Source organism: Nostoc sp., from assembly GCF_036917575.1.
Classification (GTDB): domain Bacteria; phylum Cyanobacteriota; class Cyanobacteriia; order Cyanobacteriales; family Nostocaceae; genus Nostoc.
The window spans coordinates 115,343-173,013 of sequence record NZ_JBALDC010000072.1; the positions used below are offsets into that span (position 1 = coordinate 115,343).

Sequence of the window (57,671 nt, forward strand, 5' to 3'; positions counted from 1 at the left end):
AGTAATCAAACTGCATCGGACTGCGATCGGCCCAATTAAATTACAAACTCTAAAAGAACCTTTTTTGTCAGAGGGTAAATATCGTTCCCTTAAAGATCGTGAGATTCGCTTTTTGCAAGATCAGATAACGCGACCTATTAAAGATTCAGTGGAATTAAGGAGTGTCAGTAGGCATGAAATGGCTAAGAAAAAAGAATAATCACCAGCCATCACTTTCATTAGAGGAACAACGAGCCGAAAAGTTGGCAGAATTAGGCGCTCAACTTTGGGCATTGCGTCAAGAACAGGGTTTATCTCTAGAGCAAGTGGTTGCATTGACCAGGATTCCCAAACGATTATTGCAGGCGATCGAAGAAGGTAATTTAAACGAACTACCAGAACCGATATATATTCAGGGTTTGATCAGGCAATTTGCCGATGCACTAGGTTTGAATGGAGTAGAATTTTCTGGCACTTTTCCAATCAGTTCTGCACAAGTTAGCCCTTTAAGTAGAGAGAATACTTCACCCCTGGCTCAACTACGTCCGATTCATCTCTACTTTCTTTACATATTACTAATAGTATGCTCTGTAAATGGCTTATCTCAGCTATTAAATAACGCCTTACTACAAGCAAGTAATAGTCCAAACCAGCCATATCCAAAACAAAAGTCCGTTGCTAAACCAGAAATAGCTCAACTAAAAGAGTCAACGCAGGTACAACCTGTCAGCGATACCGTCGGCGGTGTCCAAAAGGGACAGGTTGTTCAGGTTGGTGTGACTTTGAAAGCGTCATCTTGGATTCGTGTAGTAGCCGATGGCAAAACCGAGTTTGAGGGTATTCTGCCAGAGGGAACTCACCGAATTTGGAAAGCCCAAGAGCAACTAACAGTGAAAACTGATAATGCTGGCGGTGTGTTGGTGAGCGTCAATCAAGAGAAAGCTAAGAAAATGGGAGAGCCAGGGAAAGAGGAAGAAGTTAGGATTGCTGCCAAGCCTAAATTTTGAAATATGGGGGATTGGGGATTGGGGATTGGGGATTGGGGATTGGGGATTGGGGATTGGGGATTGGGGATTGGGGATTGATTATTTTCCCCTGCTCCCCCTGCTTCCCTGCTCCCCTGCTCACTGAACTTGATCTTCCGGGGCGCGTCCATTGAGTTTGGTCAGAACTTTCAAGCGATCGCGCAATTCGTCTGTTATCGCTCCTGGTTGATAGCGCCACTCCCAGTTCCCCTCAGCAATACTGGGAAAATTCATCCGCGCTTCGTTTCCTAATCCCAAAATATCTTGCAAGGGAATAATCGCTTGGTTGGCTACAGAATTCAAAGCTAGGCGAATCAAATCCCAGTGAATGCCATCAGGGCTGATAGAACCTAAATAAAGCAACAAGTTTTGCTTTTCCCCATCCTCAGCTGTATTGAACCAGCCTATAGTTGTATCATTATCGTGAGTCCCGGTATAAACTACAGCATTGTGCCGATAATTGAATGGTAAAAATGGATTAGCGGAATCAGCACTAAAGGCAAATTGCAAAATTTTCATCCCCGGAAATTCATACTTGTCTCGCAGCGCTTCTACCCCCGGTGTAATTACTCCCAAATCTTCTGCTAAGACGGGTAGCTTGCCCAACTTTTGCCTAATCACTTCAAAAAAAGCATCTCCAGGCGCTTCCACCCATTTACCATTCATGGCAGTTTGTTCACCTTGCGGCACAGACCAATAAGCCTCGAAGCCCCGGAAATGGTCAATGCGAATTATATCTACATAATCCAGCATTGCCTCAAAGCGCTGTACCCACCACTTAAAGTCTTGTTTTTGCAATTCCTCCCAGTTGTAAACCGGGTTGCCCCACAATTGACCGGTGGCGCTAAAGTAATCTGGTGGAACTCCTGCCATTTGAGCAGCAGCTCCTGTCTGTTCGTCTAAGCAAAATATTTCGGGATGCGCCCACACATCAGCGCTATCGTGAGCTACATAGATGGGGATATCGCCAATAATGTCAATACCGCGCATATTAGCGTAGCTTTTAAGCTCAGACCACTGGCGGAAAAACTCAAATTGGACAAATTTATAATAAAAAATCTCTTCATTGAGCCGCTCCCGTACTTGCTCCATTGCTTGTGGATCACGCTTGACAAGTTCTGACGGCCATGTGTGCCAGTTTGCATTCTCGTTGGCATCTTTCAACGCCATAAATAAGGCGTAATTATCTAGCCAATAGGCTTTGCTGTCGCAAAAACCTTCAAACTCTTTTTGTTTGATGGGTGTGGCGTTGGCTCTAAAATGTTCATAGGCTTTTTTGAGTAGCCCAATTTTAACCGCCACAACCTTCTCGAAATCTACTTTTTCTTCTGGAAAACCTGGTAAATTAGCAAAGTCTTCTTCTGTTAGCAAACCCTCATCTTGCAGTTTTTCTGGGCTAATCAGCAGGGGACTTCCCGCCATTGCCGAGTAGCACATATACGGAGAATTACCGTATCCAGTGGGGCCCAAAGGTAAAACTTGCCAATATTGTTGATGGCTTTCTTTGAGAAAATCGATGAAGCGATAAGCTTCTAAGCCTAAATCCCCAATGCCAAATCGACTGGGAAAGGAGGTAGGATGCAGTAAAATACCACTTGATCTAGGAAAAGGCATAAGTAATCTAAATTATAGAAGGGAGCAATTGTCTGATGGAGACGCTAGGCGATCGCATCGAATCTATCACAGAACAGTATTCGATTATCAATTATCAGTTGTCACAGAGCTAACAAATACAGTTAACTATTAACTGTTCACTGTTAACAGATTATGACTTACCGAAATCCTACACCGACAGTTGATATCATTATTGAACTCGTAGATCGACCTCATCGGCCAATAGTGTTAATTGAAAGACATAATCTACCCTTAGGTTGGGCTATTCCTGGTGGTTTTGTGGATTATGGAGAAGCGGTAGAAGTGGCGGCGCAGCGGGAAGCTCAGGAAGAAACGGGTTTACAGGTGGAGTTGGTTGAACAATTACTGGTGTATTCTGACCCCAATCGTGATCCCCGTCAGCATACGATTAGTATTGTGTTTTTGGCGACAGCTACGGGGGAACCTCTGGCTGGAGATGATGCTAAGGGTGTAGGCATTTTTGAGTCTTGGTGTGTGCCTGGTAATTTATGTTTTGACCACGATCGCATTTTGCGGGATTATTGGCGATATCGGCATTATGGGATACGTCCGAGGTTGGGGTAAGAGGGACGAACCGCAAAGGACGCAGAGGACACAAAGGAAGAGGTGAGAGGAAATATCTATGACACAAAGTTTTTGTGATTATACTGTGTCAGTGGTATTTAAAGGTGAATTATGGATGCTGAGACACTGTTGGAGAAATACGCCGAAGGACACAGGCAATTTCACAACGAGAATCTTAGAGGAGTAGACCTCAAATATGCAAATCTAAGTGGAATAGACCTAACAGGTGCAGATTTGACGGGTGTAGATTTAAATGATGCGAACCTGAGTAAAGCATTACTTCAAAATGCAAACTTCACTAGAGCTTCTCTAACAGGTGCAAATTTAAGTGAGTTGAACGAAAGTTCTAGTTTAAATTTGAGCTGGGCAGACCTAAGTAGTGCTGACTTAAGTGGAGCAAAACTAAGTAGCGCTAACTTTAGTAACGCCAATTTGGATAATGCCAACTTGAGTAAAGCTAACTTGAATAGCGCTAACTTCAGTAATGCCAATCTAGATAACGCCAACTTGAGTGATGCAACACTCAATTATGCAAACTTAACCGACGCATCTTTAAATGAAGCAAAAGTCGTTAGAGCTAGCCTTACTAGTGCTGATTTAAGTAGAGCTAACTTGTTTGCATCTGATTTGAGTCAAGCAAACTTAGCTCAAGTGATACTCAAAGGTGCTAATTTGCAGGGAGCCAAAGTTCGGGGTGTTAATTTATCTCAAAAGGATTTGTCAGGTATGAATCTGACTCAGGCTGATCTAGGTGCAGCAAATCTCATAGGTGTAAATTTCAGAAAAGCCTGCCTTGAGGGGACAAATTTAGAGAAAGCAGAACTACAAAAAGTAGATTTGATCAACGCGAATCTGAAAGATGCAAAGCTGAAGAAGGTAGATTTAACTGGAGCAAATATCTATGGAGCAACCTTTAAAGATGCTGACCTGACTGGTGCGATAATGCCTGATGGAGAAGTCTACAAACCGATCGCAGCTGAAGCAGAAATCGGTAAACAGGAAACATCGTTAGAGAAAGTAATATCTATGACTCGTAAAGTAATTAATACTGATAACGCACCCGCACCAGTGGGCCCTTATAATCAAGCGATCGCAGCTTCAGGTCAATTTGTATTTATCGCTGGACAAATTGCTATCGATCCCCGCCTTGGTGATGTCGTCTACACTGATGATGTCAAAAAGCAAACCGAGCAAGTATTAGCTAATCTTGAAGCCATCCTCACAGCAGCTGGAGCGACTTTTCAGGATGTGGTAAAGACCACTGTATTTTTAGCTGATATGAATGATTTCGCGGCGGTGAATGCCGTTTATGCGAAATATTTCCCAGAAGATACAGCTCCAGCGCGGGCTTGTGTCCAAGTATCACGCTTACCTAAAGATGTATTAGTGGAGATTGATGCGATCGCTGTAATTAGTGGTTAGGAGAAATAAAATCATTGCTAAAGCCGATTTTAGAGAAATAAATCATGAACATTGAACTCAAACCTGAACATGAGCAATTTATCCAAGCCCAAATTGCTAGTACAACATGGCGTAAATAAGCATACCATTCAAAATGACGCAAGAGCTTGGAATACAATACTTTTGACTTTTGCGCAGCAGTACTAGCCCCAGCAGATAAGGAAGTGGTCATGCAAGCGATCGCTATAATTAGAGAAAAGTTAAGTAGGGCTTGCTGAAAAACAAAGAAAAGATGATAATCTCTAATTGCTTCTTTAATATTTTTGGTATTCCGCAACGATTCAACAAATCCAAAAACAGCAATACTTTGTTTACTACGTTGGTTATGACTCATCTGATGACGAGTGGGTTGATAGCGATGAGATTTCCTAACTGTGGAATTAGCACGGGCTTGACGAGAATTGCAACCCGCATATTCCCGACTTTCAAATAAGTCGGGGTTATTATTTTTCACGAATGGATTCAGGATTGCTGTAGTACTTTTAAAAATTCATATACGAATTACGAATTACGAATTACGAATTATCTTGACACTTGCGCTACGATATCCCCTATTGTTTTCTTGCAATGTGCGTGAGGAGTAGTACAGGTAAAACAGATGATAAAAGAATTCAATACACATGATACCCGAAATCTAGTGGCGATCGCCAATCAATTCGCCCAACTAAAGAAGGTTACAAGCGTTAAAGCATTTGGTAGTGGTAATATAAATGACACCTTTTTAGCAACTCTAGATGACTCAAAGGAACAACATTTTGTCCTGCAACGCATTAACACACAGGTATTTCGTCAGCCACAACTGATTATGCAGAATATGCGTACCTTAACTGAACACGTTCAAAAAAGGTTGCAGGATACACCCCTTAATCGTCGCTGGGAAGTGCCACGCGTATTGTTGACCAAAAACGCTCAAGACCACTGGAGGGATGCAGATGGCTCATTTTGGCGGGCAATCAGCTTTATTAAAGGCTCCCAGTCTTTTGATAGTATGGGCGATCGCTCCCACGCAAAAGAAATCGGTTATGCCTTGGGAATGTTCCACAATCTAATCAGCGATTTGCCAGCAGAAAAACTTGCTGACACCCTTGAAGGGTTTCATATTACACCGTTTTATCTTCAGCATTACGAGGAAGTTTTGCCGAAAATTAATGCGCCTCAATCTTCTGAAGTTAATTATTGCTTACAATTTGTTAGCGATCGCCAAGCCTTTGCACATATCTTAGAAAATGCTAAAGCTGAAGGCAAGCTACCTTTACGTTTGATGCATGGCGATCCAAAAATTAATAACGTGATGTTTGACATTGTTACCCAGCAAGCCGTCAGCGTTATCGACCTAGACACCGTGAAACCCGGTTTGGTACATTACGATATTGGTGATTGCCTGCGATCGGGTTGCAATCCTGCTGGCGAAGAAACCGAGAATTGGGAAAGTATTTATTTCGATACCGATTTGTGTCAGGAAATTCTCCAGGGTTATCTCGCTGTGGCTAAGGCATTTCTAACCGAGAATGATTATGCATACATATATGATGCGATTCGTCTAATTACTTTTGAACTAGGACTAAGATTCTTTGCTGATTATTTAGCAGGGAATGTCTACTTCAAAGTTAAGCACCCAGAACATAATTTAGCAAGAGCGATCGTCCAGTTTAAGCTGACTGAAAGTATTGAATCTCAAGAAACGCAGATTCGCAAAATTATCGAAGATATGAAATGAGCTATCAGATATTTTACTTGCAACCTTTCTCTTCTAACGAGTCCTTTCCTAATTTAAAAATTACAGGCAATATCTCTCGAAATGCTAATCAACTTACCATCTGCTACAACCTTGGAGGTAACTTAAAAGAAATTGCAATTGCTCCACAATCAAATGCACCATCACGCAAGCACGAATTGTGGGAAGACACTTGTTTTGAGTTGTTCCTTGGCATCAAAGATTCTGCACGGTATTGGGAATTTAACTTCTCTCCCGCCGGACACTGGAATATCTATCGCTTTGATGGCTATCGTCAAGGGATGCAAGAGGAAACAGCTTTTGAAAAACTACCGTTTAATATTCAGAATCAAGCCGATGGTTTCGCCCTTGCGTTAGATGTCGATTTGGATAAAATTATCTCGGCAAACCAAGCTATTGAAGTTGCTATTACTACAGTTATTAAACACAGAAATGGTGAGGTAACTTACTGGGCGTCAACTCATAGAGGCGCGGAGGCTGACTTTCATCTGCGGGATAGTTTTATTGTTAAGTTGTGAGATACATTTTAATATAGTTTGTCAAGTTGGGAATACTAGCTGTAAATCCTTAACTTAATAAGTATATAACTTACCAATGAACGCAAATGAATTTATCTTACAATTACCTCACATAAGTATAAAGAGTAGAGAGTTACTTCCTGAATTTTCAGGAATATACTATGTACTAGATGAACAATTTATAGTTTGGTATGTAGGGCAGGCAAAAAATTTACGTAGTCGTTGGTCAGGTGATAGCCATCACAGACTGTATCAGTTACAAAAACAGCGAAAGAAGCAGTTTGTCATATACTACGAATTGGTAGCTGAATCACATCTCAATGCTATGGAACGACAGCGCATTGAAGAGTACAATCCCCAACTGAATGGAACTAAAATTAGAACCAAGAAACTACATCCAACAGAAACGCTATTACGGGAAACACTAACTATCCTTGCACCATACAGTTTTATACTAGGTGTAGAACCTCCACGAAAACAAGACCCTAAACTGATTAATGATTCTATATATTGGCGAGATGATTGGAGGGTTCAGAAAGCTGTATTGCCCCTGAATGTAATACACGTCTGTATAAATTTAAAAGAGTTAGAAGATTTTGCAAAGGATTGGCGGTCTATTAATCGTTTCTTAAAATATGTATTCAAGCAACGCACTAACTATTCAGATAACTGGGCTTGTAAAGGTAAAATAAAAGATGAAAAATATGGTTTTTTCTTCTTAAGAAGACTATTAGTAAATGGTTTTGCTATCGAAATCTACAAAGCTGCACAAGAAGCTTTAGAACATATTCAAGCTTATGAATTAACTCAATTGGTTGGAGTTGATATGAGAGTCGTCAATGAAGACTCTCTAGTTGCACTCAAAAATAAATGCCTGCTAAGTGTTACTGGAATTTATATGTCTTCTGAGAAGCAATACCATGCATATGAGCAAAATCGTCAGAAGGCAATAGAACGATTATCTCCATATAAGAAGGATCTGATTAAATTACTATTTTACGAACATATAGACATTAGTAAACTTAAAGTTTTCCTGAGAGAAGATAAGACGGAAGAAGAAAGCAATACAAACTCTCCCAATAGATTGACAAACCTTATTGCAAAAAAAGATTATCTCAAGAAATTATTAATAGAACGTAGTATTGACCTGGAACAATATCAGGTCAACAAATACTTGAATTATTTACCAAAAGATGATAATTACGTAGACAATAACAAAGATAAAAGGATGGCTATCTTTGTCAAAACATTTTTGGGTAATCTTAAAGAACCAATAAGCTACGTGGTTTTTAAGTTAGAGAACGGTAAAACAACGACAGTTGGTAGAGGTAATTTCATACATGGAGCAAAAGGTAGTACATTACAGGGTTCTCTTTATAAAGAAGTTTATTTAGCAGCGACAGTAGATCGAGTTTTTTGGTTGGTGTTAGAACCATACTTATCAGATTTTGCCCAAGTAAAGCTTAACGAAGAAGAAGGATACATAAGCAAAGCATATGTATCCCCTAGAAAATTCCTAGTACCTGCTATGCTTTCTGTCAGTTTAAACGGAAAATGGAGAGCAGATATACCATTTGGCCCTAAAGATGATATGTCATATAGTGAAGTTGTAGACATTATTAAAAGTCGCTTACAGGAAAGTGGAATACCTAAACTTAGATTTTCATTCAAATCTGAGTCTTCACGCACTTAGCCAATAGCATCTCACCTGAAAAACTTTGACGAGTAAATACGATCCATTTGATCCTCTGTAATTTGGCGTTTTGAAAGTAGGTTGCGATCGCATTTATTTGGAGTATGAACTAGTTGGTGCATTACTTATAGATAAGATCAGCTTTTAGCTACAGTAATCTTTACACATTTACACCTTCATGCATATTGTTTTATCAGATGAACAATCATTTCAGACTAATCTCATTTGAAAATAATAAATAAACTAATTTACTTATTTATTTCGTTTGATAGAGTTAATAAAAATATAAGTAAGATTAATATAGAGCAATTTATCAAATATCAGCTTTATGCAAAAAAAGTCTAGCAATCTTCAGAGTATAAAATTTAGTAAAATCAAACAATTACAACGTTTTTACAAGCAGAATCAATCAAAAGATAGATTCATTTCGCTGAAATTTGCCCAAGCTTTAGCTGCAATTACTAAAGAAATTGCCTCTGAGCAAGACAGAGTGCTGCTGGTAGGAGTGCAGCCAGAAGATGGGTCTGTCCAACTATTTGGGGATGCGGTTTTCTGGAGGACTAAATGAACTCAAAATATAATTTTCAATACTTTCAAGGAAGTTCTCTTTCCGATCTATTTGCTCAAGACATCACAGATGCATCTTATGGATTTATCCTAAATTACCCTGCAACTGCCAGTTGGGCTGCTTACCCCAACCTGGAAAAATATTTTATTCAAGATGGCAGTAGTGAAGCCACCAAAACCTCCTTTGACAAGATTTGCCAAAAGGAACCTTGGAAAATTTTAGCTGTATTAGGCGATCGCATTCCCGGAATTGCGATTAATCCGCCGCCGAAGTCGCTGCTTGCATACTGGCAAGAGCATTTCGGCTTCAGCTATTCCAATAGGTTGGTCATGGATCGCTTGACTCATCTAGATGACCTCAGTCACAGCGAACAGTTTGACAAACTCATCACTCTATTTCCCTTTGATCGTCTAAAACCTGAAAAACACGCTATTGATTCAGACACCCATTACCGCTTACTCAGCAAAGTAACCCTATCCGAACTGGGGGTGCAATGTCCAAAATATGAGAGTTACAATTTGCACTCTTATAATCTAGAAGACATTCAGTTACCACAATTTCCCTACTTAATTAAAACGTCCCACGGACTCTCAGGAGAAGGTACTTATATCATCAAAAGTGTCAGCGATCTCAACTACTGTCTTGAAGAAATCAATAAATATCTGGATATTAAATTGCTCGATAGAATTATTGTTTCGGAGTTCATTAAGAATCAGGTACAGAATTACTGCGTACAATTCTATGTCAACAAAGCAGGAGAGATAACCCTCATCGGCACTACCTGCCAACTTGTCACTCCAGAAGGCAACTATTTAGGGGGACTGATTGACTACCGCAACACTGACATGAGCAAGTTCTTTGAGATGATTGCTGCCATTGGTCAGTATGCTCACAAACAGGGTTATTTCGGCGTAATTGGCTTCGATGTGCTAGAAGACCAAGACGGACAACTTTATGCGATCGATGCCAATTTCCGAGTTAATGGATCGACTCCATTATGCTTGCAGCGTCATACCTTACTGGGACTAGAAAAGGAAGTTGCTAAATATTCCAGTGACTACCGTATGGAAGGAACGTTGGATTCAATTTTAGTGACCTTAAAACTAGAACTAGATCGCAAGGACTTGATTATCCTGTCGGCTTTAGAGAAGGTCAAATACGGAAAAATCTACACCGAAGTTTATGCGATCGTTACTGGAGAAACTATCGAAGAAATGCAGCATATCGAGCAAAAATTACAGAATAAGGGATTACAATGGCTCCCTTAAAAAAATTTAAGAAAATAGAAGTTGCAGCATTGCCAGACATTGAGCCATTGATTTTGTTGCAACTCTCTTTTTAGTTTAGAAAACGCTTACATATACTTCCTGTGGCGTTTTCAGATTCCCCAATAGACAGAGAACTGTAACCGTAATAATAATTAACATATATATAGCAGGAGGCAGGAGGCAGAGGGCAGAGGGCAGGAGGCAGGAGGTAAAACTATTGCTAACTCTAGTATTCACCCCATCCTTATGTCCTAACCTGTGTAACTACGGCTAGATTAAGAAATATTTTTAGTAATAACTGATACGAATAAAGCGTTTTAATTACTTACTGAAGCTAAAGTCTATAACGCTGTCGAAGCCAATTCCCAATCCCTAATTTATTTTAAAAAGTAACTAACACTTATGCAATTAAAGCCAATCAATCAGCAAGTCGTTTCTGTCGTTGGAGCCTCCAGTGGGATCGGACGTGTCACAGCTCTTGAGTTTGCTAGACGCGGGGCAAAAGTGGTAGTCTCGGCTCGGAGTGAGTCGAAGCTAAAGTCTTTAGTAGAAGAGATTCGCGGCTTTGGCGGCGAGGCAACTTTTTGCGTAGCTGATGTGGAAGTATTTGAGCAAGTTAAGGCGATCGCAGATAAAACTGTAGAAGTTTACGGGCGACTCGATACATGGGTACACGTCGCCGCGATCGGCATTTTTGCCACTGTTGACAATACAACACCAGAAGAGTTTAAGCATGTGATTGATGTCGATCTCATGGGACAGGTATATGGTGCAATGGCGGCTCTACCCCATCTCAAGCGTGAGGGACGGGGGGCACTGATCCACGTCTCTTCAATGGAAGGTAGGCGATCGCTCCCCTACCAAAGTGCTTACTCGGCGGCCAAGCACGGGGTAGAGGGCTTTATCGAAACCATGCGCCTGGAGTTGCAACATGAAAAATGGCCGATCAGCGTCACGAGTGTGAAACCAGCAGTGATCAACACTCCCTTCTGGAATAATGGTCTGACGAAATTAGGCGTAAAGCCTTTCGGCATACCACCTTACTACGAGCCTAAACTTGTAGCTGATGCTATCCTCTATGTAGCCGAACATCCAACTCGTGACTTCTTAGTTGGGGATATAGCTAAAATATTAGATGTGGTACAGCGCGTCTCACCATCATTAGTAGATTCACTGTTATTGCTCGTTGGCTTCGATTTACTACGTTCTTCTGAGCCGAAGTCTGAAGATGCACCAAATAATTTTTACCAATCTGTTCCTGAAGACGACAGAGTTAACGGAGATTTTAGTAACTTAGTTATACCGAGTGTTTCTGACTGGCTAGATAAAAATCCGCTTCTCCAGTGGGGTGCGATCGCTGGTACATTAGCATTAGCATTCCTAGCAGCTCAAGTATTCAAAAAGGAAGGATAAATAGAGCATTCCAGCCAATGAAAGACTATCAACGCACCCTACCGCCTCTGTGGATAGGTTCGGCGATCGCCTTCTATGCCTTTATTGCCATTGGCATTGCTGAAGCAGGATTAGGAGTTCTTCTGCCCTCAATTTTATCTACATATAACCTGACTCCGGCAACCGTTACCCTACTTTTTCTCAGTCAAATTAGCGGTTACATTCTGGCAGCATTCACCAGCAGTATTGTGAGTAGTCGGCTGGGGTTAGCCCGAATGCTGTTGATTGCTGCGGGTGCGCTGACGACGGCACTAATAATCTATGCTATCTCACCCTCCTGGTTTCTCATGGTTGCGGCTGGATCGGGGTTGGGATTGGGCATTGGATTGATTGATGCAGGTATCAATACCTACATTGTGCAAAATTCCGGCAGTGCCAGTCTGATTGGTTTGCTCCATGCTTTCTATGGTATTGGCGCACTCTCAGGCCCGGCGATCGCTACTACTTTATTAGCAGTTGGGATGAACTGGCGACAGGTTTATGGGGTATTAGCCGGGATTGTCAGCTTATTAATTGTGAGCGTGCTGGGCTTAATCATCTTCAACTACACACCAATGACACAACGGGTATTGGTATCAAATACAACTGCTTTAGAAAATCTGGGCAGAGCGCTCCAAACTCCGATAGTACTGCTAACTGGGCTACTTTTGCTGATTTATGTTGGCACTGAAGCCTGCATTGGCAACTGGGCATACACTGTGCAATCCGTTGCTCGTCACACTCCCACGCTGATTGCTGGTTACAGCGTTAGTGCCTACTGGCTGGGATTAACATTAGGACGTTTCATCTTAGGTTATTTCTTGCGATCGCTTGGGGCAGTCCGCACAATCAGTATGTCGCTTAGTCTTGTAATAATTGGATTGCTTGCTTGGTGGCAACTGCCAGATCAATGGATTAGCTTACCGTTGATTGGCTTTGGGTTGGCAGCCATTTTTCCTGCAACCATTTGGTTAATTCCTCAACGATTACCAGATCCCTATGTTCCTGCGGCTGTTAGCATTGCCACTAGTGCCGCCAGTTTGGGGGCAGCGATTATACCCACTGGAGCAGGCTGGCTTGCAAGTTGGACAAATTTAGAAATCATCCCAATATTAATGTTGCCATTGGCGCTGTTAATGGTGGGCTTACATTGCTGGCTAGTGCAACATTCGCTAAAAGCCTAGTACCGCAAGGCAGAAATCATTTTTTGAAAGAGTAATACCAATTCAAAATTCAAAATTAAGAATCTAGACAATACAAGGTTTTGCAGATGTGTATCTGTCGCATTCTTTTTTCAAATTGTTATAGCCGTAGTCACACAGGTTAGGACATAAGGATGAGGTGAAAGCTAGGAATAGTAATAGTTTTACCTCCTGCCTCCTGCCATATCATAATCTCAGCAGATTTCTATTAAATGTCATAGCAAAAATCTTGTAAAGCAGTAACTGATTGTGGTGGTCCCTGCCTTAAAAGCGATTCTAAGTACTCTTCAGATGTTTGAGGGGGATTCTTAAGACTACCTCTGTGCCTCTTTACCACTTTGCAAACTTCTGTTGGATTAAGGTCAATTAGATGCAGAATGAAATCATCTGGATGCTGAGACTCAATACCATATAGTGAAAGAGCTTGAGCAGGAAAATCTTTAAGGTCAAAAGTGACTATAATACTTGCATTACAACGAATCGCTGCGGCGAGAACATGGCGATCGTTTGGATCTGGAAGTTGTAAACCTGCGATCAGTGCTTCATAACCTGTAACCAGACAATCTCGGACATGGCTATTCATCAGATTTTTAGTTCTGGTAAGCTTTATCAAGCGTGAGATCAGGACGATTCTTTAAAACGTTTCTAATCCATTCTGAGTGAATTGCGTCCGTCCACCGTGCCCTAAATAGGTCGGTGACTGCAAGTCGCATAAGAAAATCTCTCAATGGTGCTGGATATAAAACACATGCATCATAAATAGCTGTAAAATTAGACACTATAATTGCTTTATTATTTTGAAATTATTACCCATAACAGTGGTAACAAATTTTCTTTATAAATGTCCTTTATACTAAGTAAACTTTTAGTTTTAACTTATAGTTTCAATCATATTAAAGTTAAAACTAAGTCAATTGGGTACTAAAGGATTTCCTGACTTAGTTTAACTTGATTGTTAGATGTACTTTTATTCCTAGAGTTGCCTTCAGCAGAGCATCTGGCTAATCAGGCGAAACTGTTATGTATCACGATTCTTATTCGTACCCCATATTTAGTTCTTGAGCTTGAGCAGTAAGCTCATCAAGAGCTTGCATTCGTAAAGTATCAATTTGATTTTTGTAATTGAGTAGATCCTGATAACGCACGCGTCGTCGCGTTCCTACTTTACGGTATGGCATCTCTCCAGATTCCAATAACCCTACCAAATAAGGACGAGAAACATTTAAAATATCAGCTGCTTCTTGTGTCGTCAGTTCTGCGTGTATGGGTATAAGAGTAACAGCATTACCTTTAGCCATTTGTGTCAGGATGTCAACAAGCAGATGAAAAGCCGCTGCTGGTATGGTAACTGTTTCACTTGTAGCGTTATCTTGCACAACTTTGATATTACGGTATGCATGATTATCCCGTACATAGGATGCCAAAGTTTGACTACTTTTTTTAGCTAGCGTAGCATCTTCTTCCGTAGGTACAGCAGTCCTACTAGATTGGTATGTACTGAGTGTCATAGATATCAGCCTCTCTCTGTCTAATATCGAATTGCACTCCACTTATCCATACGAAAATATGGATTGCAATTATCATTCACCTCATAATAGCTCTTATTCAAAATGAACGCAATGTACGAAATGAGCGAAATCAAGTTTTACAGTAAGTATCCTACCAAAAAGTCCTGCAACCCCAGTTGGAGGACTTTTAGTGAAAGAAAAATCAATTATTATCTTATAATCCAACAATAGAGCAGTAAAAAGTCACTTTTCACTGGCTTTTGGCAGTAGCAATAGGCTTGGTATCGGTGCAGGTAATGTAATGTGGTGATCTGCGCTCAGGCGATCGGTACGTTTAAAACTGTGGCGATTTTACGCCAAGTTGTATTTAGTGACACAATTGTGCTTTTAGATGGTCTGCCAATCGAATTGCTAAGGCAACAATGGTAAGCGTAGGATTAGCATAGCCTCCTGTAGGGAAAACAGAGCTACCTGCGATAAATAAATTAGAGATGCCATGAACTTGACAATTTGCATCGACTACTCCTTGTTTGGGGTCGTGATGCATACGTGTTGTTCCCATATTGTGATGGGTACTCAGCGAAGCGACTGGACGATCGCCATCCAATTCAATCTGCAACTCACCTAGACCTGCACTCGCAAACTCTTGTGCAAATACTAGCTGCGATCGCTTCACACTGCAAATATCTATTTCGCTCCAATAATTAGTTAATTTTGCTTGCGGACAACCAAGCTTATCTAATTGATTACTGAGTGTCACTCGATTGTCTGGATTTGGGGTTTGTTCAGTTTGGCTGAGAACTTCAAACTTTGCATATTTCTGTTCATTATCCTCATGGTAAGACCATCCTCCATGACTCAAATCAGGAAATAAATATTCTTTTTTGAAATTATATTTATACCAATCAGCTACTAAATCATCAATATTTGTAATCACATTTTGCAAATGCTGAAAAATATTTTTAGGTAACTGTTTTTGTCGAACTGAAGAGAACAAAATTTTTGCAGAAGCCTTTGCTGCCGATCTAAACCTTTCATCTCTGGGATATAACAACGCGGTCATATTTAGTAATTTCTCGCGGCGCATAACTTGTTCTGTAAGGGCAAATTTTCCCATGACTGTGATATTATTCACCCGACGTAAGTCATACAAAGCCATCGAATTAAATATTTTGCGATTTTGCGGGATAAGCATACCACAACGAATAAAAGGATGATCCATGAAGAACCTACCCACTAAATCATGTTGATTGCCTAATCCATTTTTTTGAATTCGGTTTGACAATAACAATAAACGCGCGTTTTCAATTCCACCTGCGGCTAAAATAAATACTTTTGCCGCAACCCAAAATTTCTGACCAGATAAACACACTACTTGCACGCGTTTCACTGTTTGGGCTGTTTTGTCTGCCTCAATTTCTACCACATTGGCGTTGAGGAATGTAGTTATGTTAGGAGATTGATTAATTTGATGTCGATATTCATTGGTAAAAATATCGCGCGGGCCAAACTGAAACATACTGGTAGTAACTCGGTCACTTGTGAAATGTGTCCGAGGAGATTGAGTATTTTCCCAAGCCTCAGCTTCATAAGCAAAAGAACCGAGTTTACAGACTGCTTGAGCGCGCTCATAAAATGGATTGAGGTGAGATTTACTAAAAGGCCAGCCACTATATGGCACCCAATCTCGTTTTTCAAAATCTATTGTGTCTAACGGCACGTGCCTCAGACCAAGTTTATTTTTATTAATTTCAATATTCCAAACATTAGCTAATCCACCAAATTGACGATGACGCATATCTTGCAGTGGTGGAAAATGATCTCCAACAGTTTCGCCTTGACCAAGAGATGCAGTTTCTTGATTAAATTCCAAATCACCACTTTCTAGTAAGCACACTCGAAAGTCTTGCCCAATTAATTCCCGTGCAAGTGTAATTCCTGCTGGGCCAGCACCAATTATACAAACTTCAGTATTAATAACTTCATATATTGGCAATTTGCGGCTATCAATCAACATTAATTAATTCCTTTCCATCTAATTTGTTATTTTTTAACCACAGATTTACATCGATTAATTATCTGTGTGAATCCGTAGTTTTATTTTCATAAAATTGACTTTTGTAAGAAGTTTACTGTTTCATTCAGCCGATGAAACACTTGGTATTGCAGAACGAATTGCATTAATAAAATTTTGGGCATAATTCTGCGTTGAAAAATCGAGGGCGCGTTGTCTAGCAGCGACTCCGGCACTTTGGGCAAATTCTTGCTCGTCAAGATAGCGGAGAATTGCGATCGCTAATTTATCTACATCGCCGTAAGGTGTTAATAGTCCATTCATGCCATCGGTAATAATCTCTGTCGGGCCGCCTGCACTGCCAGCAATTACAGGTTTACCCAGCGCCATCGCCTCAATAATCACAATCCCAAAAGGTTCTTTATCTGATGCATGAACGAATACATCCATTGCTTGCACCCATTCCGGGATATTACGCTGTAGTCCAGCCATAATTACTTGGTCTTTCAAGCCTAAAGCGGTGATTTCGGCTTTTAAGAAGTCCTGATAATCCGGTTCTAAATCGTGCTTCCCGCCAACCACTACACAATGGGCATCGGGATACTTATGTAGAATTTTGGGCATCGCTTGCACCAATACGTGCATTCCCTTCCATCGTTGCAATCGTCCCACAATTCCAATCAACGGCCCGTGTAAAGGTAAGCCTAGTTTTCGCCGTGCTTCTTCAGGAGAAGGTAAAGTATTAGGCTCAAATCGGTCTAATGCGACACCAGGGTAAACCAAAGATGTTGCTCTGTGGGGCCAAATTTCTGCTTGTGCTTGCTTGCCATCTTGCGAAAGGGTGATAATTGCCCGCGCTGGGATGAAAGTTGCAATTCGTACCAACCAAGTTTTATCACTAGGTACTTCTAGTTGATACCACACAGCAGGCAAGCCAGCTAGCATCGCCGCCAAACCTCCAGATATATGCGTAATCCACATCCAATTGACAATTATATCTGCACGTTCACGGCGAGCGATCGCAGCTATCCGCAAAACAGCACCAATAAAACGGTGGATTTGGCGTAAACGTCCACTTTCTACAACTCGCGCATCAATACCTAGAGACTTTACTTGTTCGACCATCGGGCCGTTTTCTAAAAATATCACCAGCCACTCAACACCAGCATTACGTCCCTGCTGCACCAAATCCCAAAGCATCATTTCACCACCGCCTCGTTGCTCGGCCAGTGGCATAACAATAATTACTTTCATAATTTATAAAAGTCCGATTTAAGTTGGAAGATTTATGAGATTCTCGATTTATTAGAGAAGTTAGGAATGTTAGAGAGCATCTGAGGATTGCTATAGTACTTATGTCCTGCCATAGCCATAGCTAAAAATCCCCAAAGAATCATCCCTGACACGCTCAACATCCCGCTACCGATAACTAACTGTGAAGCAGAACTGATTCCAATGGCGCGAGCAGCACTGACAAAACTATCGAAACGACCTTCACCATAACTGCTAACACTAATAATTAAAAAGATTAATCCACCCATATAAAATATGCCTCCAAACCAACCAAGGGTGAAAAACATATCTAAAATGCCACTATCAATTACCACTACTTCAATTTGACCAGTTTTTTCGTTGACCTTCCAAATATTTCCTAAGCCGTTACCTAAACCATTAGAAAGGGCTAAACCAAGATTTCTGTCGTAAGTTCCCGATCTATCTTTGAAGCTGCCATCTTCTTGAATATTAGAAAAAGTTTCAAAACGTGCTGCTACCACCCCAGCAATTGGTTCAATAGTTGTCAATGGCACAACACAAATAGCCATGACCACAATTATCGTAATTAAGCGCATTTGAATTTTGGCTCTGACTGAACCCATAATCATAATTATTCCAAATAACCAGCCTCCCCAATTAGTACGTGCTTGTGTTAATAGAAAAGATAAATAACCAACAGCTGAAGCCGGAAAAATTAAGTTTCCTGAACCGGTAAATAACAACAGTAACCCAGCCTGCATCACAGAACCAAAAGGGCCGACTGAGTGTAATGTACTCCAGACGCGCATCCCGAAAGGTACAGGGTTTCCAGAACTCATGAATAATTTTGATTGTATAAGCCAGTACCTATCCCATTCAGGAGCTACCACAAATTGATATACGCCGTAAGTTCCTAAAATCAACACACACCAGAGAAATGTTCGCTGAATGTTCTGGCGATAACTGGGATAATCTCGCCAGTTAATAAATAAGTGAAAAGCGAAAATTACAGGACTGAGCCAATCCATCAATCCGCGTGCTACAGGGATAGGTGGGTTGTAAATTAGACCGATGAGAAAGCCATAGAATACTCCGATAAAAGCCAAAACAAATGGTAAACCTCCTTGGCGAGAGGCACGGGGAAAGTATCGTAAGAATGTTGCTAGAGTTATAAACACCACTAAGTAGGGTGCTATGAGCATTTGGCGGCTAGGATCCCAGCCCACTTTATAGTCAACTAAGCGAGTAGCTAAGGGTGTGAGAAACCAAATCCACCAGGTAAAGCCAATGTAGAGAATGGGATGCCGCAAGTATAAAAATACGGCTACTACTAAAGCTGTCACCGGGAAAATTAGGCGTAATCCGGCAGTAACACCACCAAAATAGCAAACTACAGTTAGTAATATAAAGCCTGCGATCGCCATCCAACCCTGTAGCGATCGCTCTTCAGGAGAATAGTTTTCTTGTAAAAAACTATTGAAAAGTATCTGCTTAGAATTCATTCAATTTTAGATGTACATATAAATCAATTTGGCAAATTGAAAGTAATTCACAATTTAGTTCTTCAATTACGAATTACGAATTGTTTATATCCTTGCCAACGTCCGCGCCAAGATGCTAATAACTTTTTCCCTGCCAACTGCCCTTGGCTAGGTAAAAATCTCAGCCATTGTACTAAGCCCAAACTATCGCATGTACCCACGAATACTGCCCAGAACAAAAATACAATCCGGCGGATAAATGGCAAATGCTCTAATAAAATTAAGGTTTCATTATGGACTAAATTAATAAAGGCAATTTCATTAAAGTTATTTCGCTGATCTTCGTCAAAACGTTGTGCTGGATAATGATCTACAGCAACGCGAGGATCGTAAATTATCTTCCAACCAGCCCGCTTTAATGCCAGGGTGAATGCCATTTCAAAGTGTACCTGCGCTCCAGTACCGCGCATCCGCTCGTCAAACCGCAGTTGTCCGATTGCTTGGGTACGAAAACTCATGTTCACACCCTTGAGAATATCGACTTCGCGGGGTTCTCCCACTCCCAGGTGATGGTTGCCAATGACTCGCCCAAACCACTGCAACTGTCCCACTACTGGGCGGGATTCGTCTTCTAATTTACTGCCGTGGTATATCCAATCACGCCCTCCCAGTCCGCCAAGACGACTATCACAGGTAAAGTAAGCCGCAATCCGCTCTAACCAATCCGGGTGGGGTGCGCCATCATCATCGGTAATGGAAACAATATCGCCCTCCACTGCTGCTAGTCCAGCGTTAAGAGCTGCTACTACCCCTGGTTGTGTCACTTTCACCGTATGCAGTGGCAAGTTGTGCGCTGTGTATTGCGCTAAAAATTGCCAAGTTTCTGCATCCGTATCGCGGACAACCACTATCACCTGATCGACTGGTTTAGTTTGCTTTTGTAGCGCCAAAAGGCAGCGTGAGAGGTCTTGTGGACGGCGATAAGTCGGTATCAGAACGGTGTTCCGCATTGCTTAACTCCTCGAATAGATCCACATAAGTTTGTGCCATCGTAGTCCAGCTGTGTTGTTCTGCCACAGAACGAGCAGCTTGACTCATTTGCTGCATATCTACACTTACTAAGGACATCATCGCCACAGCTAAAGCATCGATATCATTGGAGTCGGGTAAGACAATGCCACATTCTGGTGTGACTAACTCTGCACCCCCGGTAGCTGTGGCAGTAATTACTGGTAGTCCTGAAGAAAGTGCTTCTAACAATACGAGGCTACAAGCTTCATATCGGGAAGGAAAAATAAATAAATCTACTGACCGCATAATTTCGGGGATATCACGGCGAAATCCCACAAAATGCACGCGATCGCTTAACCCCAAGGATGCTGCTAGTTGTGGGAAGGGACTACCTTCGATATGACCTACCACCGCCAAATGCAAATCGGGAACTTTCACCAAAGCGTGTAGTACTGTATCTAAATTCTTTCTAGGTGTGCGGATGTCTCCAGCAAACAGTGCTAGGGTAACATTCTGCGGTAAACCTAATTTTTGGCGGTCGCTTTGACCAGGAGTAAACTCTTCTAAGTCAACGCCATTGACAATTACCCGAATTCGAGAACGCGGTACACCAATGTTGACTAATTCTTGAGCTACTTTTTCAGATACAGCCACCACAACCTGCGCTTTTTGGAAAGCCTGTTTTTCCCAACGGGCATTAAAAGCCGTAAATAGCCACTGGTAAAAACCATAAAAATCGCGGCGGTTGCGAGAAATATGAACAGGCGATCGCAACCATGAACTGTGGACAAAATGCACAGCATTCACATCAGCCGCAGCCAGATTAATTGCTCCATTAACTTTAACTAAATCAATGTCAGAGCGATGTTTACGTAACCAATCTGCACTTTTTTGGGCAAAGATGAAATTACGTACAAATTCTGTAGGATAGTTTTTGACTGGAATTTTAATCCAATTAACTTGGCTATTGTCTTCTAGTTCTGGTGCAACTTCACTAGCTAATAACGTTAAGTGATGATGACGACGAATTGCTTCCTTAGCAACCTCATAGTTTACTCGCCCTTGACCATCACCTTTTTTGATTTTATGAGTAACAATACAAAGTTTCATACACCACTTCCTTCAGAATAAAAAGCTTCATGCAAAGGCAGAGGCGCAGAGAAAGAATTTAAAAATAATCTTCTTTTCTTCCCTTTACGCTCTTTACACCCTTTGCGTGAGCCTGTGACAAGGCGTGCATCTACGTTTAATAAATAAATTTCCCAATTTAGATATATTGAGATATTATTTCGATACTCCGATTAACTTACTTGCTAAAAATCGCGGAGTGAAACTAAGACTAAGTGCTGCCATAGTTCGCACGTTAAATTTTTGTTGATTCAGCGCCTGCAAAAAATAAGGACGTGCTGCGGCTATCTGTTCGCTTCGTAACAAACCAATTCCTAAAGTAGTATTAGCTTCTAACCATTTATGTTGAAAATGAGTTCTAAATTCCTGTAACTGAGGATCTTCCATAAATACTTGATAACAAAACATTTCGCTTTTAGCTTTGCGAATTTTTGCTTGCACATCTCGACTCCCACTGAGCATAGTATCAGTTTGCTCATGAGCGCGATATCGTGTCAATCTTTCTGGGCAATAGTAAGCGCCATAACCAGATGTACAGAATAGATAGCTTAAATATAAATCCCACATTCCACCAACTTCTGAGGGAATACTATACCAATCCACTAAATTATTCCGAATCACACAAGATGCAGCAGTAGGTATACTTTTATCTACCAATCCAATTTTATAAAAAGGTTGATGAATTCCTTTTGCTAGTTTGTCTCGCTTGTAAGCGCGGGTATTTTCTTCGGTACCAGCATGATTAATTCTGCTATTAGCATCGATAATATATTGGTCACAAAAAGCGAGAATTAAATCAGAATTTGCTTCTAGTGGTGGTATAAGCTTTGCTAAAAAGTCTTCATTCCAAATATCATCATCATGGAGACTAGCAACATACTTACCTCGCGCCATTTTAAAGCCATATTGCTGATTAGCTAACATCCCAACATTTTGATGATGCTGCCAAAATTTGATGCGTGAATCACCAAAAGATGCGACAATTGCTTGGGGATTTTCGGAACTACAATTATCAGAAATAATAATTTCAATATTTTGATAAGTTTGTTTGATTGCACTTGCGATCGCTTGTTTGAGATATTCTGGTCGATTATAGGTGGGGATAACAACGCTGACTAAAGGTTGTTGACATTCTTGATGTAATGACATATTTTTCTTCCTTTATATTTTCTAAGTAAAAGATGTACTATTTGATGTTTTTAGTAAATTCAACTTATTTAGCTGGAGAGATACTGTATAGTTTGTTGCCTTGAGAATGAAATTCAGCTATTGTTTTTGCATAAATTGCTCGGAGATTATTTACATGAGCAGCCATTGTAAATTCTTTCATCAATAAAGTATGACCTTGCTCACCCATGTAGCGGCTTTTTTGATAATCTCTATACAATTCATTAATAGCATCAGCCAGCTTTTGGATATTATTGCTGGGAACAAGAATACCCGTTTCTCCATCTTGTAAATGTTCTGGAATTCCTCCGACCGCACTACCGATTACAGGCCGACAACGAGAGTATGCTTCCAGAGTGACAAGACCAGCAGGTTCAGGCCAAACACTGGGAAAGATAACTGCAAAACACTGTTGATAAAGTTTATCTAATTTATCAGAATCGCACCAACCATGCCAAGTGATTCGCTTATTTAATCCAAGTGTACTTGCTAACTTTTCTAATCGTGGTCGTTCCCAACCTTCACCTGCAATATCAAGTTGAATTTTTGGGTCTGTATGTATTAAGGTTTTGAGTAACCATTCCAGACCTTTATCAGAAACAATTCGTCCAGCGAACAAAATTCTCTGATTTTGATGTACTTCCAAACTTAGAGGGGAAGTTGCTGTTTCTGGTATAGAGATTCCACAGTGTAGCGTTATAGTTTGTTCTGGGGGTACACCGTTTTGAATTAACTCTTGCCGCACATATTCGCTATTAGCAATGAAAGTAATTTTTAACCTTTTCAAGATATCTAAAAACTGATGAGTAGTTTGAAGTTCTCTAATAGTTCTTAAAGGTCTACGGCTACCACACTTATTTACTAATTTACCCCAGGTACATCCTAAGTAAGAGAAGTTGCGATCGCAGATTGTCCGTTGCTCTGCTAAATACTTTGTGCCACTAGGGCAGTAAAATGAGTGATTATGAACGCTGAAGATAGCAGGACATTCCCCTGTAAGCTGTAATAGCAAATCTGGACTGTGGATGTGCAGCAGTTTGAACTGTTTTTGATCGATATTTTTAAGTGATTTTATCACGCGATCGCTAACATCGGGTGGCCGATGTTCAAACAGAGAAGCTAAATAAGTTTCAACACCTCCACTCCCACCGACACCGAAACTTGAGCATTGATAGATTAGGTCTTTGTCAAATATTTCCTGTGACATATTTTCTATTAGTTTTAAGTATATGGGACTAATTTTAAGAACTTATTTATAGGAATAATAAGTGTTGAAATCTTATCATTTTCATATTTGGTAAAATTATTGTTACATATTTAAGAGTTTACGGCTGTAGAAATTTACAGCCGATGAATATGTTGTAAGTACTTTGGTAATTAAATATTGTTTCTAATCTTGTTGCCTTACTTCATACTGCATTTGATGATATTTCCAAAGCTTGCCTTTTAGTTCCAATAGTTCTTGATACTTACCTTGCTCTACTATCCGTCCTTGTTCTAAAACTACAACTTTATCTGCTTGAGAAATAGTAGAAAGACGGTGTGCGATCGCAATTACTGTTTTACCAACAGATAACTTTTCTAATGAATCTTGAATTAAGCGCTCAGATAGCGAATCTAAAGCACTAGTTGCTTCATCCAAAATTAAAATTTCTGGGTTCCGCAGTAAAGCTCGTGCAATAGCAATTCGCTGCCTTTGTCCTCCAGATAACCTGACACCCCGATCTCCTAATTGGGTATCAAAACCTTCAGGCATTTCCAAAATAAATTCTAGTGCATTTGCTAGTTTTGCAGCTTCTTGAATTTCCTCATTTGTCGCTTCTGGAGTTCCGTAAGAAATATTTTGCCAAACATTAGTATTGAAAATAAAAGTATCCTGACTAACAACAGCTATTTTGGAACGTAGAGAGTTAATTTCAAACTGCCGTATATCAATTTCATCAATGTAAATATATCCATCTGTAGCATTATAAAATCGGGGAATCAAATCAGCCAGAGTTGTTTTACCAGCGCCAGATGCTCCGACTAACGCTGTCATCTTTCCCTTTTCAATCGTCAGGGTAATATTATGCAGCACTAGATTTTCATCATCATAGCCAAAATCTACAGATACTAAATCTATTGATCTATTTAATCCCTTAAACTCAACTCTGCCATTTTGAAAGTAATATTTTTCATCACTTGTCAACAGATTTTTAATATTTTCTGATGAACCATGTAAAGTACTAAGATATGCTCTCGTACCATTAATATCTTGAACAAAAGGAATAAAACGAAATAGTACAAAGAAAAAAGTTAGTAAAGAAGCAACTTGTAGCGTTCCATTGGTGACAAGACTAGTGAATGCCAAAATAATCATTCCGATCAATACTGTAGTCGCTACCCCTTCAGCAATTGGCTTCACTAATGTCCAGGTAAATACAACTTTTGTTGTAGTACTTATTACCTTATCGCTAGCTTTATAGTAACGCTGACGCTCAAAATCTTGAGTACCACAAGAATGAACAGTGCGAATACCATTAATAAATTCTACGGCTGTTGATGTAAAATTAGCATTAGCAGTTGTCATCCCAAAACTTGATTCTCTGACTCTAGCATTCAGATTTGACAACCCCACACCTAAAAGTGTAAACAGCAATGCTGATATTATCGTCAATTGCCATGATATCAAAAACATTGATATTAAGTAGACAAAAGTTGTTATTCCTCTAGTTACTAAAAAAGCTCCACCACTAAAACCTTGTCTGATTCGTTCAATCTCTGTAGTAATTGTGTTAATTAGTTCACCAGAACGAGTTTTACTAAAGTAACTTAGTGAGAAGGATTGTAACTGTTCAAAAATTTGTTTGCGTAAGCGATCGGCAAGATATAATTGAGATAATTCAGTATAGACTTGAGAAAAATAATTGAAGGTGGCACGTAACCAAGTACTCAATAGAATCAGCAAAGATACGCGATATAAACGATTAATTGCTGATGTCTTGGCTCCTAAAATCCAAAGATCAAACCATTGTATTCCTGTTTGGACTGGTTGAGCATTTGGGCTAGTTAGGCTTTGCAAAAAGGAAAGTAAGAAACCAATACTTACACCTTCAAAGGTTGCTGCCAAGATTGAGAAAATTAGAGCTAGAATTGCAATTTTACGAAAGTGTTTAAATTCTCGCAATATTAAATAGTTCTCTTGCCAAAAGCTACTAGCTTTAAGCAGATTACTGAGTGGTTGAGGAAGCTGAAAATTCATGGATTTTATCATAATATTTTGGCAAGGAAGATAGACATCTATAGATTGATCCGGTTCATAATGAGCAACAAAATCTTGATGTATAGATATGATTTATCGCGTCTTGAAAAACCAATTATCTAAAATTGGATTTCTCTATAGATGCTACGTAAACAATTTTTGTTTGAGGTTCAGTGCAGTAGATGAAATCATCAATTACGGCACACATAAATTACAAAATTTGGCTATCCAGGTGTAATAGATGAGACTGTGCCTCTACTTCCCAGGAAGCTGTAATTTCTGGTAATTTATTTAGCTGTATTGCATCTTCCAAAGTCCAACAACGAGATCCGGTTAAACTCATGTCACCCCGTAGCACGTTAAATAACTGTGGCAGATTGTCAAGATTGTATTTAACCATCCAACGCGCTAGCGGTGTGGTATTGTGGGTGCAAAAGCTGATCGTTTGAAAGAGTTTACCCCGTTTTCCAACACACCATTTATGACAAAAAAGCGACCCTGGTGAGTAAATCTGCATTAATCCAATCAATCCCAACATGACTGGACTTACCAATAGCAGCAACATTAAAGCAGCAATCCAATCAATTACTCGCTGCAATTGTCTCAAGGGTTGGTTAGGAAGTTTTTTGCCAGCAGGTATGCTTAGGAATATTGGTTTTTGAGCTGCTTGACATGCATCTGCCCAAAATTTGAGCAAAGCCTCACCCAATTTTGGATCTATGCTGATCAAACTTACTGGAGAATGTTGTAAGCATTCTACTAGCGATCGCTTATCATCTAATGAAGCCAGATATGGTTGTTTAACTCGTCCAGGCACTTTCACCAAAAGCTTACCCCGTCGCCACTGAAGTGTGCAGTACCCACGATTATCTTGGTGTGACTGGGTTACATCATATAAATTCTCTAAAGTTGGAATTATTGAAGTTGTCATAATGTCTTTGGGTTGATACAAAAGTGAATTACTGAGGCGTTATCAAAGGCTATTAATGCCAAAGACCCAAATCCGAATCTTGTTGTAAGTCCAAAAAATTGGAGATAATTGAGGGCAAAATATGCTATAATATCCATCACTCAGCCAAGCATATATCGTGTAAAATTCTGCTGGTGTAGAGATGTACAAATTGGACAGATACTAATTACATCGGTAGCAATCACCGCTACTATTAACATTCATGGGCAAATCATGATTTTCCGGAAACTACTGACAGTAGAGAAGTGTAGAGAGAAATTACCCATGAATCTATATCTACGTTTAATTACGCTGAGGTGTTCATTGTCTTAATAGATTAAAGAAACCAGTCTGCTCTTGTCTTTTAGCCTTTATGAAGGTGCTTTAATCTCTAGAATATAAGACTATGCAGAAATAGCGATCGCTCAAATAACTTCTTTATTTATTCTTTAAAGAGTCAGTGATTTCTCTGAAAACTCATAAAGATAGCATAAATATACTGAATTCTTCCCGATAGCAACAAAATTAGATTTTGATTAGACCTCTTGCATAAGTCGAATAGACCCCCCTTAATCCCACGCCACTTGCTACAACGCAGGGAACCTCCGCAACGCAGTGGCTCCCCGATATATTGGGGGGAAACTTAAAATCTTGCCCCCTCCCCTTAATAAGGGGAGGGTTGGGGAGGGGTGATTCAAAGATTTTTGCAAGAGGTCTATTATAAATGCGAAACGCAAAATCCCCAACTTCTCTAAGTAGTCGGGGATTTATCATCTAGCCGTACTAGTACAGTACGGCGTAAATAAACCACCTATTCAAAACCAATTAAATGCTTACGCTGTATTAATTTTGAATTTTGAATTTTGAATTCTGCCTTGTGGTACTAGCTATTTTTCTACAGCTTGACGTAAAGCTAATTGCTGTTGTTTAAGATTAGGTACGTAATTACTACTAGAGTTTGATACCCCATTAGCTACAACCCCAATTAGATTTAACTTACTCAACATAGCTGTCGCTTGATTAAGCTGACTTCGCGTCACAATACCAATACTTGCCACCATAATCACACTACGACAAGATGATGCAGTAAGCATGGCATCCACTAAGCCGAGAACTGGGGGAGCATCTATCAGTACCAAATCATAATTTTCCTCAAATGCTGTCATTAATTGGATCATCCGAGGAGAACTCAACAGATTTGCCGGGTCGGTAGGTTTGGGGCCAGCGGTTAAAATATCGATGTAGGCGGAGCCTGAGTATTGAAGACTAATTTGGTTGGGTAAAGTTGTATCACTCGCCAATAAAGTTGAAAGCCCTTGCTCATTAGGAAGATTCAGTTGATGGTGCAAACTGGGATCGCGTAAATTGGCATCAATCAGCAGTACCCTTTTGTGTAAACGAGCAGCACTCATTGCCAAACCCAATGCCAAAGCTGATTTACCCTCATCGGCTAAAGCTGAGGTAATCATCAAAGATTTTAAATTAGTAACAGTATTTAAAAGTTCAATGTTTTTGTAAATCAGATCCAGCGATTCCCAACGTGGTGGAGATTGCAATACCTGAATTGTCCAAGGAGCAAGAACTTCTGGCTTACCAAAAGGCAACTTGATCATTGATTCTCTAGGTTTGGCTGGCGGTAACTTGGGAGTTGTTCCCAACAACGGCATGGCCATTTGCTTCTCTAACTCAGCAGTGGTGTGAACTGCATCATCAGCCGATTCGCGAATAAAGGCAGCAATGCCTCCTAACATTAAGCCAACCACAGCACCTAAGAGCAAATTCTGCTGGAGATTGGGGCCTAATTTTGCGCCTTTTTGAGGATCTTCTACCACTTCCCAATTAAATCCACCCTTGGAAAGTTCTTGCCGTAATTGTTGTTCTGCTCTTAAAAGCTGCTCTAATCTTTCACGACTAAATTGCAACTGCGGTAGCATCCGATTGTAATAAGCCAACAAAGGTGGGAAGCGTTTGATTTCAAAACGCAACTCGTTTTCTTTCTGAGCCAAAGTTTGATCGCGAGCAGTTAAAGCAACTATAGTTGTCTGCGTTTCTACTAACTGAGCAGCAAGGTTAAGATCGATTTGGCCCAACTGTCCTTTTTCGAGAAGAGAGTCTCCAGAAGTGAATGCACCAGCAGACTTTCCGCCTAAAGTTCTTCCTACCTCTTGTTGCAATAATTCCTTCTGGTCTTGAAGCTGTTCTTTGAGTTTTTGCACGCTTGGAGTTCGATCTGTAAAGCGTAAGCGTTCCTGTGCTAATGCCAATTCGCTTTTTTGGATTTCGTTTAGTAAGCCTTGATAGCGAGTAGACTGACTCAAACGAGAAGCAACTAAAGCATTTTGAGGAGAACGGTTAAGTTGTTCTTCTAAAGATTTTTGGCGTGCTAAAGCTTCTCCATACTGAGCACGAGTTGTCTGTCTTTCTTGGGAAAGACTGTTCAAAGCTGTTTCAATCGCTTTGGCCTGTGATTCTGGATCGATTAAATTCTGATTTCTGCGAAATCTTTGTAAATTTGTCTCAGCCGCGTTGACTTCTTCACTAGCTTTACTTAACTGTTCTCTGATGATTTGCAGACCTTTTTGCAAACGCGAACTCTGTTGTTGTTTGTTATATTCTAGATAAACTTGTCGAATTGCATCTAGAACTTTTTGGGTCTTTTCAGGATCTCCAGCGGTGTATTCAACTTGAAAGATTTTTGTAGCGACGTTATCTTCTTTGCTCCTAATTTGAGTTAAGACCAAAGAAGCTTTAATTTCAGCTGAAGTTATATCTGGATAACTAGACTGAAGTTTATCAACTGCTTTTTGAATTAGTCCCGAACTTTGCATCAAGTTAAGCTGGGTGGCAGTATCTATGACCACATTAGAGTCAGTAAACTGATTGTCTACCCCCGCACCACCTTCTGTCTTACCTTGATAGTTAGGTTCTACTAGCAGTTGCATAGAACTTTTATAAGTAGGTTTTGTTTTTACAGTTACTATGCTGGAAATAACAAGAGAACTAATTAATACTGCTAAGAACCAAGGAAATCTCCGCACAAATACGGCAAACATTTGCCCATAACTTGGTTCACTTTCAGAAGCTGGAGCTAGATGAGGATTTAGACTAGTTTGAACCACTTTTATTATCCTTGTCTTCAAGACTTACGCTAAGAGATTCTCCGAAGAATACCTATTTTTTTGTCAACCGCCAAAGACGAGAGAGAAAATAAATGGGTAATCTGATAGTAGAAAGAGATTCAGAAATCAAATGAATAATTGATGCACGCCACAAGCTTGGTTAATAATTTGCTCAACCTTGCCAAAAAATGCATTCTCTGAAAAGTTTGCTACAGCATGATTGCGGATGCGATCGTAATTCCAAGAAATGCCATTGGCTTCTAGTAAGGCAACTTGTAAAGATTCAGGTGTTTGTCTTTTAAAAAAGACTCCTGTTTCACCTGGAATTTGAGTATCTAATACTCCACCCGCTCCATAAGCGATGACTGGTGTACCGCTAGCATTAGCCTCTACCGGAACTAATCCATAATCTTCTAGGGCTGCGACAATAATAGACTTGGCTTTGGAAAACAAGTCTTTGCGGGTTCTATCACTTACGTGTCCCAAGAACACAATATTTTGTAATGCTTTGGATTTTAACCGTGCTAGTTCTGGCCCGTCACCAGATATTAATAGCCGCCACCCTAACCAATTAAAAGCTTCGACTATTATATCAAGTCGCTTATAACTGATCATCCGGGCAGAGGCCAGATAATATTCATCTTTTATATCGGAAAAAACAAATTTACTAGTATCAATTGGATAATTCACCATCATTGCCTGTTTGCCATAAATCTTTTCAATCCGGCGGGCAACAACACTGGAATTAGCAATGTAAAGGTCAGGCTCCTGTGCATATTTCAGGTCTACCTTTCTCATTACTTGAAATACTTGTTCGATTAAAGGAGCAAAATATCTATAGTCTCCGTACTCTCTTAAATAAGTTGCTGTATCCCATAAGAAACGGGTAACATTATGGCAAAAACAAATGTGGTAAGCATTAGGATTTTTTCGCACTGCTTTGGCAAAGCTGGTGCTACTACTAATAATTAAATCGTAATCTTGCAGATCCAAGGCACGAAAGGCAGGAAAATATAAAGGAGCCATCGACCTGAAATATTTTGCTGCACCAGGAATCTTTTGTAAAAAGGTTGTATTAACTATGCGATCGCCTAAATCAATCGTTTTTTGGGGATCGTACAAAGATGTGAAAATATCTGCTTCGGGATAGCGCTTACAAAGCAGTTCAAACACACGCTCTGCCCCACCTCGCTGGGTTAAATAATCATGGACGAGAGCAATTTTCATGAAATTTGACCTAAAGTTTCGACCGAGTTTGTGGAAACGTTTCCCAGCAAGTTACTATCAACAACTTTAGTGTCCCGCAGTATAGCTTTCTATCCTCTTGATGAAATTCTGGCGACAAATATATAGGGGCGTACAGCTGTACGCCCCTACAGCTAATTCATTTGTGGCAAATATTTTTAGAACCGATATTATCCAACTGCTACTAAGATTTTTTCTGGAGCGAAATAGACGTTTTGCTCAGCTCGTAGTTGGTCGCAAAGTCTGCCTTCAGGTAATTCTACATCCTCATAAGTGAGGACTCGATCTTTAGAAATATCTCGTTTGAGGCGGCACCCTTCAGCTAAACCCATTGGTAGAAGATTTTGCTGTTGGACGATATCGGAATTTTCACATTGTCCGTAGGTCATGTAGTAGCCGATGCCATCTAAGATTTCTCCTGCTTTCAGGTCGATTTTGGCGGTGGTGACAACATCTACTAGCGGGCCTGCTAGTGGGGACATCACAGCATCACCAAATAAAACAGCACGCGCTACAGACAAGGGAACTTCAAAATGACAGAGGTGATAAGGAGTATAGAAGCTGTAAAGTGGGCCTTCGCCTAATTTGTATAAGTTGAGATAGTGGCGTTGCTTAGGGTCGTCGTGAGTGGCAAATACATATACACCTGGGCCTGGTTTTGCTCCAACTACATAATCGACAATACCGCCCAGTTCTTTAAGTTGTTTAACATCATATAACTGGGTCATTTCATCGACATGACCGCTGAAGTCATATCCTAGCATTCCCCGTTTGGCGACTTTCATGCCTGTGGCATTGGCAACGATCGCTTGCTCGAAGGAAATTTTGCTTCCATCGGCGAAGCTAGTCACCATGTGGGACTTTTGACCCCAACGTTTAGCAAATCCTTCCTGGGTGGTGGGATTGCGATAGGGGTCTTGAAGTCCTTTAATGTTACCGCACAATAAAGGAGTTAAACCAATGCTTTTCACAAAGCGATAAAGGTTCATTTGCACCCCTGGCTGATCGCCATCACAAGCGCTGAGAATCACGCCTGCTTTGTCGGCATACACTTTCAGGATGGGGCCGATGGTGCCATCAAGTTCAGCATTCATCATAATCACATGTTTGCGGTAGGCGATCGCTTCCATAACGATCTCAGCGCCAAATTCCACTGCACCTGTGACTTCGATTAATGCATCGATGCCTTCAGCCCGACACAGTAACTTAGCGTCTTCTGTGACTGCATATTTACCGTTAGCGATCGCATCTTCTAATTCGTTGACAGTTGCAACAACTTGAATATCTTCAATTCCTGCTTCCGAATAAGCTTGTTTAGCTGCACTAATCTGACGATTAGAGATAGCAACTAACTCCATTCCTGGCACTGAATTGACAATTTGGTTGGCAATTCCTCGACCCATAAAACCAGCACCAATCATTCCCACCTTAATAGGATTTCCTGCTGCTGCACGGGCTTGTAAGGCGCGATCGATAATAATCATGAACTAAACTCCTTTTTGGAACTGTTTGTTGTGTTACAAATTCTCGATAATTTTGCACTTAATAATTTGTTACGGCTAAATATTAAGTACATTTTCATGGAAATTATCATTAATGACAGCTACTAACCACTTGTTTGCTAGATGTGAGTAGTAGTAGTCTGTTTTTTCTGGCTGTGATTTTTGATAATTTGCTCCACAGCATTTCTGTAGGCTTGAGCAGGCAAATTGGCAATACTTCTGACTTTCGCATTATTGTATTACCTCATGCAGAGGAGCCAGTGTGTTGTACAGAAAACACCTGGCACAGAGAAATAGTCTATAGTTATCTAGAAGCTGTACCACCAACAGTCATCATTCTCAAAAAAGGCCAATTTAAATCTTTCTCGGAGATTTCAGTCACATCTAGAGGCCAATCAATGTTAAAGAATGGGTCATCATAGCGTAAACCTCTTTCATATCCTGGAGTGTAAAATTCACCTACTTGATATACAACTTCAGTCTCATCGGTGAGTGCTTGATAGCCATGAGCAAACATTTCTGGAACATACAAAGCACGGCGATTTTCTGGGGTTAGCTCTACACCAATGTGTGATAAAAAGCTAGGAGATTCAGGACGCATATCAATAATTACGTCGTAGATTGCGCCTTTAGTACAGCGAATTAATTTTGTTTCTGCTGCTGGCAGAATTTGATAGTGCATTCCCCGGATAGTGCCCTTTTTATAATTAAAAGATAGGTTACATTGGGCAACTGTTGGCTTTAATCCGTGTGCTTCAAATTCTTGAGCGCAGAAAGACCGAGCGAAAAAACCACGATGATCTGGCTTTTCTTCTAAATCAATGATGAATGCGTCTTTGAGTGCAGTTTGAGTGAAGATCATGAATGAATAACCTTGAGAAGAATATTGAGGACAACAAAACTTGGCAAGTTTGAAAACTTAACTTGTTAAAACCTCATCAAAAAGAGTCTTGAGTGGGTTTTTAAATTAACAATTAGCTTGCTTGGACTGAACTAGATGGCGCTAACTTTGGTTGAGGAAAAGTATCGTCTCGATATTGAGTACAAACTTCTGGACGATCGGGAGAAGTAGAAGTGTAGCAAGAGAATAAAGTTAACCTATCTTCTGTGCGTAATGTCCCGTGATGTATGGCTTTTTTAGGATCTACAATAATGACTGTTCCTGCCGATCCCGTACAAGATTTCCAAGCTTGTTTCGGGATAATCTCATTTAGTTCGTCATCTGTGATGCCTAAATGACCAGATTGCCAAAGCTTGTAGTAAGTACGGTAATAGTTTAATCTCAATAAAGAGGTTAAAGAGGCTGGAATATATTCAAAGGGGCCGTGCTTTTCTCCCACATCATTTAAGTAGATAATGATTTTGATCATGCGGCGGTCTTCTGCATCTTTGTGCCATAATTGTGTACCAAACTGATTTTTATTAGGGAAATCTTTGCGAAGATGTACACCATGAAAAATGATCGGCAGACCAATGTAGTTTTCAATAATGTTTAGAAGCCTTTTTTCGCTTCCCCAATTAGCAAATTCAGGTAAATAGGTAACTGTGTAAATTTGAGGAAATTTTTCATTTGAATCGTCATTATTGATAGATGCCATCTGGGACGAATAACTATCAGCTGCCTTGAGCAATTCTGATGTTGAATCGAATCCCAATTCAGTAAGTGTGGTAATATGAATACCATCACATTTAAGATCGTTAAGAATTTGGCGATCGCTGAATTCTAGTGCAGACAAATTAGCAGCATGTTTTAAAAGTGCTAATCTGTAAACTAACTCAGAGCCTAGTGAAAATATTTTGCGTTTAATCTTGAGCAGCATGGCATGACTACCTTTAATAGACTATCGGCTATTTTCTATTTGTTGTCTTAACTCTGCTCTGGGATAAGTATCATCCCAGTATTGGGTGCAGAGTTCTGGTCTTTCAGGAGGGTTGGCGGTGTAACAAAAGAATAGTGTTGAGCGTTCTTCTGTGCGGACTATGCCGTGATGCAAAGTATTTTTCGGATCTACAATAATGACAGTACCTGCTGGCCCTAAACAGGATTTCCAAGTTGATTTGGGAATGACTGTTTTCACTTCTTCATCATCAATACCTCTATAGCCTGACTTCCAAAGTTTGTAGTAAAGCCGAAAATAATTCCAACTCAATAAGGAAGTTAAAGAACGGGGAATATATTCAAAAGGCCCAGTTTTTTCTTCGACATCATTCAAGTAAATAAAGATTTTGATAATACGACGGTCTTCAGAATCGCTATGCCATAGTAGTGTGCCAAACTGATGTTTGCTAGGGAAATCTTTACGTAAATGTACACCATGAAAAGCAATAGGAAGACCAATATAGTTTTCGATCAGATTGAGAAGTCTTTTCTCCATTCCCCAGGCATAAAATTCTGGTAAACCTGTAACTGTGTAAATTTGTGGTAACTTTTCATCAAGATGGTCGTTGTTGGGATTTTCCATCTGAGATAATTGCTGGTTAGCAGCTTTGAGCAGTTCAAAGCTAGAGTTGAAGCCTAAATCTGCTAGTGTTGTGACACAAACACCATCTTTTTTGAGAACCTTCAGAATGTTGCGATCGCACCCTTCCAATGCTGGCAGATTTCTGCTATGCTTCCAACGAGCTACATAATATTGCAAGTCAGAAGACAGTGTAGATATTTTGCGTTTAATTACATTAAACATATAGGAAATATTTTCTAGTTTTAATGTCAATTGTTTGGTAATTTAGTAGCTTATGGCTTATAGCTCCGCATTTCTTGAGTAGGTATTTCACTTGATTCTGCTAAACTAAAATCTTTAGAAACCATCACATCAAAAGCACATAAACTGACTAAAGCTAAAAATGGGACTACTGTCTTAATGGCAGACATAGGCCATCTTCTTAAAGCACCTAAGAAAACTTTCAAGTTGACTTCTTTACCGTTTTGCAAAAGCATCCGCCGACAAAACTGCTTAGAATATCCACTCTGCTGCAATTTCAAAATTACTTCGGGTATGTGTTTATATTGCATTAACAGGGCAGATTTTGGTTCTTTCTGCCAATAACTCACACCTACAACACATTCCAAATAAATTTCTTTCGTGACAATTACACGACCATTAGAAGCACAATACCCGGCTAAATATGCTAAAGATATCCAATTATTCTCAGCATCTTGCCAATTATATAGAGCGCATTTCACTAAATCAGTGCGGTAGATTGTAGCAGTCAGAAAAATGACTGCACCGACACTTTTTGAGAAACAATGCTCAAATATAGCTTTACCATCACCATCACCATCTTCACTATCTATATCAAACCAGCGATTACCAACAATTGTTGGTGGATGAACTGGTTCACCTGTAATTTGGTTTCGACCGGAAAAGTTGAGAAACAATAATGATAAATCTTCATATTGCTTAAGTTTACTAATCACATAAGCAATCGCTCTATCTTGAATTGGATCATCATCACCAATTGTCCAAACATATTTTGTTGTCGTCGAGTTTAGACAATACATAATATTTTTGACAACACCTAAATTTTGAGGATTTTTATTTGATTTAAATGGGATGTTGCTAAGTATTCTTTGCCATTTTTTAATCACATCCTGAGTATTGTCTGTTGAACAATTATCAGAAACTAAAATTTCACAATCATTTTCAAAACCCTTGATAGCTTGAGCTAGCCATGCTAACTGTTTATCCAGCAATTCAGCACGATTATAAGTCGGTATAGCAATGGTCAGTAATTTCTGCATGGTAAAAAATTGATATATTAATGGTTACAGGCTCTCTAGCTGTTTGGGTGGAAAAAGAGTTGCCCAAGCTGATATGCTCAACAAACGTAAGTAAGGAATAAATATCTTGATTGTCAAGAAAGGCCAACGTTTTAAAGCACCTAATAGGATTTTCAAGTCAGTTTTTTGATATAAACTCTGCCAAATCATTTCCTGACAAAATTTATGAGGGTATCCTACCTTTAGTAGTTTTATATAAACTTCAGGTATGTATGCATATCGCATTTTAAAGTTCCATGTTGGGTCAAGATCCAAAAGACTAGCGCCCATAGTACATTCTAAATAAGTGTCTTTAGTGACGATGACACTTCCATGAGCAGCACAAAATGCAGTCCAATATGCTTGAGATGCCCAATTATTAGTAGCAGACGGCCATTTTTGTAAAGCGCGTTGTACTAAATCTGTGCGATAAATTGCTGCTGATATAAAAAGTACACCACCAAAATTTTCATTCAGGTAACTTTGAAATATAGTTTTACTATTAACTTTTGGTTCGTCTTTATCACTATTTAACCAGCGTTCGACAACAAGTCGACCTGTTTGTTTTTGACGACCAGAGAAGTTTAAAAGCATTAGTGCTAAATCTGAATATTTTTTTAGTGTCGTTAATACATAATCTAAGGTTCGCTCTTGAATTGGATCGTCATCACCAATTGTCCAAATATATTTACTATTTGGGGCTTTTAAGCAACAAGCAATATTACCCATGACCCCGATATTTTCACTATTCTTCTTTGATACAAATGTGATATTATTAAAAATTAGCTGCCACTTTTTAATAACTTCTTGGGTATTATCTGTAGAACAATTATCAGAAATAAAGATTTCACAGTCAGACTCAAACCCTTTAATAGATTTGGCTAACCAAGTAAGTTGTTGATCTAAAAGATGGGCACGATTGAATGTAGGAATTGCAATAGTTAGTAATTTATTCATTTCACAATTTAAAAATAGTTTTATGGATGAAATAAGCCCGAATCAACACTATTTGATTCGGAAGCTTAGATGATTTATCCGTTGCTGCTAGGCAATTTTAGCTACTTTTTATTCCAGAAGAAATCTTTGTCAATCTGCTCTGTCCGAATTAGATACTCTAGCTGTTTTAAACGAGTAAATCCTCTAAACAAGAAAGTATCTTCAGCCATGTGTATTTGACTGAATAAATCAAATAGCTGCTGGGCACCAAGTCGGGCATTCCAATCACATTTAAATCCAGGTAGGATTGTGTTAATTTTCTCAAAAGATACGCGATAGCTGCGGTTATCTGCGCCGTTATCACCAAAGGATAGTTTACAATCTGGGAAAACATCAGCAATAACTTCTGCGATTTCTTTAACGCGATAGTTATTCGCTGTATCTCCCACGTTGAAGATTTGGTTATGTACAATGTCTCGTGGTGCTTCTAAGGTACAGACTATTGCTTTGCAAATATCCAATGCGTGGACTAATGGCCGCCAAGGTGTGCCATCACTAATCATTTTGATTTCTTTGCTTGTCCATGCCAACCCTGCTAAGTTGTTTAAAACAATATCAAAGCGCATTCTAGGAGAAGCACCAAAGGCTGTTGCATTCCGCATGAAGGTGGGAGAGAAGTCATCGTCAGCGAGTGGTGCGACATCTCTTTCTACGAGAGTTTTACATTCTGCGTAGGCTGTTTGAGGATTAACTGCGGATTCTTCTGTGACATCACCTGCGGTAGCAACGCCGTAGACACTGCATGAAGACATATATACGAAGCGACGCACACCCATAGCCTTAGCCAGACTAGCCAGACGAACTGAACCTACATGATTAATTTCATAGGTAATATTGGGTGCCAATTGTCCGGCTGGGTCGTTGGAGAGTTCCGCCATGTGAACTATGGCTTCAATTCCTTCTAAATCATCAGGTGTGATGTTGCGGATATCTTTGTTAAGGGTTTTAGGAGTCACTCCACTAGGGTTGTACAGCCAACCAACTTTATAGAAGCCCGTATCTAGACCAATAACTTCATGTCCTCGTTCGATTAACAGAGGTGGTAATAATGAACCTAGATAACCTTCTGTTCCAGTTACTAATATTTTCATTGTGGTTAATTCCTTTGTATTGTATTAGGAAATTAAATTCTTCGTTTAGCTGGACGCGTAGATGTACGCCCTAGTAGTCTGCCAACCCAAAGATGCGCTTGTGAGGGCTGGGGAAAGGGGAAAGGGAAAAGGGTAAGGGATTTTAAACCTTTCCCCCTGCCCCTTATCCCCAGAGGGGGCCCCACCTTCCCCCTTACCCTTTTCCCCGCCAAGTGAACTTGGCGAACTACTAGAGTGTGTTGCACTAAAAGGGAACCGCTATATTTTTCGTTTGTATGCAATAACTTGACCTCTCTCCAAACCACTCTCTTAAAAGCAGAGAGGCTTTTAATCTTACTTTTCCTTATAGGGAAGGGGTTAGGAGTTCGGTCTGTATTTGACTTAACTGAGAAGCGTTATATATGACTTGGCTAACAGTCATTATATAGTTACTAAAACCTTTGCAGGCTTACTTATTAGTTAATAGCACTCTCTAGCAGTTCTTAATTGATGTAACACCCTTTTTTGTTGTGAGATGGGTGTCTTATACCAATTCAATTAATGATTGCAACACATCCTTGGGTCAAGACGCGATTCATCGCGTCTCTACAAATGGTCTATTTGTCGCATTCTTTTTTCAAATTGGTATTACCTATCCCTTGTATTTTCAAGCAGGCAAAGATGCCCACTATACAAGATTCATCCCTTAATTCAGCAGTTCCGGAAATAACAACTATGCTATCTATGCAATTACTACACTTTCTAGATGCGAAAGTTGGGGAATTTCTGCCACAAGCGCTTTGCCGATTTCTAGAGAAGATGTGGCAGCCGGAGAAGGAGCATTGCAAACATGAATGGAGTTTTGACCAGAAACAATCAAAAAGTCGTCTACAAGCTTGCCATCGTTCATTAAGGCTTGAGCGCGGACTCCTGCATGGGTGGGAACTAAGTCTTCTGATTGTACTTCGGGAATTAGTTTTTGCAGACTTCTGGTGAAGGCTGCTTTGCTAAAGGAACGAATGATTTCTTGGATACCTTCATCAGCGTGTTTAGCTGCTAATTTCCAGAAACCGGGATAGGTGATAACTTCCAGAAAATCCCGTAAGTCAAAGTCGGTTTTTTTGTAACCTTCGCGTTTGAGGGATAGAACCGCGTTTGGCCCTGCATGGACGCTCCCATCAATCATCCGGGTAAAGTGGACACCCAGGAAGGGGAAATCTGGATTGGGAACTGGGTAAATTAGTGTCTTGACCAGATAGCGTTTTTCTGGGGTGAGTTCGTAGTATTCTCCCCTGAATGGGACAATTTTGGCTTGGGGTTCAACTTGACCTAGTTTGGCGGTGCGATCGCTATGCAATCCAGTACAATTAATTACAAAGCGGGTTGCAAAGTTGCCGTTGTTTGTTTCCAGTACCTGATTTTTACCACTTGGAGAGATTTTTAGGACTTTTGTATTCAGGTGTAAATCTCCACCCTGCTGTTGAATAAGCTCGGCATATTTCAAACAAACTTGCTTGTAATTAACAATACCAGTAGATAATACCCGAATTCCACCTACACATCTAACGTGAGGTTCAATTTCCTTAACTTCTTTGGGGCTAATTCTCTGGACTTCTATGCCATTGTCTAAGCCGCGTTGATAGAGATTTTCTAAGCCTGGTAGTTCTTGTTCTTCAGTTGCAACAATTACTTTACCACAAACTTCATGGTCAATTCCATGCTCTTGGCAGAATTCTACCATTGAACGAGAACCATTACGACAAAATTTAGCTTTGAAACTCCCTGGCTTGTAGTAAATACCAGAATGAATTACCCCGCTATTATTGCCAGTTTGGTGAAATGCCCATTGGCTCTCTTTTTCTAGTACTAAAATCCGGGCATTGGGATAGCGTTTTCCTAAAGCCAACGCTGTCGAGAGTCCAACTATTCCCCCACCTATAATCGCAAAATCATACATTAGTATTATTGTACTTCAAATTACAGTAAATCCATAAAGTTATTTGTCATTTGTCATTTGTCATTTGACTCCTAACTTCTCTCTTGCCATATCTTCCAAGGAGCTTGATTGTTTTTCCACAGCCCTTCGAGATAGTTTTTATCACGTAAAGTATCCATCGGTTGCCAAAAACCATGATGTTTAAAAGCAGATAGCTGTTCCATATCAGCTAGCTTTTCTAATGGCTCTTGCTCCCATACCGTATAGTCATCAGCAATTAAGTTGATTACTTCTGGTTCTAACACAAAATAACCACCATTAATCCATGCTCCATCACCTTCCGGTTTTTCCCGAAAGCTGGTGATTTTAGTTTGCTCATATCCTAAAGAAATAGCACCAAAACGTCCGGCTGGTTGAACAGCAGTAAGTGTTCCTAAGCTATTTTGTTCTTTGTGAAACTTAATTAGTTCGGTGATATTAATATTACTGACACCATCACCATAAGTAAAGCAAAAAGTCTCGTTACCAAGATGTTCGCTGATTCGCTTTAAGCGTCCGCCGGTCATTGTATTATCACCCGTATTTACTAAGGTGACACGCCAGGGTTCTGCATAACCAGAATGCACGTTCATCTGGTTAAAGCGCATGTCAAAGGTAACATCTGACATGTGTAAGAAGTAGTTAGCAAAATACTCTTTAATGATGTAACCTTTATAACCACAACAAATGATGAAGTCATTAATGCCGTGGGCAGAGTATGTTTTCATTATGTGCCAGAGAATTGGCTTACCACCAATCTCAACCATCGGCTTGGGTCTAATACTGGTTTCTTCACTGAGGCGTGTACCAAGACCTCCAGCCAAAATCACCGCTTTCATGCAATTACCTCGAAGATTTGTAGAGATATGATTATTTGACTTTTTCGAGATGAAGAGGATGCACTTAAAGGGAGAAAAATATATTTCTGATTTCTGTTTCTCCGTCAATAATCTAACTGTAATTTGCGATGAAATTATAAAGGTAAGATAAATTAAAATCTTTTCTATATAAAAGCTCTATGAATATATATAAATACAGAAATAAGTTACTCAATAAAATAACTAGGATTAGCTGGCGCTAACCCTAGTCAGGCTTGATTTTTTCAATCAAAACCAATAATATGCTAGTAACAAAGCTTACTCATTTCTAGTTAGTTTTTTCCAGATTACCTGAACCTTGGAATAAAGGGTCACATTTGTTTTCTACAACTACGCACATATTGCTAAGTGCTTGCTGATAATTATCCATGTCATTTTGCTCAAAAAATATTTTAGCAGATGCCTGTATATCTTCGACAGCTTTTGCCTGGTTTTTATTAGCTTCACTACCGCCATATTGTGCCAGCTCATAGCGAACCATACCTCGTTTGAGATATGCTTTTGCTAGTTTTGGGCTTAGGGCTAATGCTTGGTTAAAGTCAGCGATCGCTTGATTATATTCTTGCTGATAATTGCTGCTATATTGAGCAATTTGATAATAGACAACACCCCGCTGAAAGTAAGCTTCGGCTTTGGAAACATTACGTTTTATTGCTTGAGTAAAATCGGCGATCGCTTTTTTGTAAGCTTGTTGAGATTCACCGCTATATTTAGCCATTTGAGCGCGGACAATTCCCCGTCTGACATAAGCTTCAATTTCATTATTATCCAGACCAATGGCTCGATTATAATCAGCGATCGCTTGATTATATTCTCGATCGGGATCGTTGCTATATTCAGCGAGCATATAGCGGGCATTACCCCGATTTACCAAAGCTTTGATTTGATTAGGATTGATTTTCAGAGCTTGGCTATAATCTGTAACTGCTCCATCGTAGTCTTTGAGGTTATAGCGGGCATTACCACGATTTACAATCGCTCTAGCATGTGTCGGTTCTTGTTCAATTGCTTGGCTAAAGTTGACAATTGCTTTCTCGTAGTCTCGCTCTTTATAAGCAACATAACCTTGCTGATAAGAATCAGCGAAGCTAAGTTTATTATTTGGCTGGGAAGATTTGATTGTTTGTTGGGTGTAAGCATTTTGGGAAACTAACGGCTGAGTAAATTTAATCATTACGTCTGCATATCCCAATAAACCAAAACCTAGCAAACAACAAATAATCGGGTATAACTTTGACTTTTTGGAAGGTTTATATGAACCGCTAGGAGTCATTATTGGCTGCCAGTAATTAGCTAGCTGCTGCGATGACATGGCTCTTTGAGGAAAATGCGGTGTCTGAGTGTAGCGCTTTCTCGCTTTGATTCGCGGTTGGAGATGTTCTCTAGCTTCTATAGCCCGATGTGATGGAAAGGGGTCGCGTCCGCCTAATCGCACGGTACGTTCGCACCACGGACAGCTACGCATGTGGTTGTTGTAGCGATGCTGAGGATTTGTCGTGCAGGTAATCAGGGAATCTTCGGCTTCAGCGATTGCTGAGAGCCAAGTCTGGGCACTGGGACGCAGTTGGGGATTATTGTGACCCTCTTCAAAACAACGGACAAATAGTTCTTGTAAGCTGGGATGAAGAATTTCCCAAGGGGGTGCAATGGGTGTCGGCAGGTAGGGTACATAACGCTTTTGGCTGTAAGTGAAATGACCCGATGCAATGCGTGCTTCATAAGGTGGTGGCTCAATCGCACCTTGAAAAATTCCCGAAAATGGGTGCGTGCCTTCCATTAAGAGTTGAAATACTAGCACCGCTAACCCAAATAAATCATGAGAAATTTGGCGATCGTGCTGGGCAAAAGTTTTATTCTGTAATTCTGGTGGAGTAAACTCTGGTTTACCTACTGGACAGCGATAAACAACATTGTTGTTGGGGTCGGTTACTTGGAAAGAGTCTGTGTCTATCAAAGTCACCAGTGCTGTATCACTGACAAGGATATTAGACTCGTTCACATCACCAATGCAATATCCACTAGTGTGCAAAGCGGCAAAAGCCGCTGCCAGGTTACGAGCTGTGCGAAGCAGGTACTGATAGTTGAATAAAGGGCAGTGTTGCCGACGGGTTCTGGGGTTGTAAAAGTCGATGATTGGACGCATCCCCTGAATACGTGGCATCAAAAAGCCCAGGATGCAATTTTTGCCATCTGCCGCCCGTAATAAATCCTCTGGCCAAGCAATAGAGATATGCCCCAAACTCGCCGTCGGGTTTTCTGGCGGGTTAGCAAGCATCGCCTGGAGTTTATCAGCATGGGCAGTGGTTGGCTTGTGGTAAATCTTTGCTACCAAGTCATTATCGGATGGCACTGCATAAACACAAGCTTCACCGCCACGACCCAAACTGACATTGAGACTGAGGATTTGTTTACTGGGGGAACAACGTAGTACCTGCATAATGAAATTACCGCTAACGGAAGTTATTGTAAGATGTAGAAACCTGTAGATTTATTGCTCATTAGTCGTTGAATGCAGCTATAATGAGTGTTAAATCATCATCAGTGCGTTGCGTAATCCGCTCTGAGCGTAAAAATTTTACTAATTGCTCCTTTGCTTCTGTCTTATCCTCAGTATTGGCGACAAATTCAAACAGCGGAAAAAAGAATGGTTTGTGAGGTTCGCCAACAACCATATTCAAAGCCAGCATTTGTAATCCGTCAGTGATAATACCAACGTTTACTATGTCTGTGCGCCATAATCTCATTTGTGCTGTATCTAAGGCATTAGGCGAAGTTAAAAAAGTGGTTTCGTTAATGTATTCACCGCTGTCAGGCATAGTCAGTGCCAACAGGTTGCCCATATAATCTTTTGCTACTGCTAAACCATCACCTATCTGAACTACAGCTACAACTTCTGGTGTGGCAACCAGCATAATTAAGGTAGTTGCTAAATCTTGAGGCTGTTTGTCACAAGTAGCCGCCTCATCTTCCACAGCTTTTTTGGCGGCGAATATGGCATCATTTAAGAGCGATCGCACCAATGTATCATCAGTCAAACTTTTTCGGGTCAGCCCTTTGGTAGAAATGTTTTCTATTGCTGTCTCCACAGCAACCATCGCTCCCACTTTTCCAAGGCTAGCAGACCCCGCGCCATCTGCTGCGGCTGCCACTAAAACATTATCTGACAATATCTGCCAGTGATGAGCATCCTGACATAATTGATTGTTTTTTAAGTGACTTGTACCACATACAGACGCAGCCACAATCCGCCATTGAGCAATCTGTTTTGATATGTTCATAAATTTTTTTTCTAGCAGCTAGCTGTGTAAACATCAAGCTGCAATTTTTAATTAAACAGTCCCCCAACCAATCGGCGGTAGTGCTACCTGTTCGTCTATTTGTGAGTGAGAAACGGCTGACATACTAGTTGACAGCCAGACAAACATTTCGATAAAATTTAATCCTTTAAGCTTTAACGGAGTACGTACAGTTATTTGATTTAAACGCGTCATATTCGCATTTTCTACTCCAACTGTAAAGAATGCTACCCGCTTGTTCGCCTCGTCTCCCTGTAGGCGTTGGGATGCTTGATCTACCACTTGCTCTAACTCACCTTGGGGTTCTCCATCAGTAATCATAAATACCCAAGGACGATAGTAAGCAATCCCGTTGGCACGATACTGAGATTTCCGTTCTTGAATTATGTCCAAAGCTTTATGAATTCCCGCACCCATTGTAGTCAAGCCCTGCGCTGTCAAAATAGGCGGATTAAATTGATCGGCAGTTACAAAGTCTTGTACTACATTGATATTACTATCAAAAGTGACGATCGCCACTTCCACCCGTCTGGCGGCTAAGGAATTTTTAACCAATTCATCTTTTAAGCTTAATAAACCCTGATTTAAAGCCTCAATCGGCTCTCCTTGCATTGACCCAGATGTATCTAATAAAAGTACACAAGGACAACGTGGTTCTGGATTCTCAGCAAATTCTACTACTTCATCAAGTCTTAATGTATCATGCATAACTTTTTGTGTTATGTTAAAGTCCAAAGCTTTATTTTCCTTTGCTCAAATTATATAATTTTAATCGCCAAGGCGACTACAGAATATAGTATCTACTGGTAGATGCTCTAATCTTTATTAAACAAATTATTTTCATGAAGTTCTCTATATACTCTATATATTTAAGATGAACTTGAGCACAGCTTAGTTTAGCAAAAAAGAGTTTATCAAAACCCAGCATTACCTGTTGTAATGTATCTACCAAAAACTTATATCCATTAAACCTACAGTACAATAAATACGTAAACTTTCCTAGATAAATTTTTAAAGATTTTATGTAGAAGAATCGGTTTTTTAAGGAAGAGTAATTAACCATAATTAAGCTTGTTAACTCTATAATTATACCAGTGTAACTGCGCGAACTTGGAATCAAATTTGCCTCAAAAGTAAGTGGGTATAAATAAACGTCATTATTGAGGTCTTCACTCAAGAGTTGTTAGTAGTTAGTAAAATCCAGAATTAAACAACATCGACTGATAATCTAGCTATGATAGATGTTTACCTTTATTTATACCTACTTGTTTTTAAAGATAGATTAAGTAAAATGTGCAAAATGTAACAAACATCTGATGAAACTTACAATTTTTAATATATGTACATATTTTCAAACAAATAATTTGTGAGTAGAAAAATATTAGAAAGAAAAAATATTTTATAGCTCATATTTTCAATCTACAAATGTTCGGTTGTTAATTCCGCAAAAAACTTGAAAAATATGAATAACTCAGCTACATTTACCAAACTACGTCCTCTAAGTTTGTTAAGACAATTATCCAATTGTTCCGACAGTACTTTTTTAAAAGTATTAAGTAACTCAGTTTCTTGGTCAATTTACTTAGAACAGGGCAAAATAACTTACGCTACCCATTCCGTAGAACCCTTTGATCGACTCGAACGACATTTGCGACGCCTTAGCCAGCAAATTCCACTCCTTACTAATGAGGTTCGCGTTCAAGTACGGCTGATGTTTGAACCTGACTCACACAGTCAGTTAATTAAAGATGACAGTAATTCGAGAAGCCACCCTCCTGAGTATCAGGCTATATCCTGGCTTGTTAGTCAACAATATCTACATTTTACACAAGCAGCAGTGCTCGTTCAAGAATTAGTTAAAGAGGTAATTGAATCATTTTTGCTCATTAAGGAAGGTACTTATGAATTAACAGAATCACTTGAGAGAATGCCAAAAATTTGCAGGCTAGGTGTGGAAAAAATTATAGAATATTGCCAAATAAAATTACAGAATTGGCAGGCTTTTGTACCTAAAATTTCTTCTCCATATCAACGTCCATATCTGTTGATTAACAGTAAGTTTGATGACCAAGATTTACCAAATATACAGCCAGATTTAATTAACTGGATGAAGGGTTTTAGCTTGTGTCATTTGGCTGTAATTTGGAATCAAGATGAAATTCAACTAGCTCGAAATTTATATCCCTATATCCTTAAGGGTGCGATTATTCTCCATGAACCCGATCCACCATTTGATAAATTACCAAAGATTTTTGAGGAGCGATGTCTAGGACGGTCTACGCCTACGCTTTTCTCAAAATTGATTTCAGGGTTAGTTGATACCAAAGAAGAACTAAATACCACTGTCAATTCTTACCAAAATATTCATGAAGAGAAAATAGTTCCTGTTCAGCGATTACCACAGATTTCTACTCCTTTAAAAGAAAACTTTCAGGAACCAACAATATCAAATAACATAAATTCTACTTCCCAAAGAGTAACGGCTGCTACTGTAACGGTACAAAAAGTTCACAAAATTGTTTCTGTAGATGACAGTCCCACAATTCTTAAAGAAATTAGTTATTTCTTAGAAAATGAAAATTTTTCTGTAGTGACAATTAACGATCCAGTGAAAGCAGTTTTGTCAATTATAAGGCACAAACCGGATTTAATTTTGTTGGATTTAAACATGCTAGGAATCGATGGCTATGAGTTGTGCCGGATTATACGAAACAATTCACTATTTCAAAACACTCCTATTATTTTTGTCACTGGAAATAAAGGAATTGTAGACAAAGTAAAAGCTAAATTAGTTGGGGCATCTGGCTATCTGACTAAACCGTTTACTCGCGCCGAATTACTAAAAATAGTCTTTATGCATTTGACTTAAATTAACCACCTTACCCAATACATTTCAAAGAGTAATACTTCTGGGTTAATTACAGATAGGACTTACGCAAAAAGTGCTAAAAAGCTTAATGTATCGAACTACCAAGAATCGTAGAGTTTGTGTAAGTCTTAACAGATTGAAATTCTTCAAGTACTAGAAGGTTGATTCTTGCACAGATCGATGAGAGCAATGTCAACTGCAAAGCTTAACCCAGAAGTATTGTATTCAAAATATAATCAGTTCAAGTTGGCAAAAAGGGCTATTGCCATAATAGACAGGTTTACAAATGCAAAACTGGCTCCTGTCTGCTATAAACTTTTAGGCTATGGTAGAGAAATCATAATTTGGGTTGTTGTAGCCTGGATTTGATATGGCAGATGTTACAAGGTCAGAACTGCTGAGTAAACTGCTGACATCAGTTCCTATATTTTGGCTAGGCTTAGTACTACCTAGCGATATCAGTTCGCCACTAACAGGGAAATTCCAGCCTTCATTACCAACGAGTGTTTTGTCATCGCCACTAGCTTCAATCCGGTTTCCCAGGAGATTGCTGTTAGTTACATTGGCAGTGTTGCCACTACCAAGGATATCGTTTTTACTACCAGGTAGTGTATTAGCATTACCAAGGATGTCGTTGTTATTGCCTAAGTTCCAGTTACCGTTACCGTTGGTTGTGCTCTCGTTACCAAAGCCCCAGTTGCCATTACCTTCGGTTTTGCCGCCATCACCGTAGTTCCAGTTACCGTTACCGTTGGTTGTGTTACCGCTACCAAAATTCCAGTTACCATTACCGTCGGTTGTGTTGTTACTACCATATAGCCAGTTACCGTTACCTTGGCCACTGTTACCGACCGCATCTGCACCATCTAATTTTTTAATATCAGATATCCAGTTGTCGCTCTTATAAGGTACAGGTTGACCGTTGCCAGTTTCAGGTAGGTTGCTTCCACTTTCCTTAGAAGGCGGAGTGCTGCCAAATGGTAAGTTACCAGGGAGGTTGCTACCGCCACCAGATGGGTTAACACCAGATGCACCACTACCAGATGCGTTAGCACTACTTAAGGGGTTGCTACCACTTTCCTTAGAAGGCGGAGTGCTGCCAAATGGTAAGTTACCAGGGAGGTTGCTACCGCCACCAGATGGGTTAGCACCAGATGCACCACCACCAGATGCGTTAGCACCACCAAAGGGGTTGCTTCCACCATCACCTAACGCACTAATATCACCGCCAAGGACTCCGATGAGTTGATTGAACGGATTATTGGTATCAGTTAAAGCCCGCTCGTCAAGTGGTCGCTCATAATTATATTTGTACTTTCCATCTTCACTGGTTGTGGATGAATTACCACCACCGATGAAGGAAGCGAAAGTATTACTACCACTAGCAGCGCCACCAAAGCCACTGCCACTATCTAGACTGCTGCCATCGGTAGACTGCCATTTGCCATCACTGAAAGAAAAATTGCCATTACCAGTTAAATTGTTGCTAGTACTTTGTGAGCCAACAGTTTGATTGCTATTGCCAGAAGTTGCCATTAGAATTAAATTCCTATTACTCAAACTGAAATACCTCTATCAAGAGGAAGATCAACGGCATGAATGAAAGCATTTTTTTACTTGTATTTTCAATGAAAAATACTAATAAAAACAGCAATCACCACATTTAGTAAAAGTGTACAAAATCAAATTTATATTTAAAATGAACAAAATTTCGATTGTATTGCCGATTTTTTAGATTGGATTGTCTATTCTTTCGATCTTGTTGAGTTAGATTTCAGAAAAATGTCCGACAATCGTTATGGTGAAAGCTATAGAGGCAGTTTATCTAGTGATTTTTCGGCATAAAGAGGGCAAATTTACCTCTTTGAAGTTATACATTACAATGTAATCTAATTACACTACAAAAAAGAGTGAAGTGTGATTTTTGTAGTCTATTGAGTTATAAAATATTACTTGTGAGGTTTTATCGAGTTTTAAAGATTCAAGTTCTGCGATCGCCAGAGCAAACGCATCTAAATTACTCTTGATCGCAACCAATGTTAAGAACCAACAAAAAAATCAGTATTTCTCATTTGATTTATTTTCCAAGTCTCAAAGTTATGTTTACGATGGGCTACGCCTTGTGAAATCGTGGTCATTGCTCATCGCAAAAAACTGGGCTTGTTGAGAACAGAGAAAAAATAATGTCCCTTTTACATAATGTAATAATTGCTCAACTATGGAGTAATAATGCTAGAAAGTAAAACTAGAGTGAATTTTCAAGATAAATTAAGCAATGAATTCTTTGAAAAACGCTGTAGTATTGAAGTTATTGAAATCAGCAAAAAGCTTGTGTATTTAGATTGCTGGTTTTATCAGATACCTCAATCGTAATGGTTACGCAAGAAGCGATGTCTACAACGATCTGCGCCTATGCACATCGTGTTAGCTAATTGCGTTTTGTGTTTTGAAGGTTCACTCTAGCAGAAAACAGAACTATTTATCAGCCTGCTTTCTAGCTCAATTAATAATAAAAATTTTTGACTATGGAGTAGAAAAATGAAAAGTGTAGTGAGCGCAGCAGTTATCTTAACATTTCTTAGTGGAGTAAATTGTCTTCCTAGCTATGGAATATTATCAAATATCAAACCTTCAAGCATAGAAGTTAAATCAATTGCTCAAGGTAATCATCAGCAATTGATGGCTAGAGTTGGAACTACTTTAAATACTCCATTTTATCTTAGATATGGAAGGACAGCTTACCTCCCCACTGAAAATATTGAAATCAAATTTTCAAAAGTTATCGATGATTCTCGGTGTCCTTCTGATGTAACTTGTATTTGGCAAGGGGAAGTTATTATTGGATTAGACATCATAAAAAATGGTAAGCAAGTTTCAACATTAACGCTAACCCTGATACCAGGTGACGAGCCTTTACCAATTCAATTTTTAAATAAGTATTCGGTGAGATTGATAGAGGTTTCTCCGTACCCAAATAGCAAAAAGACGATCGCACTCCAAGACTACATTGTTAAAATTGTTGTTAATAGAAACTAAATAACTAACCTTTGACACGTTTTTTTCTAAAACAAAACCCCCGGATTTTTCACAAATGAGAAATTTGGGGGTATGTAGTTTAACGTCAAAATCAACCAAATAAAAATAATGTCTGACTTCCCTGCGTAGATACATTCTCAGTATTTACTTATTTTTACATTGCTAGTCTAACGTAGTAGGATTGTTCAAGTGAAAGGGTAAGCCTTGCAGGGCGAGTAGCCATCGATCGCTTCTTGCACCCTAAAATAAGAGCAAAAGACGATTCCTAAAACAAGCACACTCCATGCGTATTTCTCTAAATTGGCTGCGCGAACTAGTAGAGATAAAACTTAGTCCAGAAGAATTAGCCGAAACCCTGACAATGGCAGGGTTTGAGGTTGAAGAGATTGAAGACCGCCGCACTTGGGCAAATGGCGTGGTTATCGGCAAAGTGCTTGAGCGTCAACCCCATCCCAACGCCGATAAATTGAGTGTTTGCCAAGTGGATATCGGTAAAGGCGAAACTTTAAATATTGTCTGTGGCGCTGCCAATGTGAAGGCAGATATCTATGTCCCAGTGGCAACTACGGGTACTTACTTACCCAAAATTGATTTAAAAATCAAACCTGCAAAACTGCGTGGCGTCCCATCTCAGGGCATGATTTGTTCTTTAAAGGAACTCGGTTTACCCACCGATATAGATGGAATTCATATTTTTACCCAGGAAAATTTACCATTGGGTAGTGATGTCCGGCCGTTGTTAGGTTTAGATGATGTAATTTTAGACCTGACTGCAACTGCCAATCGCGCTGATGCTTTAAGTATGGTAGGTGTAGCCAGAGAAGTAGCAGCTTTAACTGGTGGAAAGTTGAGCATTCTTGAACCTGGTGAAGTCTCTATTTCCAAAAATGCCGGAAATTTAGCTTTAAAAATTGCTGATACCCAAGCTTGTCCTGCATACATTGGTACGGTAATTGAACAGATCAAAATTGCTCCATCTCCTGAATGGTTGCAACAGCGTTTACGGGCGGCTGGGGTACGTCCCATTAGTAATGTGGTGGATATTACTAATTATGTTTTGTTGGAATGGGGACAACCACTGCACGCTTTTGATGGCGATCGCTTAAAATCTGTTGCAGGTAGCGAAAATTTAACTATCGGCGTTCGCTTCGTCAATAATGGAGAATCCCTCAAAACTCTGGATGGACAAACTCGCACCCTAGCATCCCAAAATTTATTAATCACCGCTAACGACAAACCTGTTGCCTTGGCGGGAGTCATGGGTGGGGAAGAAACAGAAGTCCATCAAGGTACTCAAAGCCTTGTTTTAGAAGCAGCTTTATTTGATTCCGTAGCAATTCGCCGTTCTTCCCGGAGTGTTGGATTAAGAAGTGAGGCTTCTGGCAGATACGAACGGGGAGTTAATCGAGCTGAGTTGGAAATAGCCAATCGCCGCGCCTTATCCTTAATTAGCGAATTAGCGAGTGGAATTATAGTTCAGCAAGAAACTGCCGACACCCGCCCCGATCGATCTACTTGGAGTCGTTCTATCGCCCTGCGTTTAGACCGAGTTAATCAGATATTGGGGCCCATCGATTTAGGAGAAGATACAGGCGAACTGCAAAAACTAGATGTTGAGCGCATCCTGACTGCATTGGGGTGTCAGTTGACTTTTTCAGGAGAAGATAGCAGCCATCAACCTACGTGGTCTGTTTCCGTACCACCCTATCGTTACCGCGACTTAGAGCGAGAAATTGATTTAATTGAAGAAATCGCCCGTCTCTATGGTTACAACAAATTCTGCGATACATTACCAGAAAAAGCGGAAGCTGGTTATCTGCCTTTAGATGAGGAAGTGATTCGCAAATTACGAGCTTTCCTCCGGGCTGAAGGATTGACAGAATTAATTCACTATTCTTTAGTCAAACCAGGAGAAGACAGAAATATAGTACTGTCCAATCCCTTATTTGTCGAATATTCAGCACTGCGAACCGATTTGATTTCTGGGTTAATTGATGCTTTTCAATACAATTTAGAACAGGGTAATGGTTCCCTCAACGGTTTTGAAATTGGACAAATTTTCTGGCAAGAAGAAGACGGTTTGCAAGAAACAGAAACCTTGGCAGGAATTATGGGAGGGGATATTTCCGTTGGCAAATGGTCAAAAAGTGGACGCGAAGAACCGATTACCTGGTTTGAAGCCAAAGGCATTTTAGAAAGTGTATTTCGGCAACTTAGCTTGCAAATCGAATTTCAACCCGATCGCCGCGACGATCGCTTACATCCAGGACGCACCGCTACCCTGTGGATTCGGGGTAACAGACTGGGGATTTTTGGGCAACTCCATCCCCAATTGCGACGAGAAAAAGGTTTACCAGATTCCGTTTATGTCTTTCAGTTGGATCTAAATGTGCTTTTAGATTCGCTGGGAGAAGATGAAACTCTCGTCTCCAGATTCGGGCCTTATTCTACATATCCAGCTAGCGATCGCGATATTGCCTTTTTCGCACCCGTGAAAATTTCAGTTGTCGAAATTGAAAGAGTAATTACCAAAGCTGGTAAAGATTTGCTCGAATCGGTGGAATTATTTGATGAATATCGTGGTGAAAACGTCCCCCAAGGACAGCGGAGTTTAGCATTCCGCTTGATTTATCGGGCTAGCGATCGTACCCTTACTGAGGCTGAAGTCGAACCAGTACACAATAAAGTCCGCGAAGCTTTGGTGGAAAAATTCGGTGTCAACTTGAGAAGTTAGTCATTTGTCATTTGCTAGGAATGAGAAATTAATAATTCCTCACTCCCCGATACACTGACTGCAAAATCTAAAATCCAAAATAGTCTTAGCTATGCCTAAATATGTACTCTGGGGAACTTACTGCGAAGACGTTATCGAAAAACGCGCCCCCTATCGTCAAGCTCATTTAGACGGATTAGCAAAACAGAAAGAATCCGGTGTGCTGATTACCATTGGCCCCACCAAGGATGTTACAAAAGTTTTTGGCATTTACGAAGCCGAAGACGAAGCCACTGTACGCCAGTTAATTGAAAACGATCCTTACTGGAAAAATGGCATTTGGACTGAATATTCTGTTAAAGAATGGATTCAGGCTTTATAAATTGGGCATTGGGCATGGGGAATAGGGGATGAGTCTTTAATAACTCGCTGACGAGTCTTTTATACTCGTGAATGAGTCTTTGATACTCGCTGACGAGTCTTTTATACTCGTGAATGAGTCTTTGATACTTGCTGACGAGTCTTTTATACTTGTGAATGAGTCTTTTATACTTGTGAATGAGTCTTTTATACTCGTGAATGAGTCTTTGATACTCGCTGACGAGTCTTTTATACTCGTGAATGAGTCTTTGATACTCGCTGACGAGTCTTTAAACTCCGTTTCTCTGCTCCCCCTGCCTCCCCTGCGTCTTCTACCCCCACTCCCCACCTATGAAAATTTGGCAGGTTGATTTTTATCGTCGTCCTTTACAAGATGCGTCTGGACAAATTTTATGGGAGTTGTTGATTTGTGACGCAACTCGCAGCTTTGAGTATGAAGCCACCTGTCTCCAGTCAACAGCAAATTCTAACTGGGTTGCGACTCAACTTGAACTAGCTGCTGGTGAAAAATTGCCAGATATAATTCAGGTGTTTCGTCCGCAGTCTCTAAGCTTAATTGAGGCGGCTGGACGCAATTTAAGTATTAATGTCGAACCTACCCGTCACACCTTGGCGTTAAAGCAGTGGTTACAAGAAAAGCAATATCCCTTAACGCTGGATAAACCACCCCCAGCACCATTACCAGAAAACCTCTGGGGAGAACAATGGCGTTTTGCGACTTTAGCTGCTAGTGATGTAGAAACGAGATTTAGCGATCGCCCCATTCCCATTTTGCACATCCCAGAACATCGTAAACCCATCAATTTAGGTTTAGCTTCAACAGTGCCCGTCCCTGGTGTAGTAATTTATGGTGGACGGCAATCAATGCGCCTAGCTAGGTGGTTACAGCAAGCCCGTCCCGTAGGCTTGAACTACATTTCTGGCGCACCGGATGGCTTAATATTAGAAGCTAGCTTGGTCGATAGGTGGATTGTTGCCACATTTGAAGATCCAGAAGTTACAACAGCAGCCCAAGCATTTGAACAACGCAAGCAGCAAAGCCGAGGATTGCATTTTTTGTTAATTCAACCCGATGATTCTGGTATGACTTATAGCGGCTTTTGGTTATTGCAGGCAGAAAATTGATATTAATTGCTAAAAATATTTATCTGCTTAATTTTTATAGCTAAAGAAATCGACTAAAGCGATGTCTAACTACAAGGGAATATGTGTCTTTGCTTTACTCTAATTTGCCTTTATAGGCCAGGTGTATAAGTTTAGCAAATTTGGTTTAAAGGTGTTAGAGAATAAAAATATGGCATCTTACTATTAATTCTCCATAAAAGTAACCGAAGGTACTCCTGTTAACTCATTACCGTGGTTTCCTCCAGCGATCGCAACTCGTTCAATCTGACTCATAACAACCTCACTGGCTCTCCTACGGTTATTGAGAATGGCGCAAGATATGAGATAAAAGTATAACTGCTAGTGGCTAAATCTTGTAAAAGACTGACGCGATGTCTACGACGGGCTACGCCTATGCTCCATGTTCGAGCCAAAATATGATAACTGTTAAGCTGTTGGTTTGAGTACAAAAGGGGAGGAAATTTATGGAGTATAATTTTCAAGCGAGCGCTGAACTTTACAAAAACGCCCTCCTCAACGACGTACTCCCATTTTGGGAACAATATTCTCTCGATTGGCAGCAAGGCGGCTATTTCACCTGCCTCGATCGCGAAGGCAAAATTTATGATACAGACAAATTCATCTGGCTGCAAAACCGCCAGGTGTGGACTTTTTCTATGCTTTACAACCAGTTAGAAAAGCGCGAAAATTGGTTAAAAATTGCTAGTAATGGCGCTAATTTTCTCGCCCAACATGGCAGAGATAGTGATGGTAACTGGTACTTTGCCCTCACCCGTGAAGGGAAACCATTGGTTCACCCTTACAATATCTTTTCTGATTGCTTTGCGGCGATGGCATTTAGTCAATATGCACTCGCTGGCGGCGAAGAATGGGCAAAGGATGTAGCGATGCAAGCTTACAACAACGTATTACGCCGCAAAGATAACCCGAAGGGCAAATATAATAAAACCTATCCCGGCACACGCCCGATGAAATCATTAGCTGTACCGATGATTTTAGCCAATCTGACTCTAGAAATGGAATGGCTGCTGCCAAAGGAAACACTAGAGAATGTCCTAGCTGAGACAGTCCGGGAAGTGATGACCGATTTTCTCGACCATAAACGGGGACTAATGTACGAAAACGTTGCCCCTGACGGTTCTCACATAGATTGTTTTGAGGGACGGCTAATTAATCCAGGTCACGGTATCGAAGCGATGTGGTTCATCATGGATATCGCGCGTCGCCAAAACGATATCAAAACTATTAACCAAGCCGTTGATGTGGTGCTAAACATCTTAAATTTTGCTTGGGATAGCGAGTACGGCGGATTATATTACTTTATGGATGCAAACGGTCATCCCCCACAACAATTGGAATGGGATCAAAAGCTGTGGTGGGTTCACCTAGAGTCATTGGTTGCATTAGCGATGGGCTATCGCCTAACTGGGCGTGAGGTGTGTTGGGAATGGTATCAAAAAATGCACAATTACGCCTGGTCACACTTTGCTGATTCAGAATACGGTGAATGGTTTGGCTATCTGAATCGACGTGGAGAAGTCTTATTGAACCTCAAAGGTGGCAAATGGAAAGGATGTTTTCACGTCCCGCGTGCATTGTACCTTTGTTGGCAACAATTTGAGGCATTGCGATACCTGCGGGGGGAAACAACGCAGTCAGTTTAATCTTCAGGGAAAATGCATCTTATTTTTTATGCTCAAAGAATTATTTGACGGTGTAGACTATACAACCGATCCACTTTGGATAGTCAAGTCATACTTTAATGCAATAGCGGGTATCTCTTTCCCTGATGCATTAAATTATCTTCTTGAAGGTACTGGTTATGGTAGTGAATATGCCATGTGTGAATTTCCTTGCGAAGATGAGGATGATATGTTTGAAGGAGTTCGCTTTTGCTTTCTGGATAAAGATGAAATAATAGTTTCTCAAGAGATATTCAAAAAATATCTCAAAATAGCGGCTGAAAGGTACTCAAACAACCAAGCTGTCTTTGTATGCAGAAGCCGGAATTTCTCATTACTGGATTGTGAATTTACCAGATAGTCAACTTGAGCGCTACAGCCAGCCATATCAAAATGCTCAAAATAAGTTTAGCTATCTCAGCAAGCAGATTTATTTATCGAATCAGTCAGTAGTGATTCCTGGATTTGATGATGCATTATTAGACTTGAATCGGTTGTTTTTAGAAAGTACTAGCGAATGATTTTGGTAGTGCGATCGGGTAAATTAAGTATTGTATTCTGTCAAATTTATTAAATTAATCAGTTGATTCAAGATACGTTTAAATACTGATGAGTCAGGCTTTATTTATTTGATATTATATGAAATTATATAAAAGAATAGCGTTAGTATGCACCATCTTGAACTAATTATATTAATTTTGGATTTATTTCCGAATTATATGGGTTCGGACAAGCTATTAAGAATGCTAAAAATGCTTGATAATCATTTTAGTGTAATTGATAAGCAGATAAGTGAAATAAAATCTCTCCTGTCTATGCAGTAAGCAAGCATTTCTTAGTTTTCTAATACATAACTACAAACTTTAGTTTGAGCCTGTATTTGGGAGTTCGGTTTCAACTTCACCACGATTTCCACATCACAACCTAAAGCATTTAAAAACCGTAACAGTTGTTCTGTTGAAAAACCTGATAAGCTAAACCACATCTAGTTTACATAATCTGAAATTGTACATTTCTTGTGAGGTGGGCGTCTCGCCCGCCCAATATATGCAAGGTTATTTGTGGAACAGCTTAGTTTTCCCCTTATTAAAGCAAAAATTTTGGGCTGCTCTATTTTCAATAGTTCGGCTACATCAGCTTGATTCATATCCTGTTTAGCGATGATTTCGGTAATTTGACGTGCAAGTTCTGC

47 protein-coding genes and 1 pseudogene (2 of these 48 running past the window's edge) are annotated in these 57,671 nt (G+C 40.0%); 19 read left to right on the forward strand and 29 right to left on the reverse strand.

The annotated features are described in order from the left end of the window. Both V7K79_RS21500 and V7K79_RS21505 read left to right on the forward strand, forming a co-directional pair. A protein-coding gene (locus tag V7K79_RS21500; protein ID WP_335050207.1) for a pseudouridine synthase crosses the window boundary here: on the forward strand, window positions 1-199 show its final stretch. 614 nt of this gene lie to the left of the window's left edge; the window shows 199 of its 813 coding nt (coding positions 615-813); the start codon falls outside the window, past its left edge; its stop codon occupies window positions 197-199. Next, on the forward strand, window positions 174-986 hold the full coding sequence (locus V7K79_RS21505) for a helix-turn-helix domain-containing protein (RefSeq protein WP_335050209.1): 813 nt from the start codon (window positions 174-176) through the stop codon (window positions 984-986). The genes V7K79_RS21500 and V7K79_RS21505 overlap by 26 nt, the downstream gene beginning before the upstream one ends. A gap of 117 nt (window positions 987-1,103) precedes the next feature. On the opposite strand, the gene malQ is transcribed toward V7K79_RS21505, so the two are convergent. Beyond that, window positions 1,104-2,618: a 4-alpha-glucanotransferase gene (gene malQ / locus V7K79_RS21510; protein WP_335050211.1), complete on the reverse strand. Its 1,515-nt coding sequence runs from the start codon at window positions 2,616-2,618 to the stop codon at window positions 1,104-1,106. Between the two features lie 153 nt (window positions 2,619-2,771). Between malQ and V7K79_RS21515 the strand changes: the two genes are divergently transcribed. After that, window positions 2,772-3,203, forward strand: coding sequence for an NUDIX hydrolase (locus tag V7K79_RS21515; RefSeq protein ID WP_335050212.1), 432 nt, complete (start codon window positions 2,772-2,774; stop codon window positions 3,201-3,203). Between the two features lie 111 nt (window positions 3,204-3,314). Next, window positions 3,315-4,625, forward strand: a complete 1,311-nt coding sequence (locus V7K79_RS21520) for a Rid family detoxifying hydrolase (protein WP_335050214.1) — start codon at window positions 3,315-3,317, stop codon at window positions 4,623-4,625. Here V7K79_RS21520 and V7K79_RS30055 read toward each other — a convergent pair. Continuing rightward, a complete protein-coding gene (locus tag V7K79_RS30055; RefSeq protein ID WP_442938962.1) occupies window positions 4,615-5,118 on the reverse strand; it encodes a hypothetical protein in 504 nt (167 codons plus the stop codon). The genes V7K79_RS21520 and V7K79_RS30055 overlap by 11 nt on opposite strands. 144 nt (window positions 5,119-5,262) lie before the next feature. Between V7K79_RS30055 and V7K79_RS21530 the strand changes: the two genes are divergently transcribed. From V7K79_RS21530 to V7K79_RS21560, 7 genes are all read left to right on the forward strand, one after another. After that, window positions 5,263-6,381: a phosphotransferase enzyme family protein gene (locus tag V7K79_RS21530; RefSeq protein ID WP_335050216.1), complete on the forward strand. Its 1,119-nt coding sequence runs from the start codon at window positions 5,263-5,265 to the stop codon at window positions 6,379-6,381. Then, window positions 6,378-6,917 carry a DOMON-like domain-containing protein gene (locus tag V7K79_RS21535; RefSeq protein ID WP_335050218.1) on the forward strand — a complete coding sequence of 180 codons (540 nt, stop codon included), beginning with the start codon at window positions 6,378-6,380 and terminating at the stop codon, window positions 6,915-6,917. Before V7K79_RS21530 ends, V7K79_RS21535 begins: the two co-directional genes overlap by 4 nt. Window positions 6,918-6,993: 76 nt before the next feature. Further along, the gene (locus V7K79_RS21540) at window positions 6,994-8,610 is read left to right on the forward strand and encodes a GIY-YIG nuclease family protein (protein ID WP_335050220.1); all 1,617 of its coding nucleotides are present in this window, start codon (window positions 6,994-6,996) and stop codon (window positions 8,608-8,610) included. A 328-nt stretch (window positions 8,611-8,938) separates the two neighbouring features. Next, entirely contained in the window at window positions 8,939-9,178 is a 240-nt protein-coding gene (locus V7K79_RS21545) for a hypothetical protein (protein ID WP_335050222.1), read from the forward strand. Beyond that, window positions 9,175-10,446 (forward strand): ATP-grasp domain-containing protein, encoded by a 1,272-nt coding sequence (locus tag V7K79_RS21550; RefSeq protein ID WP_335050224.1) that lies wholly within the window; start codon window positions 9,175-9,177, stop codon window positions 10,444-10,446. Before V7K79_RS21545 ends, V7K79_RS21550 begins: the two co-directional genes overlap by 4 nt. Window positions 10,447-10,848: 402 nt before the next feature. Further along, window positions 10,849-11,859, forward strand: a complete 1,011-nt coding sequence (locus tag V7K79_RS21555) for an SDR family oxidoreductase (protein ID WP_335050226.1) — start codon at window positions 10,849-10,851, stop codon at window positions 11,857-11,859. A 17-nt stretch (window positions 11,860-11,876) separates the two neighbouring features. Beyond that, window positions 11,877-13,061 (forward strand): MFS transporter, encoded by a 1,185-nt coding sequence (locus V7K79_RS21560; protein ID WP_335050228.1) that lies wholly within the window; start codon window positions 11,877-11,879, stop codon window positions 13,059-13,061. A 226-nt stretch (window positions 13,062-13,287) separates the two neighbouring features. On the opposite strand, the gene V7K79_RS21565 is transcribed toward V7K79_RS21560, so the two are convergent. The 25 genes from V7K79_RS21565 to V7K79_RS21685 form a co-directional block, all read right to left on the reverse strand. After that, window positions 13,288-13,662: a hypothetical protein gene (locus V7K79_RS21565; protein WP_335050230.1), complete on the reverse strand. Its 375-nt coding sequence runs from the start codon at window positions 13,660-13,662 to the stop codon at window positions 13,288-13,290. A gap of 451 nt (window positions 13,663-14,113) precedes the next feature. Beyond that, window positions 14,114-14,587, reverse strand: a complete 474-nt coding sequence (locus V7K79_RS21570; RefSeq protein ID WP_335050231.1) for a helix-turn-helix domain-containing protein — start codon at window positions 14,585-14,587, stop codon at window positions 14,114-14,116. A gap of 367 nt (window positions 14,588-14,954) precedes the next feature. Beyond that, window positions 14,955-16,604 (reverse strand): GMC family oxidoreductase, encoded by a 1,650-nt coding sequence (locus tag V7K79_RS21575; RefSeq protein ID WP_335050233.1) that lies wholly within the window; start codon window positions 16,602-16,604, stop codon window positions 14,955-14,957. A gap of 120 nt (window positions 16,605-16,724) precedes the next feature. After that, window positions 16,725-17,855 carry a glycosyltransferase family 4 protein gene (locus V7K79_RS21580; protein WP_335050235.1) on the reverse strand — a complete coding sequence of 377 codons (1,131 nt, stop codon included), beginning with the start codon at window positions 17,853-17,855 and terminating at the stop codon, window positions 16,725-16,727. Between the two features lie 32 nt (window positions 17,856-17,887). After that, window positions 17,888-19,357 (reverse strand): O-antigen ligase domain-containing protein, encoded by a 1,470-nt coding sequence (locus V7K79_RS21585; RefSeq protein ID WP_335050237.1) that lies wholly within the window; start codon window positions 19,355-19,357, stop codon window positions 17,888-17,890. Between the two features lie 62 nt (window positions 19,358-19,419). Continuing rightward, window positions 19,420-20,346 (reverse strand): glycosyltransferase family 2 protein, encoded by a 927-nt coding sequence (locus tag V7K79_RS21590; RefSeq protein WP_335050239.1) that lies wholly within the window; start codon window positions 20,344-20,346, stop codon window positions 19,420-19,422. Further along, window positions 20,264-21,457, reverse strand: coding sequence for a glycosyltransferase family 4 protein (locus V7K79_RS21595; protein WP_335050241.1), 1,194 nt, complete (start codon window positions 21,455-21,457; stop codon window positions 20,264-20,266). Before V7K79_RS21595 ends, V7K79_RS21590 begins: the two co-directional genes overlap by 83 nt. A gap of 174 nt (window positions 21,458-21,631) precedes the next feature. After that, entirely contained in the window at window positions 21,632-22,624 is a 993-nt protein-coding gene (locus V7K79_RS21600; protein ID WP_335050243.1) for a glycosyltransferase family 2 protein, read from the reverse strand. Between the two features lie 64 nt (window positions 22,625-22,688). Further along, window positions 22,689-23,849 (reverse strand): glycosyltransferase family 4 protein, encoded by a 1,161-nt coding sequence (locus V7K79_RS21605; protein ID WP_335050245.1) that lies wholly within the window; start codon window positions 23,847-23,849, stop codon window positions 22,689-22,691. Window positions 23,850-24,032: 183 nt separating this feature from the next. Next, on the reverse strand, window positions 24,033-25,883 hold the full coding sequence (hepA, locus tag V7K79_RS21610) for a heterocyst formation ABC transporter subunit HepA (RefSeq protein ID WP_335050247.1): 1,851 nt from the start codon (window positions 25,881-25,883) through the stop codon (window positions 24,033-24,035). 211 nt (window positions 25,884-26,094) lie between these two features. Next, window positions 26,095-26,814, reverse strand: coding sequence for a heterocyst development glycosyltransferase HepC (gene hepC / locus V7K79_RS21615; protein WP_335050249.1), 720 nt, complete (start codon window positions 26,812-26,814; stop codon window positions 26,095-26,097). A 905-nt stretch (window positions 26,815-27,719) separates the two neighbouring features. Then, complete coding sequence (locus V7K79_RS21620) at window positions 27,720-29,951, reverse strand: GumC family protein (RefSeq protein ID WP_335050250.1); 2,232 nt, start codon at window positions 29,949-29,951, stop codon at window positions 27,720-27,722. 126 nt (window positions 29,952-30,077) lie between these two features. Continuing rightward, window positions 30,078-31,178: a glycosyltransferase gene (locus tag V7K79_RS21625; RefSeq protein ID WP_335050251.1), complete on the reverse strand. Its 1,101-nt coding sequence runs from the start codon at window positions 31,176-31,178 to the stop codon at window positions 30,078-30,080. A gap of 188 nt (window positions 31,179-31,366) precedes the next feature. Next, window positions 31,367-32,680 carry an NAD(P)H-dependent oxidoreductase gene (locus tag V7K79_RS21630; protein WP_335050253.1) on the reverse strand — a complete coding sequence of 438 codons (1,314 nt, stop codon included), beginning with the start codon at window positions 32,678-32,680 and terminating at the stop codon, window positions 31,367-31,369. A gap of 322 nt (window positions 32,681-33,002) precedes the next feature. Continuing rightward, window positions 33,003-33,560, reverse strand: coding sequence for a dTDP-4-dehydrorhamnose 3,5-epimerase (gene rfbC, locus V7K79_RS21635; RefSeq protein WP_335050255.1), 558 nt, complete (start codon window positions 33,558-33,560; stop codon window positions 33,003-33,005). A 112-nt stretch (window positions 33,561-33,672) separates the two neighbouring features. Then, window positions 33,673-34,518: a phytanoyl-CoA dioxygenase family protein gene (locus tag V7K79_RS21640; RefSeq protein ID WP_335050256.1), complete on the reverse strand. Its 846-nt coding sequence runs from the start codon at window positions 34,516-34,518 to the stop codon at window positions 33,673-33,675. Between the two features lie 21 nt (window positions 34,519-34,539). Next, complete coding sequence (locus tag V7K79_RS21645; protein WP_335050258.1) at window positions 34,540-35,382, reverse strand: phytanoyl-CoA dioxygenase; 843 nt, start codon at window positions 35,380-35,382, stop codon at window positions 34,540-34,542. A gap of 50 nt (window positions 35,383-35,432) precedes the next feature. Then, window positions 35,433-36,440 carry a glycosyltransferase family 2 protein gene (locus V7K79_RS21650; protein WP_335050260.1) on the reverse strand — a complete coding sequence of 336 codons (1,008 nt, stop codon included), beginning with the start codon at window positions 36,438-36,440 and terminating at the stop codon, window positions 35,433-35,435. 24 nt (window positions 36,441-36,464) lie between these two features. Next, window positions 36,465-37,415 carry a glycosyltransferase family 2 protein gene (locus tag V7K79_RS21655; RefSeq protein ID WP_335050262.1) on the reverse strand — a complete coding sequence of 317 codons (951 nt, stop codon included), beginning with the start codon at window positions 37,413-37,415 and terminating at the stop codon, window positions 36,465-36,467. Window positions 37,416-37,516: 101 nt separating this feature from the next. Next, on the reverse strand, window positions 37,517-38,545 hold the full coding sequence (locus tag V7K79_RS21660; protein WP_335050264.1) for an NAD-dependent epimerase/dehydratase family protein: 1,029 nt from the start codon (window positions 38,543-38,545) through the stop codon (window positions 37,517-37,519). 721 nt (window positions 38,546-39,266) lie between these two features. After that, a complete protein-coding gene (gene lhgO, locus V7K79_RS21665; protein ID WP_335050266.1) occupies window positions 39,267-40,481 on the reverse strand; it encodes an L-2-hydroxyglutarate oxidase in 1,215 nt (404 codons plus the stop codon). A 71-nt stretch (window positions 40,482-40,552) separates the two neighbouring features. Beyond that, a complete protein-coding gene (gene rfbF, locus V7K79_RS21670) occupies window positions 40,553-41,338 on the reverse strand; it encodes a glucose-1-phosphate cytidylyltransferase (protein ID WP_335050268.1) in 786 nt (261 codons plus the stop codon). 307 nt (window positions 41,339-41,645) lie between these two features. Further along, the gene (locus V7K79_RS21675; RefSeq protein ID WP_335050270.1) at window positions 41,646-43,814 is read right to left on the reverse strand and encodes a tetratricopeptide repeat protein; all 2,169 of its coding nucleotides are present in this window, start codon (window positions 43,812-43,814) and stop codon (window positions 41,646-41,648) included. 61 nt (window positions 43,815-43,875) lie between these two features. Continuing rightward, complete coding sequence (locus V7K79_RS21680) at window positions 43,876-44,655, reverse strand: PP2C family serine/threonine-protein phosphatase (protein WP_335050272.1); 780 nt, start codon at window positions 44,653-44,655, stop codon at window positions 43,876-43,878. Window positions 44,656-44,706: 51 nt separating this feature from the next. Further along, the gene (locus V7K79_RS21685) at window positions 44,707-45,381 is read right to left on the reverse strand and encodes a vWA domain-containing protein (RefSeq protein WP_335050273.1); all 675 of its coding nucleotides are present in this window, start codon (window positions 45,379-45,381) and stop codon (window positions 44,707-44,709) included. A 754-nt stretch (window positions 45,382-46,135) separates the two neighbouring features. Between V7K79_RS21685 and V7K79_RS21690 the strand changes: the two genes are divergently transcribed. Next, complete coding sequence (locus V7K79_RS21690) at window positions 46,136-47,542, forward strand: response regulator (protein WP_335050275.1); 1,407 nt, start codon at window positions 46,136-46,138, stop codon at window positions 47,540-47,542. 318 nt (window positions 47,543-47,860) lie between these two features. On the opposite strand, the gene V7K79_RS21695 is transcribed toward V7K79_RS21690, so the two are convergent. Then, entirely contained in the window at window positions 47,861-49,078 is a 1,218-nt protein-coding gene (locus V7K79_RS21695; protein ID WP_335050277.1) for a hypothetical protein, read from the reverse strand. Window positions 49,079-50,080: 1,002 nt separating this feature from the next. Here V7K79_RS21695 and V7K79_RS21700 point away from each other — a divergent pair. From V7K79_RS21700 to V7K79_RS21730, 7 genes and pseudogenes are all read left to right on the forward strand, one after another. Continuing rightward, on the forward strand, window positions 50,081-50,578 hold the full coding sequence (locus V7K79_RS21700; protein ID WP_335050279.1) for a hypothetical protein: 498 nt from the start codon (window positions 50,081-50,083) through the stop codon (window positions 50,576-50,578). Between the two features lie 283 nt (window positions 50,579-50,861). Then, on the forward strand, window positions 50,862-53,312 hold the full coding sequence (gene pheT / locus V7K79_RS21705; protein ID WP_335050280.1) for a phenylalanine--tRNA ligase subunit beta: 2,451 nt from the start codon (window positions 50,862-50,864) through the stop codon (window positions 53,310-53,312). Window positions 53,313-53,403: 91 nt separating this feature from the next. Then, window positions 53,404-53,673: a YciI family protein gene (locus V7K79_RS21710; RefSeq protein ID WP_289799149.1), complete on the forward strand. Its 270-nt coding sequence runs from the start codon at window positions 53,404-53,406 to the stop codon at window positions 53,671-53,673. Between the two features lie 329 nt (window positions 53,674-54,002). After that, window positions 54,003-54,797 carry a Tab2/Atab2 family RNA-binding protein gene (locus tag V7K79_RS21715; protein ID WP_335050281.1) on the forward strand — a complete coding sequence of 265 codons (795 nt, stop codon included), beginning with the start codon at window positions 54,003-54,005 and terminating at the stop codon, window positions 54,795-54,797. Window positions 54,798-55,261: 464 nt separating this feature from the next. Beyond that, entirely contained in the window at window positions 55,262-56,461 is a 1,200-nt protein-coding gene (locus V7K79_RS21720) for an AGE family epimerase/isomerase (protein ID WP_335050283.1), read from the forward strand. A gap of 28 nt (window positions 56,462-56,489) precedes the next feature. Beyond that, window positions 56,490-56,840: a ribonuclease toxin immunity protein CdiI gene (cdiI, locus tag V7K79_RS21725; protein ID WP_335050285.1), complete on the forward strand. Its 351-nt coding sequence runs from the start codon at window positions 56,490-56,492 to the stop codon at window positions 56,838-56,840. Continuing rightward, window positions 56,770-57,000 (forward strand): annotated as a pseudogene (locus V7K79_RS21730) (Uma2 family endonuclease); the annotation flags it as partial. The gene cdiI and the pseudogene V7K79_RS21730, both read left to right, overlap by 71 nt. Window positions 57,001-57,464: 464 nt before the next feature. Here the strand turns inward: V7K79_RS21730 and V7K79_RS21735 are convergent. Then, window positions 57,465-57,671, reverse strand: partial view of a helix-turn-helix domain-containing protein gene (locus tag V7K79_RS21735; protein ID WP_335050287.1) — the 3' portion only. 87 nt of this gene lie beyond the right edge of the window; the window shows 207 of its 294 coding nt (coding positions 88-294); its start codon lies off the right edge, out of view; its stop codon occupies window positions 57,465-57,467.

Excerpts from the sequence above, each read along its gene's own strand:
- V7K79_RS21505 (WP_335050209.1), top strand. The coding sequence starts at position 174 with ATGAAATGGCTAAGAAAAAAGAATAATCACCAGCCATCACTTTCATTA.
- malQ (WP_335050211.1), bottom strand. The coding sequence starts at position 2,618 with ATGCCTTTTCCTAGATCAAGTGGTATTTTACTGCATCCTACCTCCTTT.
- V7K79_RS21515 (WP_335050212.1), top strand. The coding sequence starts at position 2,772 with ATGACTTACCGAAATCCTACACCGACAGTTGATATCATTATTGAACTC.
- V7K79_RS21520 (WP_335050214.1), top strand. The coding sequence starts at position 3,315 with ATGGATGCTGAGACACTGTTGGAGAAATACGCCGAAGGACACAGGCAA.
- V7K79_RS21530 (WP_335050216.1), top strand. The coding sequence starts at position 5,263 with ATGATAAAAGAATTCAATACACATGATACCCGAAATCTAGTGGCGATC.
- V7K79_RS21535 (WP_335050218.1), top strand. The coding sequence starts at position 6,378 with ATGAGCTATCAGATATTTTACTTGCAACCTTTCTCTTCTAACGAGTCC.
- V7K79_RS21540 (WP_335050220.1), top strand. The coding sequence starts at position 6,994 with ATGAACGCAAATGAATTTATCTTACAATTACCTCACATAAGTATAAAG.
- V7K79_RS21545 (WP_335050222.1), top strand. The coding sequence starts at position 8,939 with ATGCAAAAAAAGTCTAGCAATCTTCAGAGTATAAAATTTAGTAAAATC.
- V7K79_RS21550 (WP_335050224.1), top strand. The coding sequence starts at position 9,175 with ATGAACTCAAAATATAATTTTCAATACTTTCAAGGAAGTTCTCTTTCC.
- V7K79_RS21555 (WP_335050226.1), top strand. The coding sequence starts at position 10,849 with ATGCAATTAAAGCCAATCAATCAGCAAGTCGTTTCTGTCGTTGGAGCC.
- V7K79_RS21560 (WP_335050228.1), top strand. The coding sequence starts at position 11,877 with ATGAAAGACTATCAACGCACCCTACCGCCTCTGTGGATAGGTTCGGCG.
- V7K79_RS21565 (WP_335050230.1), bottom strand. The coding sequence starts at position 13,662 with ATGAATAGCCATGTCCGAGATTGTCTGGTTACAGGTTATGAAGCACTG.
- V7K79_RS21570 (WP_335050231.1), bottom strand. The coding sequence starts at position 14,587 with ATGACACTCAGTACATACCAATCTAGTAGGACTGCTGTACCTACGGAA.
- V7K79_RS21575 (WP_335050233.1), bottom strand. The coding sequence starts at position 16,604 with ATGTTGATTGATAGCCGCAAATTGCCAATATATGAAGTTATTAATACT.
- V7K79_RS21580 (WP_335050235.1), bottom strand. The coding sequence starts at position 17,855 with ATGAAAGTAATTATTGTTATGCCACTGGCCGAGCAACGAGGCGGTGGT.
- V7K79_RS21585 (WP_335050237.1), bottom strand. The coding sequence starts at position 19,357 with ATGAATTCTAAGCAGATACTTTTCAATAGTTTTTTACAAGAAAACTAT.
- V7K79_RS21590 (WP_335050239.1), bottom strand. The coding sequence starts at position 20,346 with ATGCGGAACACCGTTCTGATACCGACTTATCGCCGTCCACAAGACCTC.
- V7K79_RS21595 (WP_335050241.1), bottom strand. The coding sequence starts at position 21,457 with ATGAAACTTTGTATTGTTACTCATAAAATCAAAAAAGGTGATGGTCAA.
- V7K79_RS21600 (WP_335050243.1), bottom strand. The coding sequence starts at position 22,624 with ATGTCATTACATCAAGAATGTCAACAACCTTTAGTCAGCGTTGTTATC.
- V7K79_RS21605 (WP_335050245.1), bottom strand. The coding sequence starts at position 23,849 with ATGTCACAGGAAATATTTGACAAAGACCTAATCTATCAATGCTCAAGT.
- hepA (WP_335050247.1), bottom strand. The coding sequence starts at position 25,883 with ATGAATTTTCAGCTTCCTCAACCACTCAGTAATCTGCTTAAAGCTAGT.
- hepC (WP_335050249.1), bottom strand. The coding sequence starts at position 26,814 with ATGACAACTTCAATAATTCCAACTTTAGAGAATTTATATGATGTAACC.
- V7K79_RS21625 (WP_335050251.1), bottom strand. The coding sequence starts at position 31,178 with ATGAAAATTGCTCTCGTCCATGATTATTTAACCCAGCGAGGTGGGGCA.
- V7K79_RS21630 (WP_335050253.1), bottom strand. The coding sequence starts at position 32,680 with ATGATTATTATCGATCGCGCCTTACAAGCCCGTGCAGCAGCAGGAAAT.
- rfbC (WP_335050255.1), bottom strand. The coding sequence starts at position 33,560 with ATGATCTTCACTCAAACTGCACTCAAAGACGCATTCATCATTGATTTA.
- V7K79_RS21640 (WP_335050256.1), bottom strand. The coding sequence starts at position 34,518 with ATGCTGCTCAAGATTAAACGCAAAATATTTTCACTAGGCTCTGAGTTA.
- V7K79_RS21645 (WP_335050258.1), bottom strand. The coding sequence starts at position 35,382 with ATGTTTAATGTAATTAAACGCAAAATATCTACACTGTCTTCTGACTTG.
- V7K79_RS21650 (WP_335050260.1), bottom strand. The coding sequence starts at position 36,440 with ATGCAGAAATTACTGACCATTGCTATACCGACTTATAATCGTGCTGAA.
- V7K79_RS21655 (WP_335050262.1), bottom strand. The coding sequence starts at position 37,415 with ATGAATAAATTACTAACTATTGCAATTCCTACATTCAATCGTGCCCAT.
- V7K79_RS21660 (WP_335050264.1), bottom strand. The coding sequence starts at position 38,545 with ATGAAAATATTAGTAACTGGAACAGAAGGTTATCTAGGTTCATTATTA.
- lhgO (WP_335050266.1), bottom strand. The coding sequence starts at position 40,481 with ATGTATGATTTTGCGATTATAGGTGGGGGAATAGTTGGACTCTCGACA.
- rfbF (WP_335050268.1), bottom strand. The coding sequence starts at position 41,338 with ATGAAAGCGGTGATTTTGGCTGGAGGTCTTGGTACACGCCTCAGTGAA.
- V7K79_RS21675 (WP_335050270.1), bottom strand. The coding sequence starts at position 43,814 with ATGCAGGTACTACGTTGTTCCCCCAGTAAACAAATCCTCAGTCTCAAT.
- V7K79_RS21680 (WP_335050272.1), bottom strand. The coding sequence starts at position 44,655 with ATGAACATATCAAAACAGATTGCTCAATGGCGGATTGTGGCTGCGTCT.
- V7K79_RS21685 (WP_335050273.1), bottom strand. The coding sequence starts at position 45,381 with ATGCATGATACATTAAGACTTGATGAAGTAGTAGAATTTGCTGAGAAT.
- V7K79_RS21690 (WP_335050275.1), top strand. The coding sequence starts at position 46,136 with ATGAATAACTCAGCTACATTTACCAAACTACGTCCTCTAAGTTTGTTA.
- V7K79_RS21695 (WP_335050277.1), bottom strand. The coding sequence starts at position 49,078 with ATGGCAACTTCTGGCAATAGCAATCAAACTGTTGGCTCACAAAGTACT.
- V7K79_RS21700 (WP_335050279.1), top strand. The coding sequence starts at position 50,081 with ATGAAAAGTGTAGTGAGCGCAGCAGTTATCTTAACATTTCTTAGTGGA.
- pheT (WP_335050280.1), top strand. The coding sequence starts at position 50,862 with ATGCGTATTTCTCTAAATTGGCTGCGCGAACTAGTAGAGATAAAACTT.
- V7K79_RS21710 (WP_289799149.1), top strand. The coding sequence starts at position 53,404 with ATGCCTAAATATGTACTCTGGGGAACTTACTGCGAAGACGTTATCGAA.
- V7K79_RS21715 (WP_335050281.1), top strand. The coding sequence starts at position 54,003 with ATGAAAATTTGGCAGGTTGATTTTTATCGTCGTCCTTTACAAGATGCG.
- V7K79_RS21720 (WP_335050283.1), top strand. The coding sequence starts at position 55,262 with ATGGAGTATAATTTTCAAGCGAGCGCTGAACTTTACAAAAACGCCCTC.
- cdiI (WP_335050285.1), top strand. The coding sequence starts at position 56,490 with ATGCTCAAAGAATTATTTGACGGTGTAGACTATACAACCGATCCACTT.